Genomic DNA, 54,700 nt, shown 5'->3' on the forward strand with positions numbered 1-54,700 from the left:
ATCGCCGACCTGGTGAGCCAGACACTTCATGCTCCGTTGTTGGCCGCTCACGACGATTACATGTATTTCCGCCCGGGCTATCGGAACAAACTGTCGATGCAGCCGGGGGCGCCTTATTTCAACGCCGGCATCATCGTCTTCAACATGCCGCCGGTGCGTCAACAGGGACTTTTGCACCGCGCCAGAGATGTTGCCGTTGCCGGGCAGATGAACGATCAGAACGCGCTGAACATCGTCTTCGAGGGCAAGTGGCAGACGATGCATCCGAACTGGAATTTGATGTCCAACGATACGAAGGAATTTCGGTTCGCCCAAGCCTATGCCCGGCATTTCGCCGGCGGCAAGCCGTGGGGGAGCCAGGTCGACGTGGAACTTGAGGCGCTTGCCGTCTGGCGCGGTCTGGCAAGGGATACGCCTTGGCTCCAGCCCTTCCGGCAGCGCATTCCCTTCGAGCGAGGCGTCATGAGGCGATTCGCTCGCAGATTCGACGGCATCATGGGGATGTTGCCTGCCAAGGATCGGTATCGGCGGCGGGCAAGGTATGATGGAAGCAAGGTGCATAGGATTTATGCCGAGCATGCCCTTGCCGGTGCGATGGCCGTGCAGTTTCCTGAAATACTCGGTGGTTTCGCCTGAGACCCGCAACGGAGCTCTCGCGAATGGGTCAGGCAACAGGTTGTAGCATGCCGCAAAAATCGTGTTTCTTTTTCGCCACCGACCAGAGGTATTTCCCGTATGCCAGCCTGGCGGCGCGCCGCGTGCTGAATGTGTCGGACCACCTCGACGGCTTTATTTTGCACACCGGTGTCATCTCCAACGAAGACCGAGCTATCGGAGAGCGTCTGCTCGGTGGGAAGATCCGCATCCTGGATGTCACGAAATTCATGGAAGCGACAAACTTCAACCGCGGAACGCACCCAACCCTTGCGACCTACATCAGGCTGTTTGCCGATCAATTGCCGGAGTTCGAACCATATAACCGCATCGCCTATTCCGACGCCGATGTGCTTTTCAACAGATCGATAGAAGACCTCTGCAACGTCCCGCTCAACGCTCCGCTGCTGGCCGCACACGACGAGCAGACCTATTTCGACGTAAAGTATCGACAGCATTTGCCGATGCAGCCAGGGGCGCCGAAGTTCAATGCCGGCGTGCTGGTGTTCAACATGCCGCTGGTCAGGCAGGAGGGGCTTCTGGAGCGTACCCGGCAGTTGGCCTCCGAGCAGGCTTACGGGATGGATCAAGGTGCGTTGAACGTGGCTTTCGAGGGCAGGTGGCAGACGATGCACCCGTTCTGGAACGTGATGACCAACTACACCAGCCAGATCCCTTTCAGCCGCTGCTACGCCCGCCACTTCGCCTGGGGCAAGCCCTGGGACCGTCCGCCGATCGGTGTCGAGGTCGACGCCATGGCGATCTATCGCGATCTGGCGAAAGGCACTCCCTGGGCCGGCCGTTTCAGCAGCAGCTGGCCGATCAAGAGAGGCATATTGAAAAACCTCGGCCGCAAGTTCGACGCCATCAGCGGGATTTTGCTCAACGACGAGAAGCGCAAGCGACGGGCGCGGTTCGACGCCGAAAAGGTCAGCGCTATCTTCGCCGATCACGCCGACAAATCGATGCTGGCAGTGCAATACCCCGAGCGGGTTGCCGGCATCGCGAGATAGAGGAAATCCCGACAATCCGTCAGCAGGGCGGGGTCATCCGAACTCGGCGGCGTTCCCGTCGGTTTAGCTTGCCGCCACCGCCCGCAACCCGCGCTGATGCCTGTATTCCAGCGCGATCGCGCCCCAGATCAGGCCGAGCAGCAGGTAGACATGGCGCCAGTGGTCGATGTCGATGAAGGTGCCGAGCCCGATATTGCCGATGAAAGCGACGTAGGCGCAGAGCAGATAGGGCTGCCATGGCCGGTCGCGCAAAAGGATGCGGAAGCCGGCGGCGATCGTCCACAGCGTCAGCGACAGGAACGAGACGAAGCCGAGCCAGCCATAATCCATCAGCGTCTTCAGCCAGATGTCGTGCGTGTCTTCGCCGAAAATGGTGCCGAATACCAGCGGGCCGATGCCGAGCGGATGTTCGAGCGCCATCTCGAAGCCGATCGTGTAGCGGGCAAAGCGGCCAAGGCGCGCCGTGTCGTAGCTCTGTTCGAGCTGGGCGCGGCTGGAAAACATCTCGCCGACGCCGGGCAGCTGCAGGATGACGATCATGGCGACCACCAGCAGGGTGACGGCGGCAATGCTCATGATGATGACGCGCAGCCGGAACTTGCCGCTGTTGCTTTGCAGGAACAGGGCGCCGGTGAGCAGGATGGCCGAGACGGCGAACATGCCCCAGGCGCCGCGCGAGAAGGAGAAGAAAATGCCAGCGGTGATGATCAGCAGCGGCACCGCCAGAAGCGGCATGCGCGCGATCGAGCCGGTCAACAGGAGATAGAGCAGATAGATGCCGGGCAGCACCAGGAATGGTCCGAACACGTTCGGATCCTGGAAGGCGCCCTGGGCGCGGTCGTATCTGGTGAAGATTTCAGCGCCCGGGAAAGCGTGGAAATAGCCGGCAATGCCGAGCAGCGAGGTCACCACCGCGGAGACGACATAGGCGATGAAGATCAGCCGGTAGAGGCCGGGCTGCACCGCCGTCACCGACGAGAAGAACACCGCGGTGAACGCGAGAAACAGCGAGACGGCGAGATAGAGCGGTGTGTTGGCGAGAACGGCCATCTGCGTCATGGCAATCATGCCGCCGATGTTCATCGTGATCAGCAGCACGAGCAGCGGCACGGCCGCGCGCGATATGCGCAGGCCAAACAGCACCCACACCCCGATCAGCCCGAGCATGAAAAGATCGTAGGGCGCCGGTTCGTCGATGACGAAGCCCGACAGGAAGACGCCAAAAAACACCGCCCCCGACGATATCAGCGCGATCAGCTTGGCATTGACCGCAGCCTGCGGCAAATCATGGGAAATCGCGCTCAATAGGCGTTTTCCGTATTGAGCAGCCGCAGCGGCGTCATGAGCAGGATGCGCAGATCGAACAGCATCGACCAGTTCTCGATGTAATAGAGGTCATATTCCGTGCGCATGCGGATCTTCTCATTGGTGTCCATCTCGCCGCGCCAGCCATTGATCTGCGCCCAGCCGGTAACGCCGGGCTTGACCTTGTGGCGGGCGAAATAGCCGTCGACCACCTCATTGTAGAGAAGGTTGTGCGACTGCGCGGCAATCGCATGCGGGCGCGGGCCAACCAGTGACAGCGTGCCGAACAGCGAGTTGAAGAACTGCGGCAGCTCGTCGATCGAGCTCTTGCGGATGAAGCGGCCGACGCGGGTGACGCGCGGATCGTTCTTGGTCACCGTCTGCTTGGCGGTCGGGTCCGAGCGGTCGGTGTACATGGAGCGGAATTTGTAGACTTCGACGATCTCGTTGTTGAAGCCGTGCCGCTTCTGCTTGAATAGCACCGGCCCCTTGCTGTCGAGCTTGATGGCGATGGCAGTCGCCAGCATCACCGGTGAGAACAGGATGATGCCGATCAGCGAGAAGACGATGTCGAAGGCGCGCTTGGCGACCGAATCCCAGTCGTTGATCGGCCTGTCGAAGATATCGAGCATCGGCACCGAGCCGATGTAGGAATAGGCGCGCGGGCGAAACTGCAAAGCGTTCGAATGCGCCGAGAGCCGGATGTCGACCGGCAGCACCCACAGCTTCTTCAGCAGCTGCAGCACGCGCGTTTCGGCAGTCAGCGGCAGCGACACGATCAGCATGTCGATGCGCGCGATGCGAGCGAATTCCATCAGCTCCGAAATGGTGCCGAGCTTGGGATAGCCGGCCACGATCGGCGGCGAGCGCTTGTCGCCGCGGTCATCGAAGATGCCGCAGATGCGGATGTCGTTGTCTGGCTGCTTCTCGACCGAGCGGATCAGCATCTCGGCCGCCTTGCCGCCGCCGACGATGACGGCGCGGCGTTCCATGCGGCCGTTGCGCGCCCAGCGCCGGATCAGCTTCGACATCACCAGCCTGAGGCCGAACAGCAGAAGCAGGCCGACGACAAACCAGGTGCCGAACAGCAGACGCGAATAATCCTCCGACATTTTCATGATGAAGGCCGTCAGCGCCATCAGCGCGAAGGTGCCGGCCCAGACCATCAGTACGCGGCCGAGATTGGAGATCGGTCGCATCAAGGCGGAGATCTGGTAGCAATCGCTGACGTCGAGCAGCACCACGGCCACGAATGACGCCGCGGCAATGGTCAGCGGATATTGCCAGGCGAGATAGTTGAAGAAGCCGACAAAGTGGAAGTAGAGCGCGAGCCCCGACAGGAACAGCAAGCCGAATTCGACGATGCGCAATACGCCGCTGACCATGACCGGCGACATCGTATCGCGCCGGTATTGCGAGGCGACCTGGCGGGCAACACTGTTCATGCCGCCGGGCGTGGGGCTCTCGGCAGGACTGTCGAATTTGCGCACCGCATCGGCCGAAAAGCGGCGCGTGGGGTCGGTCTCGTTCATCGGGTTTCCCACAAGCTTCCGCGATGACGATAGCAGAAAGAGAGCTAAAAAAACCTTGAGACAACTTGTGGTTTTGGAGGGTCGTCTATCTGTTGAGCGCGGCGAAATAGGCCTTTTCGATTTCGGCGGCCATCACATCGGCGCCGAATCGCGCCCTGAGGCTGGCCGTATCGGGCATGGCGCGCCGGTAGGCGTCGAGATCGCGCAGCGCTTCACCCATCTTGTCGCCGAGTTGGCGCGGATCGGGACGGATCAGGGCAGGGGATCCCTCCCCGAAGATTTCGGGAATGCCGCCGACGGCCGTGGCGATCATCGGCCTGCCGGCCGCCAGCGTCTCCAGCACGATATAGGGCATGGCTTCCGCGCGGGAGGGGACGACGACCAGATCGGCCAGCGAAAATGCCTCCCTGGCCGGCATCGGCGGCAAGAAGCGGACCTGTTTTCCGAGGCCCAGCCGTTTCACCTGCGCATGGTAGCGCGGCAGGTCGTCGCCATCGCCGACCATGACCGCGGTCACGCGGCGCTCAAGCTGGGACCCGGCCAGCACCAGCGCGTCGATGAAAATGTCAGGCCCTTTGAGGTCGCGCATCATGCCGATGTAGAGCAGGTCGGCCGCGTCGGGTTGTGCGACCACCGGTTCGAACTCGGCGGCGCGCAGGCCGTTATAGACCAGCGTGTTCGGGATAGGCGGTTCGCCGACCTTCCTGCGATAGGTGCGCCGCTCATAGTCGGAGACGAACAGCAGGCAGTCGGTGAAGCGCGCCATGAAGCGCTCGAGCGCGAAGAACAGCTTCCCGGTCGTCGTCGTTTCATCATAGTGGAGGGAGCCGCCATGCGGCGAATAGAGGCGGGCTACGCGAGACCTAGATACCCGCAACAATGAGCCGAACAGACGGGCATAGGCGCCACCTTTGGCGCCATGTCCGTGCAACACGTCCGGCTGCAGTTCCTTGATGATCCTGTAAGTGCGCCAGGCCGAGGCGAAGTCGCCCGGCCCGACATGGCGCTGCATCGGCGTGCGATGGATGCCGAGCGCCAGGCTGTCCTTCATCTGGTCGAACAGGCGTTCCTCGTATTCGCCGCCGGTGGTCGAATCGCAGACGATGCCGACAACATGTCCGGCGGCGAGCTGGGCCTCCGTCAGGTCGCGCACATGCCGGAAGATCCCGCCGACGGGTGAGCGAAAGCAGTGGACGATCCTGAGCTGGTCCGCCACGTTGATGTCAGAACAGGCGTTCGCGAACGTAGACCGTGTCGCCCGGCAGCAGCGGATCGGAGGTAACCACCCGGCCTGTCATCACCTTGCCGTTGATGTCGCGGGTGATGTCGACGCTTTCCTGGTTGGCGCGCGGCGAGAAACCGCCGGCAATCGCGATGGCCTTCTGCACGGTGAGGCCCGGCACGTAGGAATACTGGCCGGCGGCGCCCACTTCGCCCATGACGAAGATCGGCCGGTAGCGATCGATCTCGACCGACACGTCGGGGTCGCGCAGATAGCCTTGGCGCAGTTTGTCGGCGAGCGCTTTTTCCAGCTGCTGGGCCGTGTGGCCGCGCGCCGGCACCGCGCCGACCAGCGGGAAGGACATGTAGCCGGACTGATCGACACTGTAGGTGTTGGTCAGACCGTCCTGTTCGAACACGGTGACGCGGACACGGTCGCCGGCGCCGAGCCGATAGGGCTGGTCGAGTACCTCGTGGAAGGCCGCCGGCGTCGGCCGGTAGCTGGAGCAGCCGGCGAGGATCGACACGGCCAGCAGAGCGCGAAACAGACCAGCAGCGCTTTTCATGATCGGACACACACCTTCGTCGCTATGGCCGCCAGGACACGGCGGCAAACCTTAAGGATCTGGGTTCGTTATCATCCTGTTAGGGTTAATGGCCGGTAAAGGGACGCGGCCGATTTGGCGGCAATCGACAAAAAGCCGTATAGTTTTGCTGGCTTTGTTTACCGGATGTCAGCAAACCCTAACAGCTGCTTACCGCGATCTTAACGGCTGAGTTACCATAGTTGTTTACGCTACCATCTAGCCTCATGTCCGGAGCAGGAATGCATGTCCGACCAGTCCGCGGCCGCAGATGTCGATGTCGACCTGAGACAGCTCTTCGCCAGCCTGGCGCGGAACTGGCTGCGCATTCTTGTGATCACGCTTCTCGTCACTGGTCTCGCCTTCGCGTTCGCGTGGCTTGCCACGCCGCATTATAAGGCCACGACGCAGCTGAAAATCCAGTTGAGCGAATCGGCCTATACGCGGCCTGCCGGCACCAATGAAGACGACAAACCTGTGCTCGATGCGGAAGGTGTAGCAACCGAGGTTCAGGTCATTTCCTCGTCCGACATTCTCAAGCAGGTGGCTGCCGACCTTAAGCTGGGCGACAAGCCCGAGTTCAACGATGCGCTCGGCATGTCGCCGGTCACCCGGCTCCTGGTCATTGCCGGGCTGAAGAGCGATCCGGAAGAAATTCCGCTCGAAGAGCGCGTGCTGACGAAGATGCGCGACAAGCTCAATGTTTATGGCGTGGAAAAGACCCGCGTCATCGCCGTCGAATTTTCCTCTGAAGATCCCCAGCTTGCCGCCGACATTCCGAACGCCATTGCTAAGGCCTACCTGGCCTACCAGGCGGATGCCAAGACCAAGTCGAACGCCGCCGCGACCGCCTTCCTCGGGCCGGAGATCGAGGAGCTGCAGAAGCAGGTCAGGGATGCAGAGGCCAAGGTCGCGGCCTTCCGCTCCGCTCAGTCGGACCTGTTGATGGCTGGCAACAATTCGGTGCTGGCGACACAGCAATTGTCCGAATTATCGAGCGAGCTGTCGCGTGTGCGCGCCAGCCGCGCCTCGGCTGAGGCAACGGCCGAAAGGGTGCGCCAGGCTTTGCAGAATGGCGGTTCGCTGGACGCTGTACCCGAAGTGCTGTCTTCCGATCTGATCCAGCGGCTGCGTGAGCGTCAGATCGAGCTCAGAACCAACATCGCCGATCTTTCCACCACCTTGCTCGACAACCATCCCCGCCTGCGGGCGATGAGGTCGCAGCTTGCCGATCTCGACGGCCAGATCCGCAACGAAGCGCAAAAAATCATGCGCGGGTTGCTGACGCAGGCGCAGACCGCCCAGGCGCGCGAAAACCAGCTGATATCGGACGTCAACAAGCTGAAAGCGGCGTCGTCGCGGGCCGGCGAGGAGCAGGTCCAGCTGGATGCGCTGCAGCGCGAGGCGAACGTCCGGCGCCAGCAGCTTGAATCCTATATGGCGAGCTTCCGCGAAGTGTCCTCGCGCAAGAATTACCTGCCGGTCGATGCCAGCGTGTTTTCCGAGGCGCGCGTGCCGTCGGAACCCTATTTCCCCAAGCTCGTGCCGATCGTCGGCGCCGCCTTAGTCGGCTCGCTGCTGCTGATGTCGGTCATCACGCTGCTGCAGGAGCTGTTTTCCGGCCGCGCCATGCGTCCGGCCCCAGGGGCGCGCTTCGAGCGTATCGAGCAGGTTGCGATGCCGGCAATGTCGGCGCCGGTCGTCCACCCGGAACCGGCTCCTGAGGTCGTGGAAGTGGACGATCAGCCGACGACCGTGGAGTCTGAACTGGTGCCAGAGCCCGAGCCGGCTCCTTCAGTGCTGGAAGGAGCAGCGGCTGCCGGTTCCGAACCGCAAGCCGAACCTGAACCTGTCCGCTCCAGCCTTGGCGAGATCGATGTCGAGAAGGCGGCGGAGAAGCTGATCGCCAGCGGTGCTGCGCGCGCCATCTTCGTCTCGCCCGAAGGCGATGAGGCCGCGGCCTCGGCAGTGCTGGTAGCGCGCGAAGTCTCCGACGCCGGCCTGCGCGTGTTGCTGCTCGATCTGACCGCATCGGGCGCGGCGTCGCGGCCGATGCTGGACAGCGGACTTTTCCCCGGCATCACCAATCTGCTGGCTTCGGAAGCGCAGTTCAGCGACGTCATCCACGCCGACCTCTATTCGGACTGCCACGTCGTTCCCGTCGGCACCGCCGATCCGGTGCGCGCCATGCGCGCCGCCGACCGGCTGCCGATCATCATGCAGTCGCTGACCACCGCCTATGATCTGGTCATCGTCGAATGCGGACCGGCCGATGCGCAAGGCATCAGCCGACTGGTCGGCGACAGCACCGAGGTCTTCATGTCCATGCTGCAGGCGGACGATGAGGTGGCGCAGGCCGCCGTCGAGCTGATCGAAAGCGGCTATCCCGACCTCACTCTGGTGACGCCGATCGGCCACGAGACGCCGGGTAACCCCGTGCCGGGACGACGTAGCGCCGCCTGAGACATCAGACAATTCGACTTAGGCGGCGCTACTACGGATCGGCTCGTCCATCGCCCGCCGGCTCCCGAAAAACCAAGCCTGTCAGCCGGCGCCGGGATCTACCCCAACTCCAGGGTCGTCACGCCAAATATTCGGCGCGAGTCGACCTTCGGAGGCGGGCCCTTGTACATGCGCGTGGTGGTGAAGGTCGGCCTGAAACCAATCGCTGCAAGCGCCTTGGTGAAATCGAAATTTTCGGCAGGAACGTCGATATGCAGGTCGCCACCTTCGCATGCGGCAGCCAGACTGCCCATGAGCTGCATCGCCGTCTCGGTGTCGTCGGCAAACAGCGGGCCGATCTTGTAACCCGAACGGCAGGGACGAGCCACGGCGTAGCCTATGGTGCCGAGTGAACTGATCGCGGCGAACCCGCAATGCGGCGGCTGCGCCCAGCGGTGCAGGAAGGCTCGTCGAGGCGCGGGGAAACAGCGGGCGTCATAGACGATGATGTCGGGCACGAGTTGCGTGGTTATCATGCGCACCCCTTCGCTTCGGACGGGCGGGGTCGCGATACGGCCGCTGAAGCGGATGGTTTCGTACGCCGAGCTGAATCCCGTGCGGCGATAATTCGCCAGCTGCGCGGCGACCCCGTCGAGGCCGACCGTTCGGCCGGCCAGCCTGGCCATGCCCGCATTCCAGACTGCTTTGCCATGGCCTTTGCCGCGCATGTCTGGTCGGCAGATGTAGAGACCGATGAAACCGAAGTTGCCGCCATAGGCGACAGCCGAGATGGCGGCGGTCATCTCGTTGTCGACAAAAGCGCCGATGAACCCTTCAGGATCGGTTGGCCGGAACGCGGCGGCATCGTCAAGGCCAGGATTCCAGCCTTCAGCCGCCGCCCAGTCGATGAGAACGGTCAGTTCCGGCGGAGACAATGCGCGGACGGTAGGCTTCATAGCGTTCACTCCGCGGCGACCACCCCCGGCGAGAAGGATTTCAGCACGCCGCGATAGGGCTTGGCCAGCGGACTGGCATAGGAGCCGCGCTTCGAGGTCGACAGGCCCAATGCGATCAGCGCCTCGGCCTGTTTGAGGGCGGCGCCGACGCCGTCGATGACGGGCAGGTCGAACTCTTGCTGCAACCGGTGTGCCAGGTCGGCCATGCCGGCGCAGCCGAGCACGATGGCCTCGGCGCGGTCTTCCGCTATGGCGCGGGCGATCTCGGCGCGCAGTTTCTCGACAGCGCCGGAAGCAGCGTCTTCAAGCGAGAGTACGGGAATGTCGGCGGCGCGCACGCGGGCACGCCCGGCCATGCCGTAGCGGTGCACCAGCCCCTCGACAGGGACACGCGAGCGTTCGGTGGTCGTCACCACTGTGAAGCGCTGGGCAATGTAGGAGGCGACACTGAGTGCGGCCTCGCAGATGCCGATGACCGGAATGGAGGCCATGGCGCGTGCCGCATCCAGGCCGGTATCGTCGAAGCAGGCGATGATGGCGGCCTTAGCCCCGGCACGTTCGCCGGCGGCGATCTCCATCAAAAGGCCGGGCACGGCCAATGCCTCGTCATAATAGCCCTCGATCGAGGCAGGACCCATCGAGGAGGTGACCGCGATCACCTCGGTCCCGGCGCCGGCAACGGCGCGCGCCGCCGCCGCGATCGTCTCGGTCATGCTCGCCGTCGTGTTGGGGTTCACCACCAGTATCTGCACGATCAAACCCTGGCCCGCTTGCGGCCGACATAGAGGATGGCGCCCAGTGTGGCCAGGATCACCAGGAAGGAGAACACGGTGGTCACCGTGCCCAGCGCATAGAGCACCGGCGTCGTGACATTGGTGGTCATGCCGTAGATCTCGAGCGGCAGCGTGTTGAAGGTGCCCGACGTCATCAGCGTGCGGGCGAACTCGTCATAGGACAGCGTGAAGCCGAACAGGCCGACGCCGATCAGGCTCGGCGCGATCATCGGCAGCACGACATGGGCGAAGGTCTGCCAGGAGTTGGCGCCCAGGTCACGCGCTGCTTCCTCATAGGCGGGCGAGAAGCGGTTGAAGACGGCGAACATGATGAGCACGCCGAAGGGCAAGGTCCAGGTCAGGTGCGCGCCGAAGGCCGATGTGTACCAGGCCGGGCGGAAGCCGACCTGCTGGAACACGACGCCGATGCCGAGCGAAATGATGATCGAGGGTACGACGAGGCTGGCGACCGCCAGGTAGAACAAAGCGGTGGCGCCACGAAATTTTTGCCGGAAAGCGAGCCCTGCCAGCAGCGACACGACGACGGTGACGATCATCACCATGAGGCCGAGCACGAGCGAGCGCTTGAAGCTGCCGCCGAAATCGCCGACCGCCTGGCGCTCGAACAGATTGGCGAACCAGTGCAGCGACACGCCATTGAGCGGGAAGGTGAGGCCGCCGGTCTCGCCTTGGAAAGAAAGGATCAGGATCGCCGATAGCGGGCCATAGAGGAACAGCACGAACAGAGTGAAGAAGGCCGCAAGCACATAGAATTCGAGGGTGCGTTTTTCGTGGCTCACCTCAAAGCTCCTTGCGGATGTCGACGATGCGCAGGATGCCCGCGACCATCAACAGTACCAACACCAGCAACACTACGGCATTGGCGGCGGCTGCGGGATACTGCAGCAGCGACATCTGGTTCTTCATCATCAGTGCGACCGACGCGCTCTGGCCGCCCGACATCACCTGCACAGTGGAGAAATCGGCCATCACCAGCGTGACGACGAAGATGGTGCCGATTGCCATGCCGGGCTTGGCCAGCGGGATGACGACGTTCCACAAGACCTGCCAGCCGGACGCGCCGGCATCGCGCGCGGCCTCGACCAGCGAGCGGTCGATGCGCATCAACGTGTTGAAGATCGGCGTTACCATGAACAGCGTGTAGAGATGCACCATGGCCAGCACCACGGCGAATTCCGAATAGAGCAGCCATTCGATGGGTTTTGGCACCAGCCCCAATTGCACCAGCGTCGAGTTGATCAACCCGTTACGGCCAAGCACCGGGATCCACGAGATCATGCGGATGATGTTGGAGGTCAGGAACGGCACCGTGCAGACAAGGAACAGCACCATCTGCATGGCGGTGGTGCGGATATGGAAGGCGAGGAAATAGGCGACCCAGAAGCCGATGAACAAGGTCAGAGCCCAGACGATGGCAGCGAATTTGATGGTGTTGAGATAGGTCTTCCAGGTGACCCATGATCCCAGCACGTCGGAATAGTTCGTCGTCAGGAAATCCGGATACATGGCGGCGAAGTCATAATCCCAGAAGGAGACGACGACGATCATGATGATTGGCAAGAGCAGGAACGCACCGAGGATGAGCGCCAGCGGCGCCGATTGGAGGTAGGGCGTGACGGCACTGATGGAGAAGCGGCGGTGTCTGGCGGGCTTGGCTGCTGCGATGGCGGGGCTTTCGAGCGCGACTGTCATTGGGAAAATCCTCCGTGTGATCGCGATGACTTGCGATCCTTCGCGCCCCCCTCTGTCCTGCCGGACATCTCCCCCACGAGGGGGGAGATCGAACTCTCATAACGGCCTTCGCCAAACTCCAACGTTGCTAACGAAGAGCCGGCCATGACGCTGCCAATCTCCCCCCAAGTGGGGGAGATGTCCGGCAGGACAGAGGGGGGCGCGAAGGATCGCAACATCACAGTGAACGCGTCCGCTCTACGCCGCGATGAACTCGTTCCAGCGCTTCACCATGTAGCGGTCCTCGTCCATGACCGAGTTCCAGCAGGCGACTTTGCCCATACGCTCTTCGAACGAGCCGCCGTCGCGCACGGCGCCGGCCTTTTCCATGACGGTGCCGTCCGGCGCCTTGATCTCGCCCTTGGCCGGCTTGCCTTCGATCCAGTAGCCCCATTCGTCCTCGGACATGAACTTCTTGGCCGAGACCATATTGGCGGAATAGTAGCCCTGGCGGTTGAGATAGCCGCCGACCCAGCCCGACGTATACCAGTTGATGTATTCGTAGGCCGCGTCGAGCTCGGCGCCTTTCAGATGGGCGGCAAGTCCAAGGCCGCCGCCCCATGAACGATAGCCTTCCTTGAGCGGCTGGAAGCGGCAGGCGATGCCCTTGGAGCGGACGGCGGCGACGGCCGGCGACCACATCGACTGGATGACCACCTCGCCCGATGCCATCAGGTTGACGCTCTCGTCGAACGACTTCCAGAAGGCGCGGAACTGGCCGGCCTGCTTGGCCTTGATGAGGAAGTCGATCGTCTTGTCGATCTCTTCCTTGGTCATGTTGCCCTTGTCGGCATATTCGATGCTGCCTGTGGCCTCCATGATCATGGCCGCATCCATGATGCCGATGGACGGGATGTTGAGGATCGCGGTCTTGCCCTTGAAGGCCGGGTCCATGATGTCGGCCCAGGTGGTGATGTCGCGGCCGACGAGGTCGGGCCGGATGCCTAGCGTATCGGCGTTGTAGATCGTCGGCACCATGGTGAACCACTTGGTCGGCGCCTTGGCGAAGGTCTTTGAGTCCTGCGCTTCGACATAGCCGACCGTGTGCGGCGCGGTGCCCTGGGCAATGATGCTGTCGGGCGTCAGCTTGCCGGTTTTGAACAACGGCACCAGCTCGTCGTAGTATTTCAGCTTACTGACATCCATCGGCTGCAGCACGCCGCTCGGGAACACCTTCTTGCAGATCCAGTATTCGATGTCGGCGATGTCATAGCTGTCGGGCTGGGTCACGGCGCGCTGGGCGGCCGCGTCCGAATCGGTCGCCGTCATTTCCAGCGTGATGCCGAGGTCGGCCTTGCACTTGTCGGCGATCGCGTTCAGGTTCGACACGCCGGTGCCGAACTGGCGCAGCGTGATGTTGGACTGCGCCCAGATGGTCGGGAAGCCTGTAATGGCGCCCGAGCCTGCGGCGAGGCCGACGGCGGCCGCACCTGTCTTGAGCAACGAACGGCGCGAAATTCCGGTCTTTGTTTCTACTGTTTTTGTCATTCCTATTCCCCTGTTTTGTTTTGCTTCGTTGAATTCATGAATGAAGGCGGCCGAGGACGATGGCGTCCTCGGAATCCCAGGCGAGCGGTACGGCGTCGCCAAGGGCGACGGGTTTGGCGAAGAAGTCGGAATCGTCGATGATAACGGTGAAATCGTCGATGCCGCCGCCGGTGACCGACAGCTTCACCGTGGCGCCGCGATATTCGATGTTGGAGACGATGCCGGTGAAGCCGAGGCCGGGAGAGGGTGCTTCGCCGATGCGCACATGGTCGGTGCGGATGGCGATGTCGATCGGCGTGCCCACCTCCTGGCCCGCCTCCCGGCCTTGCCCGCGGGCGGCGAGCGAGGCGCCACCATTGACGTCGAAGACGACCATGCCGTCGCGCGCGCCGGTAACCCGGCCGGAGATGACATTGTGGTCACCCATGAAGCGCGCGACGAAGGCGGTGGCCGGCCTTTCGAACACATCTCGCGGCGGCGCCGCCTGTTCGATGCGGCCGTCATTCATCACCACGATCAGGTCCGCCAAGGCCATGGCCTCTTCCTGGCTGTGGGTGACGTGGACGAAAGTGATGCCAAGCGAGGTCTGCAATTTCTTCAGCTCGGCGCGCATGCGTATCTTCAGGAACGGGTCGAGTGCCGACAGCGGCTCGTCGAGCAGCAGCGCCTCGGGATCGGTGATCAGAGCGCGGGCGAGTGCAACACGCTGCTGCTGGCCGCCGGAAAGCTGCGCCGGCCGGCGCGTCGCATAGGCCTCCATCTGCATCAGCTTGAGCATGTCGAGCGCCTTGGCACGGCGCTGCTCCTTGTCGACGCCCTTCATCTTCAGGCTGAAGGCGACATTGTCGACAAGGTCGAGATGCGGAAACAGCGCATAGGACTGGAACATCATCGCCGTGCCACGCTTTGCCGGCGGCAGGTCGGTGACGACGATGTTGCCGAGGCGGACATCGCCCGACGAAATGCTTTCGTGGCCGGCGATCATGCGCAGCGTCGAGGTCTTGCCGCAGCCGGAGGGGCCAAGCAGGCAGCAATAGGTGCCTGCCGGTATCTTCAGGCTGATGGCCTCGACGGCAGTCGTCGTTCCGTACACTTTCGAAACGGAGACGATGTCGATCTCGGCGGCTTTGGACATTCAGGCTTCCCCGTTTGGTCGCATTACCCAAAGCATTATGCGTGCCAATCGGCGGCAATCGGCCCAAGCGTTTGAATCGACAGAAAAATCGGGGTTCTTGCCCACTGCCTAGCCGGTAGGCTATCTTGTGCATTGCACAAATTATGGGCGATTGTGCGCGATCTGCACAAGAATCGTATGCAATCTTTTTTGGCTTCGTGTCCACTTTGCCTCTCGTGCGCAGGCGACGAGTTGCGCTAGAAGAGGCTGGGAACCATCATCGCCATGAACATTGCCGATCAGATCCATTCCGCCGACAGCGCCAACCAGGATCGCGCCCAGGCGATTCGCGACAATCTGCGGGACGCCATCGTTGACCGTCGGCTGACGCCCGGCACCAAGCTGTCGGAAGGCGAGGTCGGCACGCTGTTCGACGTCTCGCGCACGGTCGCGCGCGCGGCGCTGCAGATGCTGTCCTTCGAGGGGCTGGTGCGTACCGAGCGCAACCGTGGCGCCTTCGTCGCCAACCCTTCGCCCGAGGAAGCGCGCCAGGTGTTCGCATCGCGCCGGCTGATCGAGCCGGGCATAGCCATTGCCGCCTGTGGGCGGGTCACAGCCACCGATATCGCTGCGTTCCGCGCGCAGCTCGACGAGGAAGGCCGCTTCATCGCCGAGCGCGGCCCAACCGCCCGGCGCTCCGAAATCAAGGCGTCGGGCGATTTCCATCTGCTGCTCGCCTCCGTCGCCGGCAATGCCATCCTGCAGCGCTTCATGGAGGAGCTGGTGGCGCGTTCGTCGCTGGTCATCGCCCTTTACGGACGATCCGGCGTGTCGGCCTGCGGACACAGTGAGCACACGGAAATGGTCGGCGCGCTGGAAAGCGGCGATTGCGGGTTGGTGAGCCGGCTGATGCTGCACCATATCGACCACATCGAGGCAGATCTCGACCTGCGGGTCAGGGCCGGCCCGGCGCTCCGCGAAGCGCTGAATTTCTGAACGCTAGTTTTCGTCGTCCGTGGGAGCGGGCGCTGCCTGTCCGGCGGCCTTGCGGCGCAGCATCTTGGTCAGCTTCCAGACCGTCGGGTTGTTCTTGATGAAGGCTTTCGCCCGTGCGCCCTGCCGCAGCGCCGACGCCAGGGCGCGTCCCTTCAGCGTCAGGGGCGCCAGCACCTCGAAATGCTGGGTCTCGATATCGCACCAGAGCCGCTTGTAGGGCTCGTCGCCGACCGAGAAATCATAGACATCGAAGCCTGTTTGGCAGGCTTCCTCGATGATGTCGAAGAAAAGGAAATCGCCGGGGCTGGTGTGGCCGAGATCGTCCTCGGCGATGGCGCCGAATTCGCAGATCAGGCGTTTGCCCGAGCGGCTCGAGCCGGTGATTGCACGCAGCTTGCCGGCCACTTCGAGCCCATGCAGCACAAAGGCCGGTTTCTCCTCGGCCAGCGCGCCGGCGAAGAGGGCACGGAAGAAAGCCCGCACCTCCGGCTCGCCGAAGACATTGGCGATGCCCATCTTGGCGAAACGGAACTCCTTCATCTCGAAGAAAGCGTCGAGCAGCCGGTTCACGTCTTCGGGTGTCTGCGCCTCGATGCGGCGATGAACGCCGACCGCCTCGAATTTGCGTGTCTGCGAACGGTGCTTCTTGCGCTTGCGCTTGCCGCCCACACGCGACAGCAGCGCATCGAAACCACCGTCGAGATTGACGGCGAGCGACAGGTTTGGGCTCGGAAAGTTGGAGAACGCCACCAGCGGATTGGCAACGCCATCGAGGTCGGGCAGAAGCCTTTCCAAGGCAACGAGATCGATATCGGGACGCGCCTTGCCGATCGCCGTCACCAGCCTGCGGATCCCCCCGGCATCGGCCTTTGCCAGCCATGCCGGATCGGCGGCGGCGAAATTGCCGTTGGCATGGCGCCCGCCCATGAAGCGGGCGACGCGGAATGGACCAGTTCGCGTGATTTCCAGTGCCAGTGCAAAGACCGGCCTGTCCTCGATTGTCAGCGTGGCAATGACGGCATCGGGATTGGCCTGCGCCGTCCAGGCACGAACCCAGGCCGCGCTTTGCGCCGGCGCAAACAGCGCCGAACGGCAGAATTCGCCGTAAGAGGCGAGCGCGGCAGCATCTGCGGTCGACACCGACAGACTGGTCTGGTCGGCAGCCGGCGTGCGCGCAGACGCCTTGCTTGCGGCGAGCCGATTGCCGTCAAATGACGCGGTGGCGTCAACCATACCTCAATCCTTAAGGCGTATTCGTCGCGATCAGGAGTTCGCGTCGGCGCGTTCCGTGCTTGGATCGAGCCTAGGCGCAAAAGGTGAATGAATGATCGACGGTGGCGAGGCAGTTCGGAAACTGGCGCTTAATATCGCCCGCTTTACCGGCCTTGCACCGCTGGCCAAGCCGTTTGTCGGCGGCATTGGCGCCATCCTCATGTTGCATCGGGTCACCGCCACGCCGGAGAAGCCGGACGGCGTTAACCGCCACCTCAACATCGCCCCGCGATTCCTCGACGCTCTCGTCGCCGACATGAAGTCGAGGGGCTATGCCTTCGTCACCCTCGACGAGGCGATCGAGCGCATCAAGGCCGGCGGCAAGGACGGCCAGTTCGCCACCATCACCGCCGACGACGCCTATCGCGACAACATGACCGAAGCGCTGCCAGTGCTCGAAAAGCACGACGCGCCGATCACCATCTACGTCGCGCCGGGTCTGATCGACGGCAGCGCCGATTTATGGTGGGACGTGGTCGAGGATATCGTCAACGCGCGGGAGCGTTTGACGCTGGCGACGCCGAAGGGGCCGGTGACCATAGACTGCTCGACCCACAGCAAGAAACTCCACGCCAATGCGCGTCTGCATGCCTATCTGACGCTCGAGGTGCGCGAGGAGGATCAGCGCGCCGTGCTGCGCGATCTGGCGCACTCGAACGGCATCGACCTCGATGGCTTGCGCCCAAGCACGCTGATGACTTGGGACGATATCCGCGCCGTGGCCGGGCACAGGCTGGTGACGATCGGCGCGCATACGGTCAACCACCGCAATCTGAAGCGGCTCGACGAAGCCGATGCGCGCCATGAAATCGTCGACGTCAGGCGCCAGCTGCAGGCGCAGCTCGGCGGAGACCCCCGTCATCTCGCTTACCCCTATGGTTACGCCAGCGCTGTCGGCTGCCGCGAAGTGGGCTTTGCCCGCGACGCCGGCTACGCCTCGGCGGTGACCACTCGCCACGGCGTGCTGCACGCCGAGCACGCCGGCTTCCTGCACGCGCTGCCGCGCATTTCGATCAACGGCCGCTACCAGAGCGTCGCCCATATCCGCACCATGTTGTCGGGCGTGACGACGCCGCTGGCCAATGCCGGCAAAATGGTCGTCACCATCTAACCTGGGTCGGGCTCTTCAGCCTTTCGGCGGCGGCTCCAGGATCAGCCATTTGATGATGCCCATCGCAGGCAGCACCCAGAACAGGCCGCTGAACAGGAAGAACAGGAAGTGCACCAGCGGGCTGGATTGCGACAGCTGCGCGACCGCTATGATCGACGCGACCAGCGCATAGATGATGACCAGCGCCACCAGCAGGAAAGTTCCGATCAGCTTTTTCAGGCGGATGGGCATGAGCGTTCTCGTTGATCGCCTCCGCTTAGGCCCAACCGCGCGCCTGTGCAACCCGGGAGATGCGGCGCGACGGCGTGCCGCGCCGTCCGGTCTTGTCAGCCGGGTTGCGATGGTTCACCAATCCGCCACGTCAACCTGCCGGGACCAACCCATGGCCGCCATATCAGCCGCCGCGCCTTACATTGACCGCGATCGCGATCTGCAAAACCGGGCTCTGCTGCGCGGCTGGCTTTATGTCGTGCTTCTGGTGCTGTTTGCGCTGGTGCTGGTTGGCGGCGCCACCAGGCTCACCAATTCCGGCCTGTCGATTACCGAGTGGAAGCCGATCCACGGTGTGATACCGCCGCTCAACGACGCCGAGTGGCAGGAGGAGTTCCAGCTCTACCAGAAGATCCCGCAATATGCCGAGCTCAACAAGGGCATGAGCCTGGACGCCTTCAAATCGATCTTCTGGTGGGAGTGGGCGCACCGTATCCTGGCGCGCAGTGTCGGCCTGGTCTTCGGCCTGCCGCTGCTGGTCTTGTGGGCGACGCGCCGGATCGAGCGCGGCCTTGGGCCAAAGCTGGTCGGTATTCTGCTGCTTGGTGGCCTTCAAGGCGCCATCGGCTGGTGGATGGTGGCCTCCGGCCTGATCGACCGGGTCTCCGTCAGCCAGTACCGCCTGGCCACGCATTTGACGCTTGCCGCCCTGATCTTCACCACCACCATGGTGGTCGCGCGCGGGCTGGCGCCGCATTCGGAGCCTGCCGCCGACCGGCCGACACAAAGGCTGGCCGGCTTCATCGTGCTGCTGGTGCTGGTCCAGATCTATCTCGGCGGCCTGGTCGCAGGGCTCGACGCCGGCCTGAGCTACAACACCTGGCCGCTGATGGACGGCAAGGTGATCCCGTCAGATTTGCTTCTGCTCGAGCCGGCCTGGCGCAACTTGTTCGAGAACCCGAAGACGGTGCAGTTCGTCCACCGACTGGGCGCCTACACGGTCTTTGCCGTCGGGCTCTGGCACATGATCGCGACACGCCGGCGTTTACCAGGCACGACACACGCACGCCGCGCGACGCTGCTGTTTCTGCTGGTGCTGGTCCAGGCCTCGATCGGCATCGGCACGCTGCTGATGCAGGTGCCGCTGCACATGGCGCTGACCCATCAGGCCTTCGCGCTTGTCCTGCTGGGATTTGCCGCCGCCCACTGGCGCGGCAACAAGGGCGCCTATCCACTGCCAACGCGGCCGCCCATGAACGCAGGTACATCGTCTACGGTGTCTTGGCCGTCGCAATAATCTATTTCGCGAACGAACTGCCTCGCTACGTCTAACGCGCGAGGCTGCGCCGGTCAGAAGCTGAGCCGCACCTTTCGGATCACTCCCGCAACCGACAGCTCGCGGTTCTCGTCGACCGCATTCTCGTCCTCATGATACCATGCGGCCGACAGGCAGCCATAGGCGATGGCATGGTCGAGAATGGCAGCCGGCGTCTGGCCGAGTGTCCTGGCGAAGATCTCGGCCATATGCGCGATGCGCTCGGGATCGAGGCAGAGGTCGTCGCGCCCCAGTGGGTTGTAGAACAGATTGGCGGCGTCGAAGCCGGGATCGCCGAGCACGCCCTTCGGGTCGATCGCCAGCCAGCCGCGCGCACCGTGCAAAATGTTGTCGTGATGCAGGTCGCCATGCAGCGGCTTGACCGCATGCGGGGCATCGAGCAGCCGGTCCGCGATTTCGGCGGCCTCGATATAGAGGCTGTGCTCTCCGGCGTCGCGATCGGCTCCGGCCTTTTTGAACAGGCTGGCAAACCGTGTCCGCAGCGGCTGCAGGTCCGGCGGGGCAGGGTGTCTTGAGGGCGAGAACAGTCTCCCCATCAACTCGGCCGCGATTGCGGTCGCGGCGTTGTCGCCTTCCTTCGCCAGAACTTCGGAAAGCAGGGTGTCACCGGCATATTCCAGCAGCATGCGGTGGCCGTCCCGGCCAAGCAGCCGCACCGCGCCTTCGCCGCGCCGCCATGCGAGATAGTGCTCGCCGCGCAACTCGTCCTCGACATCGTCGAATGGTTTGAGCGCCTTGACGATGGCCGGCGAACCGTCCTCACGCCGCACCTTCCAGATGCGGCTCGAAAACGTCTCGGCAATGAGCTCGGGCGCGCTGATCTTCCAGCGCTTTGGAAATGCAGGCGCGTCCATTCAGAGCGTGATGCCGAAAAGTGTTAAGCGGTTTTCGGGCGACAGAATGCTCTCTCCAACTGAATTAAAGGCCGAGCATCAGATCCATGTTCTGAACGGCAGCACCCGAGGCGCCCTTTCCGAGATTGTCATAGACCGCAATCAGCAGCGCCTGCGCCCGGTCGTCATTGGCAAAGACATAGACCTTCATGCGGTTGGTGCCGTTATAGACCTCGGGATTGATCTCGGGCAGGCGCTCCACGTGCTCGTAAGGAGCTACCTCGACCACGCCGCCCTTGATGGCGGCAAAATGGTCGGCGATTGCCGCGTGCAGTTCGGCGCCGGCCGGCACATGGTCGAGCCCGCCGAGCTGCAGCGGCACCACTGTGATCATGCCTTGGGCGAAATTGCCGACCGCCGGCTGCATGATCGGATCGTGCGACAGCTTCGCATAGGTGCGCAGCTCCGGCACATGCTTGTGCTGCAGGGTCAGCCCATAGACCTGGAATTCAGAGGCATCCTCGCCCTTGGCGACATAGTCCTCGATCATCGGCCGGCCGCCGCCCGAATAGCCCGAAATGCCATTGACCGTGATCGGGAAATCCGCCGGCAGCAGACCGGCAGCGACCAGCGGCCGCAGCGTCGCGATCGGCCCTTGCGGCCAGCAGCCGGGATTGGCGACGCGTTTCGCATTGGCGATGATCCTGGCCTGATCCTTGTCCAGCTCGGCAAAACCGTATTCCCAGCCCTCGGCGACGCGATGCGCCGTGGAGGCGTCGATCACCTTGGTGGTGTCGTTGGCAATCAGCGACACGCTTTCCTTGGCAGCCGCATCCGGCAGGCACAGGATGGCGACATCGGCGGCATTGAGGAACTCGGCGCGCGCCGCCGTTTCCTTGCGGCGCTCGGCCGGGATCGAGATGATCTCGAGGTCGCCGCGCTCGGCCAGCAGCGCCCGGATCTGCAGGCCGGTGGTGCCGTGTTCGCCATCGATGAAGATTTTCGGTTTCATGTGCCCGTCAATTCCCTGCTAATTCAGGCCTATATGCCCTGGCCATGGTTTGCCGCGCCATGGTTGCCGCTGTTCAGCTCTTCCGCCCGCGCTTTTCGCTCGGCCACCAGGCCGAGATAGTGCATGGCCACCATCGAGCCGGCGATCGCCGTTATATCGGCGTGATCATAGGCCGGCGCAACCTCGACGACGTCGGCGCCGACAATATCGACCTGGCCGAGCTGGCGCAGCGTCGACAGGATTTTCGCCGAGGACGGTCCGCCGGCAACCGGCGTGCCGGTGCCGGGCGCAAAGGCCGGGTCGAGGCAGTCGATGTCGAAGGTGAGATAGGTCTTCCTGCCGCCGGTGCGGTCGACGATCGCATAGGCGATGTCGGAAGCCCGCATCTCCTCGATCTCGTGACCGTAAAGGATCTTGATGCCGAACGTATCGGGGGCATGCGTGCGGATGCCGATCTGGATCGAGCGGTCGGGGTCGATGATGCCTTCATTGACGGCGCGGCCGACGAACGAACCATGGTCGATGCGCTTGCCATCGTCAGGCCAGGTGTCCTGGTGCGCATCGAACTGCACCAGCGCCAGCGGCCCGTGGATGGCGGCATGTGCCTTGAGCAGCGGCCAGGTGACGAAATGGTCGCCGCCGAGCGACAACAGGAAGGCGCCCGATTTCAGGATTTTCGCCGCCTCGCGCTCGATCGTGCCTGGCGTCTTCTGGTGATTGCCCGAATCGAGCAGGCAATCGCCATAGTCGATGACGGCGAGATGCTCGAACAGGTCGCGCGAGAACGGATATTGCGGGTCGTTGTCGAGGATCGCCGAGGCGCGGCGGATCGCCTGCGGCCCAAAGCGCGCGCCCGGCCGGTTGGTGACGGCGGCATCGAACGGAATGCCCCACACGACGGCGTCCGCGCCCTTTGCATCCTTGGTGTATTTGCGCCGCATGAACGACAGCGCGCCGGCATAGGTCGGCTCGAAGGAAGGCCCCGTCTTGGAGCGGGCGGTGAAGGCGTTATCGATGGTCTGGTTCGCCATTACGGGTCCTTCTTTGTTCATCGGGCTGCCACAACTACAGAACCGGCACGCAAGATGCCAGTCACAGCTTGGCGAAGGACTTGTATCGCCAAGGTGCAAGGCCCGGCGGCATCCTCTCCGGCGGCCGCGGCGATGAACTGGCGGTGCGGGCCGGCATGCCGGCCGAGACCACGGTTTCTGGGCCGAACGCGGCGCCACCATCATCCAGACCGACGAACCGAAGGCTGCCATTGGCTGGCTGGGGGCCAACGGGTTTAGGGTGCCTTATGTGGATGAGGCGAAGCCGGCCGAGCCGCGAATACGGCGAGTATCAATTAGAAATCGTACGTCGGCGCCATCACCCCACCCGGCGCTGCGCGCCGACCTCCCCATCGAGGGGAGGTAGGGCGTTGGCGCTTTAGATTCCGACAGTCGTAGCGATTGCGAGGCATGCAAGGCTGCCGCGACCTCCTACCTCCCCTCGATGGGGAGGTCGCGCCGAAGGCGCGGGTGGGGTGACAGCGCCGCCCGCAAAATCTTCACGCCGCTTTCGCCACCCCATTCAATTCCCTCAGCACATCAGCCGACAGCTCCAGTTCCGCCGCCGCCAGGTTCTCTCTCAAATGCCCGACCGACGACGTCCCCGGGATCAGCAGGATGTTCGGCGAGCGGCGCAGCAGCCAGGCGAGCGCAACCTGCAAGGGTGTGGCGCCGAGCCGCGTGGCCACATCCGACAAGGTCGACGACTGCAGCGGGCTGAAGCCGCCGAGCGGGAAGAACGGCGTGTAGGCGATGCCGGCGCGCGCCAGTTCATCGATCAACCCGTCGTCGTCGCGATGCGCCAGATTGTACTGGTTCTGCACGCAGACGATCTCGGCGATCCCACGGCCTTCCTCGACCTGCGCTGGGGTGACGTTGCTCAGGCCGATATGGCGCACCAGGCCCTTGCGCTGCAGTTCGGCAAGCGCGGTCAACTGCGCCTCGATCGAGCCCTCGGCCGGACCCATCACCCCGAACATGATGCGCAGATTGACGACATCCAGCACCTCAAGGCCGAGATTCCTGAGATTGTCGTGCACGGCCTGCTCTAGTTCGTTGGCGGAATAGGCAGGCAGCCAGGAGCCGTTGCTGCCGCGCCGCGCCCCGATCTTGGTGACGATGACGAGGTCTTGCGGATAGGGCGCCAGCGCTTCGCGGATCAGCTGGTTGGTTACATGCGGGCCATAGTAGTCGCTGGTGTCGATGTGGTTGACCCCGGAGGCCACCGCTTCGCGCAGCACTGCAATGGCCGCGTCATGATCCTTCGGCGGACCGAAAACGTGCGGGCCGGCAAGTTGCATGGCGCCGTAGCCGAGCCGTTCCACGGTGTGGCTGCCGAGGGTGAATGTGCCGGATTTTTGGATGGTGGACATGGTCGGTCTCCTTTGAGGAGGCGAAGATAGACGCTGCTCAACCTCGGGATAATAAGGTACAATCCGTACAGCTTGTGCGGAATGGCGAACAATGATGGACCTTGGCGATCTGAACGCTTTCGTGACGGTGGCGCGTGCCGGCGGTTTTCGCGAAGGGGCTCGCGCCGGCGGCGGCAGCGCGTCGGGCCTGAGCGAAGCGGTGCGCCGCCTGGAGACGCAACTTGGCGTCAGGCTGTTCAACCGCACCACACGCAGCGTTGTTCCAACCGACGCAGGCCTCAGCCTCTTGGGAAGGCTTGGCCCGGCGCTGTCGGAGGTGGAGGCGGCCCTCGACGTGGTCAATGGCTTTCGCGACAGGCCGGCCGGTTCGCTGCGCCTCAACGTCCCGGTCAGCGCCGCGCGGCTGATATTGCCCGACATCGTTCCGGGCTTCCTCGCCGCCTATCCCGGCATTCGGCTGGAGGTCATCGCCGATGAGAACTTCGTCGACGTGTTGGCGGCCGGCTGCGACGCCGGCATCCGCTATGACGAGCGACTGGAGCAGGACATGATCGCGGTGCCGATCGGACCGCGCGTCCAGCGCTTCGCCACTGGCGCCAGCCCCGCCTATCTCGAGCGCCATGGGCGGCCGCAGCACCCGAGCGACCTGCTTGGCCATGCTTGTCTGCGCGGTCGTTTTGCCAGCGGTGCGATGCTGCCGTGGGAATTCGAGCGCGACGGCGAGGTGGTGCGGGTCGACACGACGGGGCCGTTGATCGTGCGGATCGGCGGGGCGAGCGATCTTGCCGTCCATGCGGCCATTGCCGGCAGCGGCATCGTCGCTCTCTTCGAGGGCTGGCTTCGCCCCCACTTCGAAAGCGGCGCCCTGGAGCCCGTGCTCGAACCGTGGTGGCAGAGCTTTCCCGGGCCATTTCTGTACTATCCCGGACGGCGTCTGGTTCCAGCGCCGCTACGGGCGTTTATCGATTACATCAAGGCCGGCAAGTTCTGAGACTTGAACCGAGGCCGGCGCCATCACCCCACCCGGCGCTTCGCGCGAAGCGCCGGGTGGGGTGACTGCCGAGACCCAAAAGAAAAGGCCGCCCGGAGGCGGCCTTTCGAGGTCTGGAACGTCGCAGCGCTTAGCGCTTCGAGAACTGGAAGGAACGACGGGCCTTCGCCTTGCCGTACTTCTTGCGCTCGACGACGCGGCTGTCGCGGGTCAGGAAGCCGCCCTTCTTGAGCACGGCGCGCAGTGCCGGCTCGTAGTAGGTCAGCGCCTTGGAGATGCCGTGACGAACGGCACCGGCCTGGCCGGAGAGGCCGCCGCCGATGACGGTGGCGACGATGTCGTACTGGCCGGCGCGGTTGGAAGCGATGATCGGCTGGTTGAGGATCATCTGCAGGACCGGACGCGCGAAATAGGTCGCGAATTCCTTGTCGTTGACGACGATCTTGCCGGAACCCGGCTTCACCCAGACGCGCGCAATTGCGTTCTTGCGCTTGCCGGTGGCATAGGCGCGGCCCGACTTGTCGAGCTTCTGGACATGCACGGGTGCTGCCGGCTGGGTGTTGGTGTTGCCGGTGGCGGCGCCCAATTCTGCGAGCGAGGAAAGCTCAGCCATCTTATGCAACCTTCTTGTTCTTGGCGTTCAGCGCGCCGACGTCGAGGGTGACGGGCTGCTGGGCGACATGCGGATGTTCCGTGCCTGCATAGACGCGGAGGTTCTTCATCTGGCGACGGCCGAGCGGCCCGCGCGGGATCATGCGTTCGACGGCCTTCTCGACGACACGCTCGGGGAAACGGCCCTCGAGCAGCTGGCGCGCGGTGCGCTCCTTGATGCCGCCGGGGTGACCGGTGTGCCAGTAATAGACCTTGTCGGTGAACTTCTTGCCGGTGAACACCACCTTGTCGGCATTGATGACGATGACGTTATCGCCGTCGTCGACATGCGGGGTGAAGGTGGGCTTGTGCTTGCCGCGAAGATGATTGGCGATGACAGTGGCGAGACGGCCGACGACGAGACCCTCGGCGTCGATCAGCACCCACTTCTTCACCACATCCGCAGGCTTCTGCGAAAAGGTTGCCATGGATTTCTGCTTTCGATTTGGACCTTCCGAAGAAGGCGTTTCTTGTTGCTTAGATTGGCGACAAGACACTTGCCCGCCGCCAATAACAAAACGGCGGCCTTTGCGGGCCGCTGCTTCGTGACGGCTTATAGGCGAGGGGAGTGGGCACGTCAAGGCGCGGGAAAAGCACGTCTGCTCGTAAAGTGCTATAAAAACAAAGGTTTGACTAAAAGGTATTATTTTACCACATCGGCGGCGAGCTTCGGCGGGATCGAATAGGTGCCGGTCGCATGCGCAACCGTGTGTTCCTTCGGTCCGGCGACGATGTCGATATCGAACACCATCAGGCTCTTGCCCAGCTTCAGGATGCGGCAATGGCCGTCGATCGGGCCGGCCTCGGCCTTGCGGACGAAATTGATGTTGAGGTTGACCGTAACCGAAAGCGCATCCGGCCCGGCATGGCTGAGCACGCAGACATAGCCGCCAATGTCGGCCAGCGTGAACAGCGAGGGCCCGGACACCGTGCCGCCGGGACGCAAATGCCGTTCGCTGGCGTTGAGCCGCACCGTGCAGCCGCCCGGAAACACATCGAGCGCCTCATACGACGTGAACTCGTCGTTGAGCTGCGGGTAGACGCTGGCCATCAGCGCATTGACTTCAGCCGCCGTCAGCACCGGCTTGAGATTGTCCTGGGCGGGCATGTCGGTCTCTCGTTCTATGCCGGGCCTGTATGAACGCAATGATGCGCTTCTGGCAACACCTCTGGCGCAAGCGATGGGTGTTGATGAAACTCGATCCGATATTAGATAGTCTGGCGGCGCCCGGCGGAATCGCGGAGACCCTTGTCATGGCCGAAATCCTTTCGATCAAACCTGTTGCCATAGACGGGCCGGTCATCGCCGGGCTGGACAAGGGCGTGCTGCGCCTGACGCTCGCCAATCCGCCCGCCAATGCCTTGTCGCTTTCCGTCATGGCGGCATTGAGCGCCGAGCTCGACCGTGCCAAGGCCAACAAATCGGTCCGCGTCATCGTCTTGGCGGCCGCCGGGAAAGTCTTCTGCGCCGGTCACGATCTCAAGGAAATGACCGCGCGCCGCGCCGACGCCGACAAGGGCAAGGGGTTTTTCGAGCAGACATTTTCGGCTTGCGCGGCGTTGATGCAGCAGATCGTGCGCCATCCGCTCCCGATCATCGCCGAAGTCGATGGCCTCGCCACTGCTGCGGGGCTGCAACTGGTTGGCAGTTGCGACCTCGCCATTGCCTCGCATGAAGCGACCTTCTGCACGCCGGGCGTCAATATCGGCCTGTTTTGTTCGACGCCGATGGTGGCGCTGTCACGCAACGTGTCTCACAAGCACGCCATGGAAATGCTGCTCACCGGCGAGACCATCGATGCCGCAACCGCCAAGGAATTCGGCCTGGTTAACCGCGTCGTGCCGCGCGAATACCTGAATCAGATCGTCACCAAATACGCGCAAACCATTGCCTCCAAATCATCTCTGGTGGTCAAGACCGGCAAGGAAGCCTTTTACGCGCAGGCCGAGATGGGGTTGGCGGACGCGTATGCCTATACCGGCCGCGTCATGGTCGAGAACATGCTGGCCCGCGACGCCGAGGAAGGCATCGGCGCCTTCATCGGCAAGCGTAAACCGGAATGGACGGACGAATAGGCTTTTCGATCCATGGAACCGCGCATCTCCATCATCACCATCGCCACCGACGATCTCGAGCGCGCCGTGCGCTTTTACGAGGGCATGGGCCTGAAGCGCCACGCCGGCATCACCGATGGCGTCGCCTTCTTCCAGATGGGCGGCGCCATTCTCGGCCTGTTCCCGCGGCCAAGCGCCGAGGAGGATTCAGGCATTGCCTTCGCCGCAGCACCGTCGGCGGTCTACCTCGCCTACAACACCCGCTCCGATGCCGAGGTTGACGAGGTCTTGGCCGCAGCCGAGAAGGCCGGCGGCACAATCGTCAAGCCGGCCGGCCGTGCCTTCTGGGGCGGCTGGTACGGCTATTTCGCCGATGCCGACGGCCATGTCTGGGAAGTGGCGCACAATCCGGCCTTCCCGATCGCGGATGACGGCACCATCTCGCTGCCGGATTGAGCGTCCGCATGGGCTATCGCAAGCAACTGACCCGGCTTAAGGCGCCTTATCTCAAACGCATCCTGATTGACCCCGAGCGCGTGGAAGATTGGGAAAAATATCCCTGGAACCTGCCGCTGTTCCGCGGCCGCGAATTCGAGCTCGAATTCACCACGCCGATCACCATCATTGTCGGCGAAAACGGCACCGGCAAATCGACGCTGCTGGAAGCGATCGGCGCGGTGGCCGGTTACGACGAAGCCGGCGGCGGCAAGGGCTACATGCCCGTCGACCACTCCGGCGCCATCGACGAGAGTGGTGCAGCGCTTGCCGACACGTTGCGCGGCCACTGGCTGCCGAAGGTCACAGCGGGTTGGTTCTTCCGCGCCGAATCTTTTTACACGGTTGCCCGCTATCTCGATCAGGCGGCGCTGGAATCTGGCGGGGCGCCGCCGGATTTCCTGTCCTGGTCGCATGGTGAAGGGTTCATCCGCTTCTTCGAGGAGCGCTGCCGCCGGCAAGGTATCTACATCCTCGACGAGCCCGAAAGCGCGCTGTCGCCATCGCGGCAGATCGAGCTGCTGAAGATGCTGCGGCGCATGGACCGGTCCGGCACGGCTCAAGTGATCATGGCGACGCACTCGCCGCTGCTGATGGCCTGTCCGGGCGCGCGGCTGTTCCGCATCAGCCGCTTCGGCCTCGACCCCACAGATTTCACCGATACCGATCATTTTCGCATGATGCGCGACTTCTGCACGGACCCGCAGTCCTTTATGGAGGAAGCACTGAGGGAGACCGACGAGTGAATCACGATAGCTACGACAATGCCTATATCGGCGGCATCCTCAATTCTGTGAAGACCATCGCCATGGTCGGCGCGTCGGCCAACGATGTCAGGCCGAGCTTTTTCGTGCTGAAATATCTGCTGGCCAAGGGCTTTTCGGTGTTTCCGATCAATCCGGGGCAGGCCGGCAAGGAAATCCTCGGCCGCATGACCTATGCCAGCCTTGCCGATCTGCCGGAGCCGGTCGACATGGTCGACATCTTTCGCGCCTCTGCATCGGTGCCCGGCATTGTAGATGAGGTGCTGAAGCTCGACCCCTTGCCGAAGGTGATCTGGATGCAGCTTGGCGTGCGCGACGACGAGGCGGCCGCGCGTGCCGAGGCGGCCGGTATCAAGGTGGTGATGAACCGCTGCCCGAAGATCGAATATGGCAAGCTGTCGGGCGAGATCGGCTGGACCGGCGTCAACTCCGGTGTGCTGTCGTCGAAGAAGCCGCTGATGCGGTCGGGATTCCAGAGTTTCGGTGTGCGCCAGAAGTAAGGCAGTGAATGGTGAATGGTGAATAGAAGGATTTTCCTGGAAGCCGGGTAAAGCCGCATATGAGCGGCTTGCAATCAAGGTGGGACTGGCCGACTTTGCGACCACCATTTATCGCTCACCATTCATCATTTCACCATTCACACGTTTACCGCTCAGGGAGGTTTTCGATGACCCGCACGCCCGGTTTCAACACGCTCGCCGTCCATGCCGGCGCCAAGCCCGACCCGGCAACGGGCGCACGCGCCACGCCGATCTACCAGACGACCTCCTTTGTGTTCGACGATGCCGACCATGCCGCCTCGCTGTTCGGGCTGAAGGCCTTCGGCAACATCTACACCCGCATCATGAACCCGACCCAGGCGGTGCTGGAAGAGCGGATCGCGGCGCTCGAAGGCGGCACGGCTGCACTTGCCGTTGCTTCCGGCCATGCCGCACAGGTGATCGTGTTCCACAATCTCATGCGGCCTGGCGATAATTTCGTCGCCGCCACAAGGCTTTACGGTGGTTCGATCAATCAGTTCGGCCATGCCTTCAAGAATTTCGGCTGGGAGGTGCGTTGGGCCGACACCAACGACGTCTCCACCTTCGAAAGCCAGATAGACGACAAGACCAAGGCGATCTTCATCGAGAGCCTGGCCAATCCCGGCGGCACCTTCGTCGACATAGAGAAAATCGGCGACATCGCCCGCAAGCACGGCTTGCCGCTCATCGTCGACAACACGCTGGCCTCGCCCTATCTGGTGCGGCCGATCGAGCATGGCGCCGACATCGTCGTCCATTCGCTGACCAAGTTCATCGGCGGCCACGGCAATTCGATCGGCGGCGCCATCGTCGATGGCGGCACGTTCGACTGGTCGAAATCCGGCAAATATCCGATGCTGTCGGAGCCGCGCCCCGAATATGGCGGCCTTGTCCTGCACGAAACCTTCGGCAATTTCGCCTTCGCCATCGCCGCGCGCGTGCTTGGCCTGCGTGACATCGGCCCGGCGATTTCGCCGTTCAATGCCTTCCTGATCCTGACCGGGCTGGAGACCTTGCCGCTCAGGATGCAACGCCATTGCGACAATGCGATCACCGTAGCCGGCTGGCTGTCCAACCACCCCAAGGTCGCCTGGGTCAACTATCCCGGCCTGCCCAGCGACAAGAACAACGCGCTGCAGAAGAAATACTCGCCGCAAGGCGCCGGTGCTGTCTTCACCTTCGGCCTGAAGGGCGGCTACGAGGCCGGCATCAAGTTCGTCGAGGCGCTCGAACTGTTCTCGCACCTCGCCAATGTCGGCGACACCAAGTCGCTGGTCATCCATCCGGCATCGACCACGCATCGCCAGCTTTCCGACGAGCAGAAGGTCAAGGCGGGTGCGGGACCGGACACGGTCCGGCTTTCCGTCGGCATCGAGGATGTCAACGACATCGTCGCCGATCTGGAACAGGCTTTGGCCAAGGTTTGATTTTTTGAAGTGAGTAGTGAGTAGTGAGTAGTGAGTAGTGAGTAGTAGTCGGTATTAACTAGTTAGCAGTGATTAGTGATTAGCCACCCGCTCGAGGGAGCGCTTTCCGCTCACTACTCACTAATCTGTTGGAGGCAAACCCTGTCCGCGCATTACTTGGCAATATCGACCGACAGCGTCGACGCCGAGATTGGCGCCCCGGCGCCGGATCGTCTGATTGCGGGCGATCCGAAGTTCCGCACCTGGAATGTCGAGGAGCGCGACGGCGGGCTCTATGCCGGCATCTGGGAAGCGACGCCGGGCAAATGGCGCATCGAATATGACGAATGGGAGTTCTGCCACATCCTGTCCGGCGTCTCGGTGGTTGCCGAGGATGGCGGCGAGGCGCGCACGGTCCGGGCCGGCGACAGCTTCGTGCTCAGGCCAGGCTTCAGGGGCAGCTGGGAAGTGCTTGAAACGACCCGCAAGGAGTATGTGATCAAGCTCTGACCGCTCGGTCGCGCTTGGACTTCACAAAAGCCGATCGATGTCAGTGTCGGAAAAGCCGTATCCGCTCATCATCTCCCTGTGCCAGGGACTTCCAAGCAAATCACTGAGACATAAATCGACGCGCTGGAGCAGGGTGGCACTGCCTTTGGCGAGAGCGAAAGCGCCGGGCGCTGGCTGTTTTTCGACTGTCGGGACGTCGAGAGGCGCGTCGGGTCGCCGGCTCAGATAGCCGCGATGCGCGAGCGCTGCACTCGCATAGGCATGCACTACGCCGGCCGCGACGGCGTTAGCTGCTTCGGCCTGAGTGGCAAATATCCTTAGCCGTTCGGGCTGAATAGCGTTTTGCAGGGCCGTCCGGTGCTGGATCTGGCCCGATATGACGCCGATCAGCGCCGTCCGATCATTGGCGACGGACCGATAGCTATCGAAGGCGCGGGGATTGTCTTTCGCGACCAGCAATCCATCCGCCAGCATCCAGATCGGCCTTGTGAAGTCGACCAGCTTCCGGCGGTCGTCGGAAATGAACAGGGCCGGTGGTTATGTCCCACCGATCTTCGGCAAACCCAGGCAGCAGCTCGGCAAACTCGGTCTCGATGGGCAAAAGTTCCAGCCCGAGCGTCAGGCAGACCTCTTGGCCAGTTGGGCATCGCTGCCGCCCAGACGTCCCGATCCGTCGATAAAGCAGAAGGGTGGTTCCTGTAGAAAGGCGAATCTCATTTTCTCGGGCATGCGTCGGCTCCGCCGTCCTCACAAGCTCACAATGAGCCTTTCCAGCCCATGGAAATGATAGGTGTCGCGGAAGCGCGGCTGCTCCGCAAGATGGAGTTGCGGCTGCCGCTCGAACAGGGTTTTCAGCGACACCTGCAACTCCAGCCGCGCCAGCGGCGCACCGATGCAGAAATGGATACCGGCGCCGAACGAGACATTCTTCTGGTCTGGTCGGCCGGGCCGGAAGGCGCCAGGTTCGGCAAGGGCAAGCGGATCATGATTGGCCATGCCGAGCAGCAGGCCGACCGTCTCCCCCGGTTGTACGACAACCCCGGATGTCACCTCGACCTCCTGATAGGCGTAGCGGGTGAACATGTGCAGCGGCGCGTCGAAGCGCAGGCACTCCTCGACCGTCGCAGCGGTTGCTTCCGGCGAGGTGAAGAAACGGCCGGGGTCGTCGCCTTGCGCCAGCAACGTGCGCACGGCGTTGCCGGTTTGATGGACGGTCGCCTCGTGGCCGGCATTGAGCAACAGAACGGCGGACGAGACCAACTCGTCTTCCGACAGCTTCTGGCCATCCTCTTGCGCCGCGATCAGCAGCGACAGCAGGTCGTCGCCAGGCTTCTTGCGCCGCTCAGCGACATAGCCACGCAAAAAGTCGGAAAAATCGCGCGCGGCGCGATTGGCCGCTTCCTCGGTCTCGCGCGTCCGGCCATGCATGTACATGGCCACCATCCGGTGCGACCAGTCGAGCAGTTGCGGCCCCATTTCCACCGGCACGCCAAGCATTCCGGCAATGATGGTGATCGGCAAAGGCGCGGCGAAGCTGGGCAATAGATCGACCTGGCGCGGTTCGAAACGGTCGATCAGTTCATTGGCCAGCGCTTCGACGCGCGGTCTCAGCTGCTCTACCTGGCGCGAGACGAAGGCGCGGTTGACCAGGGTTCTGAGCCTGGTGTGCACCGGCGGCTCCAGCTCCAGCATCGAATTGGTCTCGATGCCGTCGAAGGCGATGAGGTGCGAGCGATCCTCGCCGATGCCGCGGCTGTCGGGAATGCCGGCCGGGTTCTGGCGACCGAAGCGGCGGTCGCGCAACAGCCGGTTGACGTCGTCGAAGCCGCCAAAGCACCAGAAGCCGAATTCCTCCCAGAAGAAGGCATTCGATGCGCCATGCAGGACGGCATAGGCGTCGTAGGGGTTCTGGAAAAACGCCGGTTCGTGCGGATCGAGCCGCAGGCGGCGCGTGGCTGGATCAAAGGCGAGGTAGGGCGGCATGGATGTGGTCATGCCAGACCATTACCGCGGCTTGCCGGCTTGGTGCCAGACCGGATGTTGGCACCCGACGGCCCTATGGATTGAGCCAACCGAGGCGGACCTCGGCGAAGTACCGAAGTCTAATCCTCGCAATGCCTGGCAATATGCACGCGGCGCCAGCTGGTCGAGCCTTCCTGCACCACCACCCGGCGCGCCATCCTCTGGTATGACGGCGCTATCTGGGTGACGTGCCGCCGCTCGGGCCGCACCAGCACTTCATGGGCGACGCTCTCATATTCGGCCGGCAGCACAACCCGGCGGGTGCGCTCCGGTTCAACCACCACCGTTTCGGCCACACGCGCGTAGCGGGCCTTGCGCCACACCTTGCACAGCACCTTGCGGCCGTGGATGACGCGCCATTCCCAGGCATAGCCGCCATCGTCGACCTGGACCGTGCGGTAAACGGTGCGGGTTCTCGCCGGTACGATGTCATAGGTGACTCGGGGCGGCGCGATCTGCTCGACGCGCTCCATGGTGCCATAGATCGGCGGATCATAGTCGACCAACTGCCCGCCGGGACTGACCATGACGTCTTCATAGACGGTGTCATAGAGCGCCGGCCTGTGCACCGGCTCATAGCATTCGGCGGCCCGGCCGCCGGCAACCGCATCGGACACCATGCCGAGACCGGCAAGGCCGGAGATGGCGAGGCAAGCAGTTTTCCTGATCATGGCACTCCCCCTGTTTGAACCCGAAACGTGAGGTTCAACGTTGAACTGTAGGGGAAGGTTCTCCGGGGAAAGCGGTTTCGCCGCATTTCGTTAAGCGACGCGGTTAAGGAATTGCTACACCGCAAAAACGCCGCTGGCCGCGTTCGGACTTTCCTTGCGCGGAAACCTTGATTCGACTTAACCAGATGGCTAGGAGAGGCGGCCTTGCGCTAGGGTGAGCCGGCATCCTATTTACATTCTAACCATCAAGAACCGATTCTGCCCGATTTCCCGGCGCCGGAATCCCCATCTCCAAAAAGGGTAGTCCATGAAGAACCCCGTCGAAACCTACATGAACCTCGTTCCGATGGTGGTCGAGCAGACCAATCGCGGCGAGCGGGCCTACGACATTTTCTCGCGCCTGCTGAAAGAGCGCATCATTTTCATCACCGGCCCGGTCGAAGACGGTATGGCGACGCTGGTTTGTGCACAGCTTTTGTTCCTCGAGGCCGAGAACCCGAAGAAAGAGATCAATCTCTACATCAACTCGCCGGGCGGCGTGGTGACCTCGGGCATGGCGATCTACGACACCATGCAGTTCATCAAGCCGGCAGTGTCGACGCTGTGCATCGGCCAGGCGGCGTCGATGGGCTCGCTGCTTCTGACCGCCGGCCACAAGGACATGCGTTTTGCCACGCCGAACGCCCGTATCATGGTTCACCAGCCTTCCGGCGGTTTCCAGGGCCAGGCCTCCGACATCGAGCGGCACGCACAGGACATCATCAAGCTGAAGCGCCGCCTCAACGAGGTCTACGTCAAACACACCGGCAAGAGCTACGAAGACATTGAAAAGACGCTTGACCGCGACCATTTCATGACCGCCGACGAAGCCAAGGATTTCGGCCTCATCGACAAGGTCATTTCGTCGCGCGAGCCGGTCGAAGGCGCTGTGGCATAAGCGCTGCATGGCAGTTGGATGGCGGGATAACGCGCTTTTGCTGGGATTTGCGGCATTTCGGCCACAATTGGCTGTTCCCTCGGTGGATGGGATTGCCTACGTTAAGGCTATGTTGATTTTCGACGGCTTAGCTTTGTGCAGGGTTGGCGCGAATCATTGCGACGTTTTCTGATTTGTGTTTCGTACGGAATGCGTTGCGGGAGCCGGGACACTGGCGGCGGCGAATTCCCGCGATAGATAGAATATGCGCCCTTTCAGCCAGACCATCGGCGGGCGGCCATGAAAGGACAGGAAAATGAGCAAAGTCGGCAACAACAGCGGTGATTCGAAGAACACGCTTTATTGCTCGTTTTGCGGCAAAAGCCAGCATGAGGTGCGCAAGCTGATCGCCGGCCCAACGGTGTTCATCTGCGACGAGTGCGTCGAGTTGTGCATGGACATCATCCGCGAGGAGAACAAGACCTCGATGGTGAAGTCGCGCGAGGGCGTGCCGACCCCGCAGGAGATCCTGAAGGTTCTCGACGACTATGTCATCGGCCAGCCCTACGCCAAGCGCGTGCTGTCGGTGGCTGTCCACAACCACTACAAGCGCCTGGCGCATGCCGGCAAGAACAACGACGTCGAATTGGCGAAGTCCAACATCCTGCTGATCGGCCCGACCGGCTGCGGCAAGACGCTGCTTGCCCAGACGCTGGCCCGCATCATCGACGTGCCCTTCACCATGGCCGACGCGACGACGCTGACCGAAGCCGGTTACGTCGGCGAGGACGTCGAAAACATCATCCTGAAGCTGCTGCAGTCGGCCGACTACAATGTCGAGCGCGCCCAGCGCGGCATCGTCTACATCGATGAAATCGACAAGATCTCGCGCAAGTCCGACAACCCATCGATCACCCGCGACGTGTCGGGCGAGGGTGTGCAGCAGGCGCTTCTGAAGATCATGGAAGGCACCGTTGCCTCCGTTCCGCCGCAGGGCGGCCGCAAGCATCCGCAGCAGGAGTTCCTGCAGGTCGACACCGCCAACATCCTGTTCATCTGCGGCGGCGCCTTCGCCGGGCTGGACAAGATCATCTCGGATCGCGGCAGGAAGACTTCCATCGGCTTCGGCGCCATCGTGGCTTCGCCCGAGGATCGTCGCACCGGCGACGTGTTCCGCCTGGTCGAGCCCGAGGATCTCTTGAAGTTCGGCCTCATCCCCGAGTTTGTCGGCCGTCTGCCGGTCCTGGCGACGCTGGAAGACCTCGACGAGCCGGCGCTGATCCAGATCCTGACCGAGCCGAAAAACGCGCTGGTCAAGCAGTATCAGCGGCTGTTCGAGATGGAGAGTGTCGACCTGACCTTCCATGAGAATGCGCTGTCGGCGATCGCCAAGCGCGCCATCGAGCGCAAGACCGGCGCCCGTGGCCTCCGCTCGATCATGGAAGCGATCCTGCTCGACACCATGTTCGAACTGCCCGCCCTGGAAGGCGTGCGCGAAGTGGTGATTTCGGAAGAAGTGGTGACCGGCAGCGCCCGGCCGCTCTACATCTATTCCGAGCAGAAGGAAAAGAAGGGCAACGTCAGCGCCTGATCTGGCATCTGGCCTAACCTTTTTATGGAACGGCGCCCGCGGGGCGCCGTTTTGCTGTGGTGAGGTACCGATCCTTGTGACGGAGTGGATGAACGAACGTGTCGACCCTTGATCTTTGCCCCTCGTGCATCCAACTAACATCGGAAGGCCGTGGTGCCGAATTCTGTGCTGTAAAACTCCCGTCACAAACGGTGGTAGGCGGAACGATCCCCGGTCGTTAATATGAGATTCGCGGTTGGCTCGATTAGCGGCCGCGACATGAAAGGTTGGACAATGGCCAAAATATCCAAGGCTCCCAGCGACGGCGTCTTCGCAGTCCTCCCACTGCGCGACATCGTGGTGTTCCCGCACATGATCGTTCCGCTCTTTGTCGGGCGTGAAAAGTCGATCAAGGCGCTGGAAGAGGTTATGGGTCAGGAAAAGCAGATCCTGCTTGCCACCCAGATGAATGCCGCCGATGACGATCCCGAGCCCGATGCGATCTTCGACATCGGCACGCTCGCCAATGTGCTGCAATTGCTGAAGCTGCCCGACGGCACCGTCAAGGTGCTGGTCGAAGGCGCTTCGCGTGCCAAGATCGTCTCGTTCACCGACCGTCCGGACTTCCACGAAGCTACCGCCACGGCGCTGGTCGAGCCGGAGGAGGAAGAGGTCGAGGTCGAGGCGCTCGCCCGTTCGGTCGTCACCGACTTCGAAAACTACGTCAAGCTGAACAAGAAGATCTCGCCTGAAGTGGTGGGCGCCGCCAGCCAGATCGACGACTATTCCAAGCTCGCCGATACGGTTGCCTCGCACCTCGCCATCAAGATCCCCGAGAAGCAGGAGATGCTGGCCACGCTGTCCGTCAAGGAACGGCTGGAAAAGGCGATGGGCTTCATGGAAGCCGAAATCTCCGTCCTGCAGGTGGAGAAGCGCATCCGCTCGCGCGTCAAGCGCCAGATGGAGAAGACGCAGCGCGAATATTACCTCAACGAGCAGATGAAGGCGATCCAGAAGGAGCTCGGCGAAGGCGAGGACGGCCGCGACGAGGCCGCCGAGATCGAGGCGCGCATCAAGAAGACCAAGCTCTCCAAGGAGGCCCGCGAAAAGGCGGAAGCCGAGTTGAAGAAGCTGCGGACGATGTCGCCGATGTCGGCGGAATCGACCGTGGTGCGCAATTATCTCGACTGGATCCTGTCGATCCCGTGGGGCAAGAACTCCAAGGTCAAGCAGGACCTGGCGTTTGCGCAGAACGTGCTCGACACCGATCATTTCGGCCTCGACAAGGTCAAGGACCGCATCGTCGAGTATCTCGCCGTGCAAAGCCGCCAGAAGAAGCTGAAGGGGCCAATCCTGTGCCTCGTCGGCCCTCCCGGCGTCGGCAAGACCTCGCTCGGCAAATCGATCGCCAAGGCGACCGGCCGCGAATTCATCCGCATGGCGCTTGGCGGCGTGCGTGACGAGGCCGAGATCCGTGGTCACCGCCGCACCTATATCGGTTCGATGCCCGGCAAGGTCATCCAGTCGATGAAGAAGGCCAAGAAGTCTAACCCGCTCTTCCTGCTCGACGAGATCGACAAGATGGGCCAGGACTTCCGCGGCGATCCGTCATCGGCCTTGCTCGAGGTGCTCGATCCCGAGCAGAACTCGACGTTCATGGACCATTACCTCGAGGTCGAATACGATCTGTCGAGCGTGATGTTCGTGACGACGGCGAACACGCTGAACATCCCTGCGCCCCTGATGGACCGCATGGAGATCATCCGTATCGCCGGCTACACCGAGGACGAGAAGATCGAGATCGCCAAGCGTCACCTGATGCCCAAGGTGATCCGCGACCATGCCCTGCAGCCGAAGGAATTCTCCGTCGGCGAGGACGCGATCCGCGGCATCATCCAGACCTACACCCGTGAAGCGGGCGTCAGAAGCCTGGAGCGCGAGCTGATGAAACTCGGGCGCAAGGCGGTGACCGAGATCCTGAAGACGAAGAAGAAGACGGTGAGCATCACGGCGGCGAACCTCGCCGATTACCTCGGTGTTCCGCGCTTCCGCTTCGGCCAGGTCGAGGCTGACGATCAGGTCGGTGTCGTCACCGGTCTTGCCTGGACGGAAGTCGGCGGCGAGCTGCTGACGGTCGAAGGCGTCATGATGCCCGGCAAGGGCCGCATGACGGTGACCGGCAATCTGCGCGACGTGATGAAGGAATCGATCTCGGCGGCGGCCTCTTATGTCCGCTCGCGGGCCATCGATTTCGGCATCGAGCCGCCGCTGTTCGACAAGCGTGACATCCACGTCCACTTGCCCGAAGGCGCCACGCCGAAGGACGGTCCGTCTGCAGGTGCTGCCATGGCGACAGCCATCGTGTCTGTCATGACTGGTATTCCGGTCCGGGCCGATGTGGCGATGACTGGCGAGATAACGCTTCGCGGCCGCATCTTGCCGATCGGCGGCCTCAAGGAGAAGCTGCTCGCCGCATTGCGCGGCGGCATCAAGAAGGTGCTGATCCCGGAAGACAACGCCAAGGATCTGGCGGAGATACCGGACAATGTGAAGAACGGTATGGAGATCATTCCGGTCTCACGTGTCGGCGAGGTTCTGAGGCACGCGCTGGTGCGCATGCCGGAGCCGATCGAGTGGGTCGAGCCGGTCAATCCGCCGGCTTCCACCGATACCGTTGACGATGCTGGAAAGTCGCTTGCACATTAGAAACTACTAAAGTTGCAGTGCACAAAGAGAGAGCCGGGCCTTGAGCCCGGCTTTTTCATGTGAAAAACCCACCTTTTCCGGGCTTTTTTCAACTTATTTCCGGCTTTTTGACTTGGGTTTGCGAGCGCTTCTTTCTAAAGTCCCTCTCCTGCCGGATGAGTCGAAAGTTCCGGTTTTCTCATGGAAGGGAATTTTTATGAACAAGAACGAACTGGTTTCCGCTGTCGCTGAATCCGCGAGCATTTCGAAGGGTGACGCACAGTCGGCGGTTGAGGCGGTGTTCTCCGTCATCACTGGCGAACTGAAGAAGGGCGGCGATGTACGGCTCGTCGGCTTCGGAAATTTCACCGTCTCCAAGCGTGCGGCATCGACTGGCCGCAACCCGCAGACTGGCGCGGAAGTGAAGATTCCGGCGCGTACCGTGCCGAAGTTCTCGGCCGGCAAAGGCCTCAAGGACGCGGTCAACTAAAAATTTTTCAGAGAATGTTGAAAAGCCGGGTTCGCCCGGCTTTTCTTTTGCCTCGATGCCAAGGCGAGGCGGCAGGCCGTCAGCCCGCTGAGGCAGGCCGTTAGCCCACCGGCGCATCCGCGCGCATCAGGCCTTCCTGCTTGAGGTCCGCCCACAGCGCCGCGGGCAGCTTGGCATCGAGCAGGGTGCGGTTGCTTTCGACTTCACTCGGCCGCTGGCCGCCGGGGATGACCGACACCACGGAAGGGTGCAGCAGCGGAAACTGCAGCGCCGCCTCGATCAGCCTGACGCCACGGCGCTGGCAGACGGCCTCGATGCGCCCGACGCGTTCCATGATGTCCCTTGGCGCCTCGGAGTAATTGTAATAGGCGCCTGGCTTTGGCCCGGTCGCCAGGATGCCGGAATTGTAAGGACCGCCGAGAACGATGCCGATGCCGCGTTGCTCACAGAGCGGCAGGAAGGTGGCAAGCGCTTCCTGTTCCAGAAGCGTGTAGCGCCCGGCCAGCAGGAACAGGTCGAAGTCGCCACGCTCCGCCAGCGTCTGGCAAACCTCCCATTCGTTGATGCCGCCGCCGAAGGCCTTGATCACGCCCTGGTCGCGCAGCGCAACCAGTCCGTTGTAGCCCGAGGCCATGAATTCCTCGATGCGCTGGTCTGACGCCTCCTTGCTGCCATGGGTGAAGATGTCGAGGTCATGGACGAAAAGGATGTCGATGCGGTCGACGCCAAGCCGTTCCAGCGACGCCTCGAACGAGCGCATGACGCCGTCATAGCTGTAGTCGTAGACCTCCTTGCGCGTCGGTGTGTCGAAGAACTTGCCGATGCCGGTTCGTTCCTCCGGCGGGCAGGCGCGCAACAGGCGACCGACCTTGCTCGACAGCACATAGTCGTCGCGCTTCCTACCACGCAGGAAGGCATTGAGGCGTGTTTCGGCAAGGCCCAGGCCATAGAGCGGCGCGGTGTCGTAGTAACGGCAGCCGGTCGCCCACGCCGCCTCCAGCGTCGCGTTGGCATCCTCGTCGGGGACGGCGCGGTAAAGGTTGCCGAGCGGCGCGCTGCCGAAGCCAAGCTCGGTGAAGTCGAGGCCGCCATTGCCGATGCGGTCGAAATGCCGTGTCTTCATGTCGTGCTGATTTCCTGGATTGATTGTCTGACATGACACTATCACGCCGCTGGCTCAGCAAAAGCCGCCATGGCCGTTGGACAGGCATTTTCGCGGTGATAGCATGAACAAAAACAAGCCTTTTTCCGAAAGCGCGCAACCCGAAATCACCGGCCACAACCCAGCCGGACAGATGGGACTCTCATGACGAATGCCGGCTCGGATATGTTTTCGACGGCCCTGCAAGAGCTGGGCTCCGTACTGGCGCGCGTCGACGAAGCCGGCATCGACACCGCCTGCGAAACCCTGGCCCGCGCGCAAAAGATCGTCGTCTATGGCTGCGGCCGCGAGGCCTTGCAGCTCAAGGGTTTCGCCATGCGCCTCTATCACCTCGGGCTTGAGGTGTCGGTGGTCGGCGACATGAACACGCCACCGCTTGGCGCAGCCGATGTCTTCCTGGTCAGTTCCGGCCCGGGCGAGACGACGACGGTGCTCACCTTGATGCAAGTCGCCCGCAAGGCCGGCGCCACCGTGCTTTTGCTGACCGCCGAGGCAGGCAGCAGTGCGGTCGCCCTTGCCGACTTCACATTGCTGATCCCGGCGCAGACCATGGCGCGTGACCAGGGGCCGCAAAAGACATCGCTGCTGCCGATGGGCTCGGTCTTCGAAGGGGCGCTGTTCCTGCTGTTCGAGGTGATGGTGCTGAAGCTCAAGGCGCTGACCGGCCAGTCGTCCGAGGCCATGCGCACCCGCCACACCAACATGGAATAGATCATGCGCTACGAACTGATGCTGCCGCACCAGATCCGCAAGGCGATCGCCGAGAACTGGCCGGTCGCTCTCCCGCTCGGCGTGCTCGAATATCACGGCGAGCACATGGCTGTCGGCATGGACACGCTGGCCGTCATCAAGACGCTGGAGCTCTACGAGAAGGAGGCCGACATCGTCATCCTGCCGGCTTTCTACTACGGTGCGGCGAGCTATGTGGTGGCAGCACCCGAAGGCAACGGCTCGGTGCAGGTCGGCGGCAACCAGCTGGCGCCGTTCGCCGAAGAATTGTTCTACAGCCTGCTGCGCATCGGCTTTCGTAACATCAACGCCATCATCCACCACCAGACCGAGAACTTTGCCGCCGGCATGCCGACCGATCTCGCCTTCAAGGCCGCCGGCCGCCAGGCGATCTTCCGCTTCCTCGAGAAGCAGCGCGGCGAGGGCTGGTGGGGCTCAGACGAGATGGCCGATTATTATGCCGGGCACGCCGCCGGCGAGAATTTCTTCAACTGGGTGCAGGTGCACCCGCTAATGTCGGCTGCCATGAACGGGAAGTATCCGTTCGATCATGCCGGCATCGGCGAGACGTCGCTGATGCTGGCGCTGTGTCCGGAAGCGGTCGATGCCGGGCGTTATACGGACAATACAAGCTGGTACACGGCGAGTGGCAAGGACGCCTCAGCGGAGCTTGGGCAGAAGGGCGTGGCGATGATCATGGATCATCTCAGGGAAATCCTGAGGCGCTAGCTACGAGATTGTCGGGCGGCTTTCGTATTTTCGTTATCTTAGGGTGTGCGCCGCGTCGCTTCGCTCCTTGCTTCGCCCTAGGATGACGAAGCGATGGGGGGCTGCCTCTCGCCTACTTCACCGCGCCAGCCGTCATGCCCATGATGAGATAGCGTTCAAGCGCAATCCCGATGACCGCCAGCGGTGCGATCGCGGCGGTGGCAAGCGCCGCCATCGACCACCAGTTGATGCCTTGCGAGCCGGTCTGGCTCGCCACCATCACCGGGATGGTCTTGGCGTCCGTCGAGGTCAGCAGTGCCGCAAAAAAGTACTCGTTCCAGCACAGCACCATCGCCAGGATGAAAGCGGCGACCATGCCTGGCAGCGCAATCGGCATGACGATGCGGAAAAAAGCGCCCCAGATCGAGAGGCCGTCGACCAGCGCTGCCTCCTCGAGCTCGACGGGGATCGAGTTGAACTGGTCGCGCATGATCCAGATGACGATCGGCAGCACCATCAGCGTGTAGAGCAGGATCAGGCCGATGCGGGTGTCGAGCAGGCCGACTTCCCGGTAAAGCACCAGGAAGGGCAGGGCCAGCACCACCGGCGGCAGGATCAGCTGCGACAGGAAGAAGAAGGAGATGTCCTCGTTCTTGAACCAGGCGAACTGATAGCGATACCGGGTCAGCCCATAGGCGGCGAGGCTGCCGATGACGATGGCGAGGCTCGATGCGCCGACCGAGGTGATGACCGAATTCATGAAGCGCTTGAAAAACTCCTCGCGCACCGTCGAGGTCTGGAAGATCGAATCCGGCGACAGGCCGAGCGAGCGCCAGCCCTTCCAGTCCGGCTGGAAGTCGACGAACGGGATGAGGTGTCCTTGCGTGACGTCGACCGCGGTCTTGAACGAGGTGGTGATCGTCCAGTAGATCGGGAACAGGCAGATGAAGGCCCAGAACGCCAGCGCGCCATAGATGAAGATGCGATTGGCCAGAAAACCTAGCGGTGAGCGGATTTCCGAGGCAGCATAGTCGGTGGTCTGGACGCTCATTGTGCCTCGTCAGTTCACGTTGCGCACGAAGCGATTTGCGAATTTCAACAGCCAGGTCACGAACACGACGATGATGACGAGATAGGCCATCGCCAGCATGGTGCCGTAGCCGACATTCGAACGGTCGCGGTATTCGCGGTAGATGAAGCTCGACACCGAATCCGTGGCGCCGCCGGGCCCGCCGGAGGTCACGGTGATGATGATGTCGGCGAGCTTCAACTTGAAGATGATGCGCAGGATCACCGCTGTGACCGACACCGGCAGCATCAGCGGGAAGGTGACCTGCCAGAAAGTCTGCCAGGGCGTGGCGCCATCGACGCGCGCCGCTTCCAGCACGTCGCGCGACATCGCCTGCAAGCCGGCCAGCAGCATGATCATCATGAACGGGATGAAGGTCCAGGCGTCGAGCACCATGATCGAGATGCGGGCGGTGATCGGGTTGGAGAAGAAGGCGGGGTTTTCCCAGCCGAGATGGCGCGCCAGCGTCGCCGCCGGCCCGAAACGGTATTCCATCAGCGATTTGCCGATCATCCAGGATACCGCGACCGGCGACAGCATCAGCGGCATCAGGAAGACGACTCGAAAGAATTTGCGCGCCCGGATCTGCGCGTTGAGCAGCAGCGCCAGGCCGAAGGCAATCACATACTCAACCAGCACGGCGAGCACATAAAGCACCATGTTGAACAGCGCGTTGCGGTAGTAGGGATCGGCCAGCATCTGCCAGAAATTGTCGAGCCCGTTGAACTTGCGGCCGGAAAAGGACGACAGGTTCCAGTCGGTCAGCGCGATATAGAAGCCGAACAGCGTCGGGAAGATCACCATGGCGATGGTGAACAGCAGCGCCGGCAGCAGGAACAGCGCGCGCTGGCCGTCCTCGCCGCGCGTCAGCACCTGGCCGATGCCGAGCGCCACCCCCCACAGAACATAGGCATAGACGATGGGACGCCAGGTCTCGAAGCCGAGCGTGGTGATCTCGTTCTTGTAGAGGATCTCAAACGCGATCACCGCCAGCAGGCCAAGCGTGGCGGCCGCCATCAGGGCAAAACCCGCCCGCTTGCGGGCCGGCGAGATCAGATCGGCTGGGCCGGCGTTGGCCGGCCATGCATTGGTGGTCTGGTCAGCCACGCGTCCCCGTCCGTTTAAAAAATCAAGCCTGCGACCGGCCCGAGCCGGTCAGGTCCGGCGGCTTGCACCGCCGGACCTGTTGTCACGATAGGATCAGCCTACACGCCGAGCGAGGCCTTGTAGAGCTTGATCTGGTTTTCGCGGCCGATCTGGTCGGTCAGCTTCTCCCAGGCCGCGGCAATGGCGTCGGCGCCTTCCTGCGCCTTCATCTTGCCGGCGAATGTGTTAGCCAGAATGTCCTCGGCAGCCGAATAGTACTGGAAGATGCCGGGGATGCGCGGTTCGATCGCCGCGTTCGGATGGTTGTAGCTGTCGGCTTCCGACTTCAGATACGAGGTGATGAACGCCTCGTCGTAGCCTGCCGCCACCCATTCGGGAATGTCGAAATGCGAGTTGCGGTAGGGCTGGAAGCCGGACGGATACATCGCCGTCCAGATTGACAGGTCCTTGCCGCCGAGATGAGCGGCGGCCGACCATGCCGCTTTCTTCTTCTTTTCGTCGCTGTCGACGCGGGCCATGACATAGACGCCCCAGCCGAGATAGGCGCAGTTCGGCGCATAGTTCGGGCCGCTGGCGAGCTTGTCCCAAGCGCCGGTCTTGGCATTGTAGACGTCGTCGGACCCCGGCAGGATCGAGAAGCCGGTGACGTCGCCGATGACCGAGCTATCGTTGGTCTTGACGTTGGAGCCGACGTCGCCCCACCAGGTGACCATCGAACCGGTGCCGGCCAGGAACTGCTGGAAGGCTGTCGTGTTCGGGTCGGCGTTGATCTGGTCGGCGGGCTCCGAAGGCAGCGCGTCGATGACGTCCTGGATGGCTCGCACCCAGGCTGGGTTGTTGATGCGCGGCTTCATCGTGTCGGCATCGAACAGCCAGGCCTTGTCGTCGGGATGCTTGGCATAGGCGGTGGCGCGGCTGCCGAGGAAGTAGAAGCCGAAACCGCCCCAGGCCTTGGGCGCATCGAGATAGCCGAAGACGTCCTGGTCCTTGAACTTCTTGCCCTTGAGGAATTTTGTGACGGCCTGGACTTCCTGCCAGGTCTTCGGCACGCCCCATTCGGTGGTCGCGCCGCCGTCCTTCCACGCCTTGGCGAGGTCGGCATCGGCAAACACGTCGGTGCGGTAATTGAAGTTGTGCGCATCGCCGTCGACGGTGATCCGGTACTGCTTGCCGTCCCAGGTGCCGACCGGCGGCTGCAGATAGGCCACGACATCCTTCATGTCGATCTGCTCTTTGACCCAGTCGGGCATCTCGGACGTCAGGCCCTTGCCGCAGACATCGCCTTCGAAGGGCGCGCCCATCTCGATGATATCGAAGTCGACGGTGCCGGTGGCGATCGACTGCTGCAGGCGGGCATTGTAGTCGGCCTGCGCCAGGTCGATCCAGCTGATCTTGGCGCCGGTATAGGCCTCCCACGGCTTCAGGAAACCGCGGAACAGCACATTGTGCAGGTTCTGGTTGTTGAGGCCCATGAAGGTGAGCTCGACGCCGGCGAATTCGCCTTCCTTGACGTTGGCCTTGGTGGCTTCCAGGCAGAGTTCGCCGACCTTCTGGAAATCGGCATCCGTCGGCTGACCCTTGCCGACGCCGGGGATCTGCAGAATTTTGGAGCGTAGCTCGCTGGCGGCTTCAGCCGGGCGGGTGAAAGCGCCGAGCCCAGCGCCCGATGCGGCGGCGATCGCGGCCATCGAGGCCGCGCCTTTGAGTATGTCACGCCGGGTGGCACCCGCGCGGACGAGTTTTTCGTACAGACCGACTCTCATCTATTCCTCCCAGAACAACAGTCGTGAATTAAAATGCCAATCCCTCCGACGCCGAAACGTCGGCGGTTCTCCTTTATCATACGGGGACGTGGGACCCCACCCTGCGTCGCCTGGAGCTCCGATTTCCGGATAAAAATCCGACTGCCGGATTGGCAACAGCTAATATTTGCGTAATCGATTACCTTGTCAACACGAATGGCTTTTTATCGATAACATACCGACTTGCCCTTGCCGTTGGCAATGGCTAGCTTCACCGCGAGAAAAGGGGGGACGATGGCTCAAGTCGCGATCAGCAATGTGGCCAAGGCGTTCGGAACCGTCAAGGTCCTGCACGAGGTCAGCGTCGATATCGCCGATGGCCAGTTCGTGGTGTTGGTCGGCCCGTCGGGCTGCGGCAAGTCCACGCTGCTCAGGATGGTGGCCGGGCTGGAGACCGTCTCCGGCGGCACGATCGCCATTGGCGAGCGCATCGTCAACAATCTGCCGCCGGCCAAGCGCGACATCGCCATGGTGTTCCAGAACTACGCGCTCTATCCGCACAAGACGGTGGAGCAGAACATGGCGTTTGCGCTGAAGCTGCGCAAGACCGATCCAGCCGTGGTCGCCGAGCGGGTCAAGCGCGCCGCCGACATTCTCGACCTCAATCCGTACCTGAAACGTTATCCGCGCCAGCTATCCGGCGGCCAGCGCCAGCGCGTCGCCATGGGCCGCGCCATCGTGCGCAATCCGCAGGTCTTCCTGTTCGACGAGCCGCTCTCCAATCTCGACGCCAAGCTGCGCGTGCAGATGCGCACCGAGATCAAGGAACTGCACCAGCGGCTGAAGACCACCACCATCTACGTCACCCACGATCAGATCGAGGCCATGACCATGGCCGACAAGATCGTGGTCATGCGCGACGGCCGCATCGAGCAAGTCGGCGCGCCGTTGGAATTGTTCGACCGGCCGGCCAATCTGTTTGTCGCCGGCTTCATCGGCTCGCCGTCGATGAACCTGCTCAAAGGCGTGGTGCGCAAGGGCGACAAGGTCGAGATAGCAGGCACGCTGTTCCCGATTGCGGCCGGCAGCGCCGCCAAGGAGGGCCAGGCCGTGGTCTATGGCGTGCGGCCCGAGCATCTCGAAATTCATCCCGACGGCGTGCCGGCAAAAATCTCGGTGGTCGAACCGACCGGTTCCGAAACGCTGGTCTTCGTACGTTTCGGCGAGGGCGAGATGGTGGCGCTGTTTCGCGAGCGCCACGACTTCAAGCCCGGCGACACGCTCAATCTCAAGCCGCGCCTCGACCAGGTCCATCTCTTCGACGCCGAGACGGGCAACCGGCTCTGATTTCCAATCAACTTTGACCAAACTGTTTGACGAGGACTGCCATGCTCAAAGGGATCAACCCATTGCTCAATGCCGATGTGCTCCAAGCGCTCAGGGCAATGGGACACGGCGACGATCTGATCATCGCCGACACCAATTTCCCCGCCGATTCGGTGGCAAAGCAGACCGTGCTCGGCAAGCTGCTGCACATCGACGCCTCGGCGGCCGATGTGGTCAAGGCGGTGCTGTCGCTCTGTCCGCTGGACACTTTCGTCGACGATGCGGCCGCGCGCATGGAGATCGTCGGCAAGCCGGACGAGATCCCGCCGGTGCAAAAAGAGGTGCAGAAGGAGATCGACAAGGCGGAAGGCAAGGCCTGGCCGATGATCTCGGTCGAGCGCTATGCCTTCTACGAGCGCGCCAAGAAAGCCTATTGCGTCATCCAGACCGGCGAGCGCCGCTTCTATGGCTGCTTCGCCTTTCGCAAGGGCGTCGTGCCGCCGGACGCCGAGTAGGGCCATGGCGTCGGGCAAACCTGTCGTCATTCTGGGCGTTTTCGTCGCCGACACCGCCTACCGCGCCGATCGACAGCCGCGCATGGGTGAAACCATTCTTGGTAATTCCTTCAAGCTGGGACCGGGCGGCAAGGGCTCGAACCAGGCGGTGGCGGCAGGCAAGCTCGGCGCGGACGTCACCTTCCTGACCCGGCTTGGCGTCGATGCTTTCGCCGACATGGCCAAGGCGACCTGGGCAGAGGCGAGCGTCAAATCCGCCGTCATCGAGACGCCGCAAAGCTATACCGGCGCGGCCTATATCTTCATCGAGGAGACAACCGGCAACAACGCCATCATCGTCAGCCCGGGTGCGGCGATGCTGATCTCGCCTGAAGACATCGAGGCCAATGCCGGCCTGATCCGTGGAGCCGGCGTCTTCGTCATCCAGCTCGAACAGCCGATCGACGCGGCACTGCGCGCACTCGAGATCGCGCGCGGGGCAGGGGTGACCACCATTCTCAATCCGGCGCCAGCGGCCAAGCTGCCGGACCGCATCTACACGCTGTGCGACTATGTGACCCCCAACGAAACCGAGGCCGAGGAACTGACCGGCATCAAGGTTTCTTCGATCGACGACGCTCGCCGCGCCGCCGACAGCCTGCTCAAAAAAGGCGTCGGCTCGGTCATCATCACGCTCGGCGAAAAAGGCGCGCTGCTGCACACGGCCGCTCGGTCCGACCATGTCCCGGTGGTCAATGCCGGCCCGGTGGTCGAAACCACCGGTGCGGGCGATGCCTTCAATGGCGGCCTGGCCGCCGCACTCGCCAAAGGCGTGGAGCCGCTGCAAGCCGTCCGCTTCGCCTGCGCCGTCGCCGGCATTTCGGTGACAAGGCCGGGTACGGCGCCATCCATGCCGACGCTGCAGGAAGTCGAGGCGCTGCTGGCCGAGGGGTGAGGTCGTTGCGGGAGAGATCGAGTTCAGATCCGACCGGATCTGAATTGCCTCATGCAAGACCAAGATTCTAGACGATTATGTCACATTTCTCCTGAGGAGAAATGGCGCGAGTGACGGGGCGCGAACCCGCGACCTCCGGCGTGACAGGCCGGCGAAAACCCCTGATTAATCAACGAATGGTTTCAATTCCTCACGCTCTCGAATTTTCGGGAAAAAGCGCGAAATTGAAACTTGCCTATCAGAACTCCTCGTCAACTCCGCGAGGTATTCACTTTGATCGACGCCTCCGCTGCTGCCAGGCTAGCGGCTGGACCGGGACAGACTGCTCCCGGCGACTTCTGGATCGGCTGGAGACGGCAGATCGATGCGCTCGTACCGCCGGATTCCGGGTCATCGTTCCCGACCAGAGGGGCTACAACACCAGTGACAAGCCGAAAGCCATCCGTGAATACACGCTCCCCAAGCTCGTCGGCGATGTCGTTGCCATCGCCGACGCACTCGGCATCGGAAGGTTTCACCTCGTCGGTCATGACTGGGGCGGTATCGTCGCCTGGGCCGCAGGCGCAAAGCTGCCGCACCGCCTGGAAAGGCTCGTCATCCTGAACGCGCCCCATCCCGAGGTGCTGCTTGCCCATTCCTTGCGATCTCCGACCCAGTTCCTGCGGAGCAGCTATGCGGCCTTCTTCCAGTTCCCCTTGCTGCCGGAGGCTTTTCTGGGGGCGGGGCGCTCGGCTCTGCTGGCACGGGCGCTCATCAAATCCAGCCGAACAGATGCCTTCACGGCGGAGGAAATCGCAGAGTATCGGCAGGCCTGGGAACGGCCGGGGGCGCTGACAGGCATGCTCAACTGGTATCGGGCGCTGCGCTTCCGCCCAAGCCTGAAGGAGCGGATCACGACGCCGACCCTTGTACTGTGGGGGATGCAGGACCAAGCTCTGGAATATGGCCTGGCCGAGCGCAGTCTGGCCCTTTGCAACGATCGGGGCCTGCAGACGTTCGAGAAGGCGACGCATTGGGTACAGCGCGAAGAGGCCAGCGCGGTGAATGCCGCGCTTCTGGCGTTCCTGGACGGCTGAGATGCCGTTCCGTTCTGTAGGTGGCCTGATTCGCCGTGATCTCCTGACCGTGCTCGCTGCCGCGGTCACAACCCACCACCTTACCTCCTCTGCTGATGCAGCATTGGCAGAGGCCTCAACGGAGCATCCGATGCCACACGTCGTCCTTCTCGGGGATTCGATCTTTGACAACGCTGCCTATGTCGCGCGCGGGCCTGACGTAGTGCGGCAGCTGCGGGAGCGCTTGCCGGAGGGGTGGCGTGCAACGCTAAACGCCGTCGACGGCGCCGTCACAAGCGGCGTCGAGCGGCAGCTTGAACGGCTCCCCCAGGATGCTAGCCATCTTGTCGTCAGCGTCGGTGGCAATGATGCTCTTCGTCATGCAGGGATTCTGGAGCAGGGGGCCCGTTCGGTGGCCGAGGTTCTGGACAGGATCAGCGATATCCGGGAGGAATTCGAGCACGACTACTGTACGATGCTCGAGGGGGCGCTGGGCCAAAACCTACCCACCGCTGTCTGCACGATCTACGAGGCGCGCTTTCCCGACCCACAGCGTCGTAGACTTGCCGCAACTGCCCTGACGGTCCTCAACGACGTCATCACCCGGGCGGCGTTCTCGCGCGGTTTGCCGCTCGTCGACCTGCGCTTGGTATCGAATGAGGACGCGGACTTCGCGAATCCTATCGAACCGTCAGTGCAAGGCGGCGCGAAGATCGCGGCAGCCATCGCGGCACTTGTAGTCGAGCACGATTCAGCCGGACGTCGGTCGGTGGTCTTCGTCGGCTAAACGGCGTAATCCCGCCCGATCGTCTGCACTCCCGATGGTCGGTCGGACTGAAAGCAACAATTCAGACGGCCAGCACGATCTTGCCTTGAATACTGCCGTCGGCGGCGCGCTCATGTGCGCGCGATGCCTCGGCCAGCGTGAATGTGCTGTCGATGACGACACGCACAAGGCCGTCGTCGAGCAGGCGGGCGGCTTTTGCCAACTGCGCGCCATTGGATCGAACCTGTGTGGATGAGACCGTGATCCCCAGCCTCTCTGTCTCTTCGTGACCAGCGAAGCCCAGTGGGTTGACCAGGAACAGCGCGCCGCCCGGCTTCAGAACATGGAAGAAGCGCTCCATGTCCGCGCCGCCCACCGCGTCGAGGACAAGGTCGACGTCTCGGACGACATCTTCCGCCGCGGTTGTCTTGTAGTCGATGAATTGATCCACGCCGAGATCGCGCATCAGCGCCTCGTTCTTGGCCGATGTCACCGCGATGACGCGCGCGCCCCGCCATTTCGCCAACTGGACGGCCAGATGCCCGACACCGCCTCCGGCACCATTGATGAGCACCGTCTTGCCGTCGAGGGGCACCGGCTCATGCGGTAAGGGCTGGAACGGATTCGGCTCGTCGTGGCCAAGTTCGATCAAGAACTGCCATGCCGTCAGAAGCGACATCGGCGCACCAGCCGCATGAATATGGTCGATGCCGGCTGGTTTCAACGCAACATGCGATGCCGGCACACTGACATAATGCGCGTAGGCATTGCTACCCGTCATCAAGTTATCGGGGAAGCGAACCATTGCGTAGACCTCGTCCCCGATGCTGAACTCAGCGACGTCAGCGCCAACCGCTTCAATGACGCCCGACACGTCCGTGCCGAGAATCAGTGGGAAGGACGCGTTGGGTCGCCATTCTGGCGGCAATGCGCGATAGCCATCCCGCAGATACCAGTCGGGCGGATTAAGCCCGGCCGCCTGGACTCGGACAAGCACCTCGCCGGGCTTCACACCCGGCCTAGGCGCGTCTTCGTACACCAGCATCTCGGGACCACCGAATGCGTGCAGACGGACTGCCTTCATCTTATCGCTCATTGGTGAAATCTCCGCTCATCCATGTCATTGGAGCGAATCTAGCGGCATGACCGCCGGTTGATAATCGGTGCCGATGGCGGTTAAGTAATGCCATGGCGGAACATATCACTTTGGATCGGCTCACTGGCATCATCGCCTTCGCGCGTGCGGGATCGCTCGGCAGCTACACGGCAGCGGCGCGCGCGCTGTCGATTTCCCCGTCGGCGGTCAGCAAGAGCGTCCAGCGGCTCGAGCGGCATTTAGGAGTGTCGCTGTTTACCCGTACAACGCGCTCGCTCACCTTCACGCCCGAAGGGCGCGACCTGCATGAGCGCGCGCTGCGTCTGCTACGCGAGGCCGAGGAAATAGAGCAGGCGGCAATGACCGCGCGCTCCGAACCATCGGGCACGTTGCGCGTGGCCGCGTCGCTGCCGATCGGACTGCATCTGATCGCTCCGGCTTTACCGGCTTTCCGTCGGCTCCATCCGAACCTGATCGTCGATCTCAGGCTGGGTGACCAGATGGTGGACATGATCGAGGAAGGGATCGATGTCGCCATACGCATCGGTGATCTGGCTGACACCCGGCTACTATCACGCAAGCTCGCACCCCATCGGCTTTGCTGCTTCGCCTCGCCAGCCTATCTCGAGGAACGCGGCACACCGACCCATCCCGATCACCTGGAAGGGCACGACACCGTCGACCTTCGATATCAGAGCACAGGCCAGGCCTTTCGCTGGCCCTTCCGGATTGGCGACCGTGAAATCGAGATCGTGCCCAATTCCGGTGTGGTCGCCGATGCCAGCGATGCCGTGCTCATCATGCTGGCAGCCGGCGGTGGGATAGGCATAGGCGCCTCCTTCATGGCGGCTCCCTATGTGAAGCGCGGCGAACTGGTCCCAGTGCTGTCCACGTTCGCGGTCGAGCGAAACAATGTCACCGTGCTCTGGCCGGCAAGCCGACGCGCCAACCCCGCCGTGCGCGCCTTTCTGACCATGCTCGACGCCGCTTTCACTCTGCGAATGGCAGCTTCAAGCATCGACTGATCTGGCGCGGAAGGGTCGCTAAAGGGCGAAAGCGTCAATCACTGCTGATTGGCTGAACGGCAGCTATTCCGGGCACAACGTCCAAAAGCTGCTATTCCGTTTCGGCCCCACTACAGGCCGCCCCTCCTCGTCGAATAGCATTAGACTAGTTGATCGGCTACAACGACCTAGAGTGCTAGCAACGGGGAGGGCACATGTCGGCGAGTGCTTACGCATTGACTGGCTTCATCTCGTGGGCGCTGGCCCTGCTGATCGTGATGGAAGTTATCCGGAGCTACCTGGTGATCTCTGGGCAAGTCCCGGCAAACGGCTTTACGCCAGATAACGGAGCCCTCTCCCCGTTTATGCGGAGGTTAGCCCGTGCCCACGCCAACTGCATTGAAGGGCTTCCAATCTTCGGAGGTCTGCTCGGAGTCGCGATCATCATTTCAAAGACAGATGTCACGGATCCCTTGGCCTCCACGATGTTAGGCGCACGTATAGTGCAGTCGGTGATCCACCTCGTCTCAACCAGCCAACTCGCGGTCAGTCTCAGGTTCACCGCGTTCGCTGTGCAAATGGTGATTGGTGCGTATTGGTGCTGGTTGCTTTTGATCTGAAGAGTGGCGGAGCCCCGACGCAAAAGTGGGCCACCTCGATTCCGGGAGCCTTGGCAAACCCACTCCGGATCGTGACCCGAAAGACTGTCCCTTTTGACAGGCGAGCGAACCGCAAAACTGGCAGTGGCAAAACCGCCGTTGAGGCATGATATTGCTGTTGGATTTTGGGGCTACTCCCCAGCTTCGGAGAAGGATCGGCGTTCAGAGAGCAATTTGCACGCCTGGGCGCTGCGGCGCTCCCCAGCTTTTGGCCACACGCACGCCCTGCAAACGCTCGGCTCAAGAGCGCCTGGCAGCGGAGCAGAGAATTGTTGGACTTTGTGAGTGTTAGAGGGAGAGGAACTGAGATTCAACCTTCTCCACCTGCACTTGTTCCTTGCACGCTGGCCTCAGCAGCACCTAATCCTGCCACCCAACCTGGAGGAGCAAGCCAGTGCTACCGAGCTATGTAGACACCGATCGGCTCGCGCTGTAGCCATAGGCCTCCGCCCGTCGGGGTTCACCGGCGCCGGGGTGGGGGGGCGGCCTAGGTGTTTAGTCCCAAGGTTTGATGGGTTGGATCATCGTTCGGGCTCTTTTGTCCAGATTTTGCAGATGTATTCAAAGGGCGTGAGGCCCTTGAGGGTCTTCAGTCGACGGCCGAAATTATAGGCTAAGACGAAATCGGCGAGATGCTGGCGCAGTTGGTCATGGCTCTCGTAGTAGAAGCGTTTGACGGTCGCATCCTTGATCGTGCGGTTCATGCCTTCGACCTGGCCGTTGGTCCATGGGTGCCTTGGCTTTGTCGTTCGGTGGTCGATATCGGCCTTGGCGCAAGTATGTTCGAAGGCGTGCGCCCATATGATTTCTCCCGCCGCCATGGCTTCCTTGATCAGCGGAACGGCCGAGCCGCCGGCACCTGGGGTCGTGAACTGAATGCCGTTGTCGGTAAGCACTGTGTGGATCTTGTAAGGGACAGCATCAAGAAGATGGCGCAGGAAATCGGCGGAGACCGCTGTCGTTGCCTTCTCGTGCAGCTCGACGAAAGCGAACTTCGAGGTCCGATCTATGGCCACGAACATATGCAGCTTGCCCTGCTCGGTTCGGACCTCGGC

General features: G+C 62.6%; 53 protein-coding genes and 2 pseudogenes (1 of these 55 only partly in view). 27 read left to right on the forward strand and 28 right to left on the reverse strand.

The window, feature by feature from the left end:
* Window positions 1-636, forward strand: partial view of a glycosyltransferase family 8 protein gene (locus tag NKJ76_RS26960; protein WP_352538779.1) — the 3' portion only. 333 nt of this gene lie to the left of the window's left edge; 636 of the gene's 969 nt are visible here — the last part of the coding sequence; its start codon lies off the left edge, out of view; it ends in the stop codon at window positions 634-636.
* 47 nt (window positions 637-683) lie between these two features.
* Window positions 684-1,667 (forward strand): glycosyltransferase family 8 protein, encoded by a 984-nt coding sequence (locus NKJ76_RS26965; RefSeq protein WP_352538780.1) that lies wholly within the window; start codon window positions 684-686, stop codon window positions 1,665-1,667.
* Between the two features lie 63 nt (window positions 1,668-1,730).
* On the opposite strand, the gene NKJ76_RS26970 is transcribed toward NKJ76_RS26965, so the two are convergent.
* The 4 genes from NKJ76_RS26970 to NKJ76_RS26985 form a co-directional block, all read right to left on the reverse strand.
* A complete protein-coding gene (locus NKJ76_RS26970; RefSeq protein ID WP_023689487.1) occupies window positions 1,731-2,972 on the reverse strand; it encodes an O-antigen ligase family protein in 1,242 nt (413 codons plus the stop codon).
* Window positions 2,969-4,504: an undecaprenyl-phosphate glucose phosphotransferase gene (locus tag NKJ76_RS26975; protein ID WP_023689486.1), complete on the reverse strand. Its 1,536-nt coding sequence runs from the start codon at window positions 4,502-4,504 to the stop codon at window positions 2,969-2,971. Before NKJ76_RS26975 ends, NKJ76_RS26970 begins: the two co-directional genes overlap by 4 nt.
* Before the next feature lie 85 nt (window positions 4,505-4,589).
* Window positions 4,590-5,720 (reverse strand): glycosyltransferase, encoded by a 1,131-nt coding sequence (locus NKJ76_RS26980; protein ID WP_352538781.1) that lies wholly within the window; start codon window positions 5,718-5,720, stop codon window positions 4,590-4,592.
* A gap of 7 nt (window positions 5,721-5,727) precedes the next feature.
* Window positions 5,728-6,291 (reverse strand): polysaccharide biosynthesis/export family protein, encoded by a 564-nt coding sequence (locus NKJ76_RS26985; protein WP_023682330.1) that lies wholly within the window; start codon window positions 6,289-6,291, stop codon window positions 5,728-5,730.
* A gap of 264 nt (window positions 6,292-6,555) precedes the next feature.
* Between NKJ76_RS26985 and NKJ76_RS26990 the strand changes: the two genes are divergently transcribed.
* Window positions 6,556-8,772 carry a GumC family protein gene (locus NKJ76_RS26990; RefSeq protein WP_023705049.1) on the forward strand — a complete coding sequence of 739 codons (2,217 nt, stop codon included), beginning with the start codon at window positions 6,556-6,558 and terminating at the stop codon, window positions 8,770-8,772.
* Between the two features lie 98 nt (window positions 8,773-8,870).
* Here NKJ76_RS26990 and NKJ76_RS26995 read toward each other — a convergent pair whose 3' ends face one another.
* From NKJ76_RS26995 to NKJ76_RS27020, 6 genes are all read right to left on the reverse strand, one after another.
* The gene (locus tag NKJ76_RS26995; RefSeq protein WP_023705048.1) at window positions 8,871-9,707 is read right to left on the reverse strand and encodes a GNAT family N-acetyltransferase; all 837 of its coding nucleotides are present in this window, start codon (window positions 9,705-9,707) and stop codon (window positions 8,871-8,873) included.
* A gap of 5 nt (window positions 9,708-9,712) precedes the next feature.
* Window positions 9,713-10,459, reverse strand: a complete 747-nt coding sequence (locus NKJ76_RS27000) for an aspartate/glutamate racemase family protein (protein ID WP_023730871.1) — start codon at window positions 10,457-10,459, stop codon at window positions 9,713-9,715.
* Between the two features lie 2 nt (window positions 10,460-10,461).
* Window positions 10,462-11,280, reverse strand: a complete 819-nt coding sequence (locus NKJ76_RS27005; RefSeq protein WP_352538782.1) for an ABC transporter permease — start codon at window positions 11,278-11,280, stop codon at window positions 10,462-10,464.
* 1 nt (window position 11,281) lies between these two features.
* A complete protein-coding gene (locus tag NKJ76_RS27010; protein WP_023700525.1) occupies window positions 11,282-12,193 on the reverse strand; it encodes an ABC transporter permease in 912 nt (303 codons plus the stop codon).
* Window positions 12,194-12,430: 237 nt separating this feature from the next.
* Window positions 12,431-13,720 carry an ABC transporter substrate-binding protein gene (locus NKJ76_RS27015; RefSeq protein WP_023700524.1) on the reverse strand — a complete coding sequence of 430 codons (1,290 nt, stop codon included), beginning with the start codon at window positions 13,718-13,720 and terminating at the stop codon, window positions 12,431-12,433.
* A 34-nt stretch (window positions 13,721-13,754) separates the two neighbouring features.
* On the reverse strand, window positions 13,755-14,855 hold the full coding sequence (locus NKJ76_RS27020) for an ABC transporter ATP-binding protein (RefSeq protein WP_023689478.1): 1,101 nt from the start codon (window positions 14,853-14,855) through the stop codon (window positions 13,755-13,757).
* A 264-nt stretch (window positions 14,856-15,119) separates the two neighbouring features.
* On the opposite strand from NKJ76_RS27020, the gene NKJ76_RS27025 reads away from it, so the two are divergent.
* Window positions 15,120-15,830: a GntR family transcriptional regulator gene (locus NKJ76_RS27025; RefSeq protein ID WP_023669398.1), complete on the forward strand. Its 711-nt coding sequence runs from the start codon at window positions 15,120-15,122 to the stop codon at window positions 15,828-15,830.
* Window positions 15,831-15,833: 3 nt separating this feature from the next.
* Here the strand turns inward: NKJ76_RS27025 and NKJ76_RS27030 are convergent, their stop codons facing one another.
* The gene (locus NKJ76_RS27030) at window positions 15,834-17,063 is read right to left on the reverse strand and encodes a GNAT family N-acetyltransferase (RefSeq protein ID WP_352538783.1); all 1,230 of its coding nucleotides are present in this window, start codon (window positions 17,061-17,063) and stop codon (window positions 15,834-15,836) included.
* Window positions 17,064-17,154: 91 nt separating this feature from the next.
* Between NKJ76_RS27030 and NKJ76_RS27035 the strand changes: the two genes are divergently transcribed.
* Complete coding sequence (locus NKJ76_RS27035; RefSeq protein WP_352538784.1) at window positions 17,155-18,213, forward strand: polysaccharide deacetylase family protein; 1,059 nt, start codon at window positions 17,155-17,157, stop codon at window positions 18,211-18,213.
* Between the two features lie 15 nt (window positions 18,214-18,228).
* On the opposite strand, the gene NKJ76_RS27040 is transcribed toward NKJ76_RS27035, so the two are convergent.
* A complete protein-coding gene (locus NKJ76_RS27040) occupies window positions 18,229-18,444 on the reverse strand; it encodes a DUF2842 domain-containing protein (protein ID WP_023669401.1) in 216 nt (71 codons plus the stop codon).
* Between the two features lie 151 nt (window positions 18,445-18,595).
* Here NKJ76_RS27040 and NKJ76_RS27045 point away from each other — a divergent pair, with 151 nt between their 5' ends.
* A complete protein-coding gene (locus NKJ76_RS27045; protein WP_352538785.1) occupies window positions 18,596-19,720 on the forward strand; it encodes a COX15/CtaA family protein in 1,125 nt (374 codons plus the stop codon).
* A 53-nt stretch (window positions 19,721-19,773) separates the two neighbouring features.
* Here the strand turns inward: NKJ76_RS27045 and NKJ76_RS27050 are convergent, their stop codons facing one another.
* The 3 genes from NKJ76_RS27050 to speB form a co-directional block, all read right to left on the reverse strand.
* A complete protein-coding gene (locus NKJ76_RS27050) occupies window positions 19,774-20,613 on the reverse strand; it encodes an aminoglycoside phosphotransferase family protein (protein ID WP_352538786.1) in 840 nt (279 codons plus the stop codon).
* A gap of 64 nt (window positions 20,614-20,677) precedes the next feature.
* The gene (gene argC, locus NKJ76_RS27055) at window positions 20,678-21,604 is read right to left on the reverse strand and encodes an N-acetyl-gamma-glutamyl-phosphate reductase (protein ID WP_023682318.1); all 927 of its coding nucleotides are present in this window, start codon (window positions 21,602-21,604) and stop codon (window positions 20,678-20,680) included.
* 29 nt (window positions 21,605-21,633) lie between these two features.
* On the reverse strand, window positions 21,634-22,635 hold the full coding sequence (speB, locus tag NKJ76_RS27060) for an agmatinase (protein ID WP_023669405.1): 1,002 nt from the start codon (window positions 22,633-22,635) through the stop codon (window positions 21,634-21,636).
* Window positions 22,636-22,733: 98 nt separating this feature from the next.
* Between speB and NKJ76_RS27065 the strand changes: the two are divergent.
* Window positions 22,734-22,953 (forward strand): annotated as a pseudogene (locus tag NKJ76_RS27065) (glycerophosphodiester phosphodiesterase family protein); the annotation flags it as partial.
* Between the two features lie 200 nt (window positions 22,954-23,153).
* Here NKJ76_RS27065 and NKJ76_RS27070 read toward each other — a convergent pair.
* A complete protein-coding gene (locus NKJ76_RS27070) occupies window positions 23,154-24,026 on the reverse strand; it encodes an aldo/keto reductase family oxidoreductase (RefSeq protein ID WP_352538787.1) in 873 nt (290 codons plus the stop codon).
* Window positions 24,027-24,117: 91 nt separating this feature from the next.
* Here NKJ76_RS27070 and NKJ76_RS27075 point away from each other — a divergent pair, with 91 nt between their 5' ends.
* The gene (locus tag NKJ76_RS27075; RefSeq protein ID WP_023693291.1) at window positions 24,118-25,017 is read left to right on the forward strand and encodes a LysR family transcriptional regulator; all 900 of its coding nucleotides are present in this window, start codon (window positions 24,118-24,120) and stop codon (window positions 25,015-25,017) included.
* A gap of 130 nt (window positions 25,018-25,147) precedes the next feature.
* Here the strand turns inward: NKJ76_RS27075 and rpsI are convergent, their stop codons facing one another.
* The 3 genes from rpsI to NKJ76_RS27090 form a co-directional block, all read right to left on the reverse strand.
* Entirely contained in the window at window positions 25,148-25,630 is a 483-nt protein-coding gene (rpsI, locus tag NKJ76_RS27080) for a 30S ribosomal protein S9 (protein ID WP_023669408.1), read from the reverse strand.
* 1 nt (window position 25,631) lies between these two features.
* Window positions 25,632-26,096, reverse strand: coding sequence for a 50S ribosomal protein L13 (gene rplM / locus NKJ76_RS27085; protein WP_023669409.1), 465 nt, complete (start codon window positions 26,094-26,096; stop codon window positions 25,632-25,634).
* A gap of 215 nt (window positions 26,097-26,311) precedes the next feature.
* Window positions 26,312-26,776, reverse strand: coding sequence for a PaaI family thioesterase (locus NKJ76_RS27090; RefSeq protein WP_023743589.1), 465 nt, complete (start codon window positions 26,774-26,776; stop codon window positions 26,312-26,314).
* A gap of 146 nt (window positions 26,777-26,922) precedes the next feature.
* Between NKJ76_RS27090 and NKJ76_RS27095 the strand changes: the two genes are divergently transcribed.
* The 6 genes from NKJ76_RS27095 to NKJ76_RS27120 all read left to right on the forward strand — a co-directional run bounded on the left by NKJ76_RS27095 (window position 26,923) and on the right by NKJ76_RS27120 (window position 31,419).
* Window positions 26,923-27,744: an enoyl-CoA hydratase gene (locus NKJ76_RS27095; protein ID WP_023669411.1), complete on the forward strand. Its 822-nt coding sequence runs from the start codon at window positions 26,923-26,925 to the stop codon at window positions 27,742-27,744.
* 12 nt (window positions 27,745-27,756) lie between these two features.
* Entirely contained in the window at window positions 27,757-28,179 is a 423-nt protein-coding gene (locus NKJ76_RS27100) for a VOC family protein (RefSeq protein WP_023682313.1), read from the forward strand.
* An 8-nt stretch (window positions 28,180-28,187) separates the two neighbouring features.
* Window positions 28,188-28,964, forward strand: a complete 777-nt coding sequence (locus NKJ76_RS27105) for an AAA family ATPase (RefSeq protein ID WP_023682312.1) — start codon at window positions 28,188-28,190, stop codon at window positions 28,962-28,964.
* On the forward strand, window positions 28,961-29,482 hold the full coding sequence (locus NKJ76_RS27110; protein WP_023711525.1) for a CoA-binding protein: 522 nt from the start codon (window positions 28,961-28,963) through the stop codon (window positions 29,480-29,482). Before NKJ76_RS27105 ends, NKJ76_RS27110 begins: the two co-directional genes overlap by 4 nt.
* Window positions 29,483-29,649: 167 nt before the next feature.
* Window positions 29,650-30,930 carry an O-acetylhomoserine aminocarboxypropyltransferase gene (locus NKJ76_RS27115; protein ID WP_023682310.1) on the forward strand — a complete coding sequence of 427 codons (1,281 nt, stop codon included), beginning with the start codon at window positions 29,650-29,652 and terminating at the stop codon, window positions 30,928-30,930.
* Between the two features lie 156 nt (window positions 30,931-31,086).
* A complete protein-coding gene (locus tag NKJ76_RS27120; RefSeq protein ID WP_502902352.1) occupies window positions 31,087-31,419 on the forward strand; it encodes a cupin domain-containing protein in 333 nt (110 codons plus the stop codon).
* A gap of 21 nt (window positions 31,420-31,440) precedes the next feature.
* Here the strand turns inward: NKJ76_RS27120 and NKJ76_RS27125 are convergent, their stop codons facing one another.
* The 3 genes from NKJ76_RS27125 to NKJ76_RS27135 form a co-directional block, all read right to left on the reverse strand.
* Complete coding sequence (locus NKJ76_RS27125; RefSeq protein ID WP_245263056.1) at window positions 31,441-31,893, reverse strand: type 2 periplasmic-binding domain-containing protein; 453 nt, start codon at window positions 31,891-31,893, stop codon at window positions 31,441-31,443.
* A gap of 273 nt (window positions 31,894-32,166) precedes the next feature.
* The gene (locus NKJ76_RS27130; RefSeq protein WP_352538788.1) at window positions 32,167-33,414 is read right to left on the reverse strand and encodes a cytochrome P450; all 1,248 of its coding nucleotides are present in this window, start codon (window positions 33,412-33,414) and stop codon (window positions 32,167-32,169) included.
* 107 nt (window positions 33,415-33,521) lie between these two features.
* Window positions 33,522-34,112 (reverse strand): hypothetical protein, encoded by a 591-nt coding sequence (locus NKJ76_RS27135; RefSeq protein WP_023689466.1) that lies wholly within the window; start codon window positions 34,110-34,112, stop codon window positions 33,522-33,524.
* A 307-nt stretch (window positions 34,113-34,419) separates the two neighbouring features.
* On the opposite strand from NKJ76_RS27135, the gene clpP reads away from it, so the two are divergent.
* The 4 genes from clpP (at window position 34,420) to NKJ76_RS27155 (ending at window position 39,773) form a co-directional block, all read left to right on the forward strand.
* Complete coding sequence (gene clpP / locus NKJ76_RS27140) at window positions 34,420-35,049, forward strand: ATP-dependent Clp endopeptidase proteolytic subunit ClpP (RefSeq protein WP_023669420.1); 630 nt, start codon at window positions 34,420-34,422, stop codon at window positions 35,047-35,049.
* Between the two features lie 295 nt (window positions 35,050-35,344).
* Window positions 35,345-36,619, forward strand: a complete 1,275-nt coding sequence (clpX, locus tag NKJ76_RS27145) for an ATP-dependent Clp protease ATP-binding subunit ClpX (RefSeq protein ID WP_023682305.1) — start codon at window positions 35,345-35,347, stop codon at window positions 36,617-36,619.
* A gap of 273 nt (window positions 36,620-36,892) precedes the next feature.
* The gene (lon, locus tag NKJ76_RS27150) at window positions 36,893-39,304 is read left to right on the forward strand and encodes an endopeptidase La (RefSeq protein ID WP_023682304.1); all 2,412 of its coding nucleotides are present in this window, start codon (window positions 36,893-36,895) and stop codon (window positions 39,302-39,304) included.
* 196 nt (window positions 39,305-39,500) lie between these two features.
* The gene (locus NKJ76_RS27155; RefSeq protein ID WP_023669423.1) at window positions 39,501-39,773 is read left to right on the forward strand and encodes an HU family DNA-binding protein; all 273 of its coding nucleotides are present in this window, start codon (window positions 39,501-39,503) and stop codon (window positions 39,771-39,773) included.
* A 100-nt stretch (window positions 39,774-39,873) separates the two neighbouring features.
* Here NKJ76_RS27155 and NKJ76_RS27160 read toward each other — a convergent pair whose 3' ends face one another.
* On the reverse strand, window positions 39,874-40,896 hold the full coding sequence (locus NKJ76_RS27160; RefSeq protein ID WP_352538789.1) for an aldo/keto reductase: 1,023 nt from the start codon (window positions 40,894-40,896) through the stop codon (window positions 39,874-39,876).
* A gap of 183 nt (window positions 40,897-41,079) precedes the next feature.
* Between NKJ76_RS27160 and NKJ76_RS27165 the strand changes: the two genes are divergently transcribed.
* Both NKJ76_RS27165 and NKJ76_RS27170 read left to right on the forward strand, forming a co-directional pair.
* A complete protein-coding gene (locus tag NKJ76_RS27165) occupies window positions 41,080-41,646 on the forward strand; it encodes an SIS domain-containing protein (protein WP_352538790.1) in 567 nt (188 codons plus the stop codon).
* 3 nt (window positions 41,647-41,649) lie between these two features.
* Window positions 41,650-42,393, forward strand: coding sequence for a creatininase family protein (locus tag NKJ76_RS27170; RefSeq protein ID WP_352538791.1), 744 nt, complete (start codon window positions 41,650-41,652; stop codon window positions 42,391-42,393).
* 112 nt (window positions 42,394-42,505) lie between these two features.
* Here NKJ76_RS27170 and NKJ76_RS27175 read toward each other — a convergent pair whose 3' ends face one another.
* The 3 genes from NKJ76_RS27175 to NKJ76_RS27185 all read right to left on the reverse strand — a co-directional run bounded on the left by NKJ76_RS27175 (window position 42,506) and on the right by NKJ76_RS27185 (window position 46,311).
* Window positions 42,506-43,423, reverse strand: a complete 918-nt coding sequence (locus NKJ76_RS27175; RefSeq protein WP_023669427.1) for a carbohydrate ABC transporter permease — start codon at window positions 43,421-43,423, stop codon at window positions 42,506-42,508.
* 9 nt (window positions 43,424-43,432) lie between these two features.
* Entirely contained in the window at window positions 43,433-44,548 is a 1,116-nt protein-coding gene (locus NKJ76_RS27180) for a carbohydrate ABC transporter permease (RefSeq protein WP_023689462.1), read from the reverse strand.
* A 98-nt stretch (window positions 44,549-44,646) separates the two neighbouring features.
* A complete protein-coding gene (locus NKJ76_RS27185; RefSeq protein WP_023682299.1) occupies window positions 44,647-46,311 on the reverse strand; it encodes an ABC transporter substrate-binding protein in 1,665 nt (554 codons plus the stop codon).
* Between the two features lie 273 nt (window positions 46,312-46,584).
* Here NKJ76_RS27185 and NKJ76_RS27190 point away from each other — a divergent pair, with 273 nt between their 5' ends.
* The 5 genes from NKJ76_RS27190 (at window position 46,585) to NKJ76_RS27210 (ending at window position 50,907) form a co-directional block, all read left to right on the forward strand.
* The gene (locus NKJ76_RS27190; RefSeq protein WP_352538792.1) at window positions 46,585-47,637 is read left to right on the forward strand and encodes an ABC transporter ATP-binding protein; all 1,053 of its coding nucleotides are present in this window, start codon (window positions 46,585-46,587) and stop codon (window positions 47,635-47,637) included.
* Window positions 47,638-47,678: 41 nt separating this feature from the next.
* Window positions 47,679-48,131, forward strand: coding sequence for an RbsD/FucU family protein (locus tag NKJ76_RS27195; RefSeq protein WP_352538793.1), 453 nt, complete (start codon window positions 47,679-47,681; stop codon window positions 48,129-48,131).
* A 4-nt stretch (window positions 48,132-48,135) separates the two neighbouring features.
* Window positions 48,136-49,065 (forward strand): ribokinase, encoded by a 930-nt coding sequence (rbsK, locus tag NKJ76_RS27200; protein WP_352538794.1) that lies wholly within the window; start codon window positions 48,136-48,138, stop codon window positions 49,063-49,065.
* Window positions 49,066-49,289: 224 nt separating this feature from the next.
* The gene (locus NKJ76_RS27205) at window positions 49,290-50,141 is read left to right on the forward strand and encodes an alpha/beta fold hydrolase (RefSeq protein ID WP_352538795.1); all 852 of its coding nucleotides are present in this window, start codon (window positions 49,290-49,292) and stop codon (window positions 50,139-50,141) included.
* A 1-nt stretch (window position 50,142) separates the two neighbouring features.
* Window positions 50,143-50,907: an SGNH/GDSL hydrolase family protein gene (locus NKJ76_RS27210; protein ID WP_352538796.1), complete on the forward strand. Its 765-nt coding sequence runs from the start codon at window positions 50,143-50,145 to the stop codon at window positions 50,905-50,907.
* Window positions 50,908-50,968: 61 nt separating this feature from the next.
* Here the strand turns inward: NKJ76_RS27210 and NKJ76_RS27215 are convergent, their stop codons facing one another.
* Complete coding sequence (locus NKJ76_RS27215; RefSeq protein ID WP_352538797.1) at window positions 50,969-51,982, reverse strand: NADP-dependent oxidoreductase; 1,014 nt, start codon at window positions 51,980-51,982, stop codon at window positions 50,969-50,971.
* A 92-nt stretch (window positions 51,983-52,074) separates the two neighbouring features.
* Here NKJ76_RS27215 and NKJ76_RS27220 point away from each other — a divergent pair, with 92 nt between their 5' ends.
* Together NKJ76_RS27220 and NKJ76_RS27225 are read left to right on the forward strand one after the other, a co-directional pair.
* Window positions 52,075-53,007 (forward strand): LysR family transcriptional regulator, encoded by a 933-nt coding sequence (locus tag NKJ76_RS27220; protein ID WP_352538798.1) that lies wholly within the window; start codon window positions 52,075-52,077, stop codon window positions 53,005-53,007.
* A gap of 194 nt (window positions 53,008-53,201) precedes the next feature.
* A complete protein-coding gene (locus NKJ76_RS27225) occupies window positions 53,202-53,606 on the forward strand; it encodes an MAPEG family protein (protein ID WP_023682292.1) in 405 nt (134 codons plus the stop codon).
* Window positions 53,607-54,132: 526 nt separating this feature from the next.
* Here the strand turns inward: NKJ76_RS27225 and NKJ76_RS27230 are convergent.
* Window positions 54,133-54,700 (reverse strand): annotated as a pseudogene (locus NKJ76_RS27230) (integrase core domain-containing protein); the annotation flags it as partial.

Origin of the sequence: Mesorhizobium sp. M0029 (assembly GCF_040323735.1) — a bacterium.
In the GTDB taxonomy this organism is placed as follows: domain Bacteria; phylum Pseudomonadota; class Alphaproteobacteria; order Rhizobiales; family Rhizobiaceae; genus Mesorhizobium.

Excerpts from the sequence above, each read along its gene's own strand:
- NKJ76_RS27045 (WP_352538785.1), top strand. The coding sequence starts at position 18,596 with ATGGCCGCCATATCAGCCGCCGCGCCTTACATTGACCGCGATCGCGAT.
- NKJ76_RS27095 (WP_023669411.1), top strand. The coding sequence starts at position 26,923 with ATGGCCGAAATCCTTTCGATCAAACCTGTTGCCATAGACGGGCCGGTC.
- lon (WP_023682304.1), top strand. The coding sequence starts at position 36,893 with ATGGCCAAAATATCCAAGGCTCCCAGCGACGGCGTCTTCGCAGTCCTC.
- NKJ76_RS27210 (WP_352538796.1), top strand. The coding sequence starts at position 50,143 with ATGCCGTTCCGTTCTGTAGGTGGCCTGATTCGCCGTGATCTCCTGACC.
- argC (WP_023682318.1), bottom strand. The coding sequence starts at position 21,604 with ATGAAACCGAAAATCTTCATCGATGGCGAACACGGCACCACCGGCCTG.
- NKJ76_RS27070 (WP_352538787.1), bottom strand. The coding sequence starts at position 24,026 with ATGTCCACCATCCAAAAATCCGGCACATTCACCCTCGGCAGCCACACC.
- NKJ76_RS27050 (WP_352538786.1), bottom strand. The coding sequence starts at position 20,613 with ATGGACGCGCCTGCATTTCCAAAGCGCTGGAAGATCAGCGCGCCCGAG.
- NKJ76_RS27030 (WP_352538783.1), bottom strand. The coding sequence starts at position 17,063 with ATGGTTGACGCCACCGCGTCATTTGACGGCAATCGGCTCGCCGCAAGC.
- speB (WP_023669405.1), bottom strand. The coding sequence starts at position 22,635 with ATGGCGAACCAGACCATCGATAACGCCTTCACCGCCCGCTCCAAGACG.
- NKJ76_RS27195 (WP_352538793.1), top strand. The coding sequence starts at position 47,679 with ATGCTCAAAGGGATCAACCCATTGCTCAATGCCGATGTGCTCCAAGCG.
- NKJ76_RS26975 (WP_023689486.1), bottom strand. The coding sequence starts at position 4,504 with ATGAACGAGACCGACCCCACGCGCCGCTTTTCGGCCGATGCGGTGCGC.
- NKJ76_RS27175 (WP_023669427.1), bottom strand. The coding sequence starts at position 43,423 with ATGAGCGTCCAGACCACCGACTATGCTGCCTCGGAAATCCGCTCACCG.
- NKJ76_RS27040 (WP_023669401.1), bottom strand. The coding sequence starts at position 18,444 with ATGCCCATCCGCCTGAAAAAGCTGATCGGAACTTTCCTGCTGGTGGCG.
- NKJ76_RS27185 (WP_023682299.1), bottom strand. The coding sequence starts at position 46,311 with ATGAGAGTCGGTCTGTACGAAAAACTCGTCCGCGCGGGTGCCACCCGG.
- NKJ76_RS27075 (WP_023693291.1), top strand. The coding sequence starts at position 24,118 with ATGATGGACCTTGGCGATCTGAACGCTTTCGTGACGGTGGCGCGTGCC.
- NKJ76_RS27115 (WP_023682310.1), top strand. The coding sequence starts at position 29,650 with ATGACCCGCACGCCCGGTTTCAACACGCTCGCCGTCCATGCCGGCGCC.
- NKJ76_RS27170 (WP_352538791.1), top strand. The coding sequence starts at position 41,650 with ATGCGCTACGAACTGATGCTGCCGCACCAGATCCGCAAGGCGATCGCC.
- rbsK (WP_352538794.1), top strand. The coding sequence starts at position 48,136 with ATGGCGTCGGGCAAACCTGTCGTCATTCTGGGCGTTTTCGTCGCCGAC.
- NKJ76_RS27090 (WP_023743589.1), bottom strand. The coding sequence starts at position 26,776 with ATGCCCGCCCAGGACAATCTCAAGCCGGTGCTGACGGCGGCTGAAGTC.
- NKJ76_RS27025 (WP_023669398.1), top strand. The coding sequence starts at position 15,120 with ATGAACATTGCCGATCAGATCCATTCCGCCGACAGCGCCAACCAGGAT.
- NKJ76_RS26990 (WP_023705049.1), top strand. The coding sequence starts at position 6,556 with ATGTCCGACCAGTCCGCGGCCGCAGATGTCGATGTCGACCTGAGACAG.
- NKJ76_RS27155 (WP_023669423.1), top strand. The coding sequence starts at position 39,501 with ATGAACAAGAACGAACTGGTTTCCGCTGTCGCTGAATCCGCGAGCATT.
- NKJ76_RS27125 (WP_245263056.1), bottom strand. The coding sequence starts at position 31,893 with ATGCTGGCGGATGGATTGCTGGTCGCGAAAGACAATCCCCGCGCCTTC.
- NKJ76_RS27225 (WP_023682292.1), top strand. The coding sequence starts at position 53,202 with ATGTCGGCGAGTGCTTACGCATTGACTGGCTTCATCTCGTGGGCGCTG.
- NKJ76_RS27010 (WP_023700525.1), bottom strand. The coding sequence starts at position 12,193 with ATGACAGTCGCGCTCGAAAGCCCCGCCATCGCAGCAGCCAAGCCCGCC.
- NKJ76_RS27015 (WP_023700524.1), bottom strand. The coding sequence starts at position 13,720 with ATGACAAAAACAGTAGAAACAAAGACCGGAATTTCGCGCCGTTCGTTG.
- NKJ76_RS27020 (WP_023689478.1), bottom strand. The coding sequence starts at position 14,855 with ATGTCCAAAGCCGCCGAGATCGACATCGTCTCCGTTTCGAAAGTGTAC.
- NKJ76_RS27190 (WP_352538792.1), top strand. The coding sequence starts at position 46,585 with ATGGCTCAAGTCGCGATCAGCAATGTGGCCAAGGCGTTCGGAACCGTC.
- NKJ76_RS26965 (WP_352538780.1), top strand. The coding sequence starts at position 684 with ATGCCGCAAAAATCGTGTTTCTTTTTCGCCACCGACCAGAGGTATTTC.
- clpX (WP_023682305.1), top strand. The coding sequence starts at position 35,345 with ATGAGCAAAGTCGGCAACAACAGCGGTGATTCGAAGAACACGCTTTAT.
- NKJ76_RS27105 (WP_023682312.1), top strand. The coding sequence starts at position 28,188 with ATGGGCTATCGCAAGCAACTGACCCGGCTTAAGGCGCCTTATCTCAAA.
- NKJ76_RS27220 (WP_352538798.1), top strand. The coding sequence starts at position 52,075 with ATGGCGGAACATATCACTTTGGATCGGCTCACTGGCATCATCGCCTTC.
- clpP (WP_023669420.1), top strand. The coding sequence starts at position 34,420 with ATGAAGAACCCCGTCGAAACCTACATGAACCTCGTTCCGATGGTGGTC.
- NKJ76_RS26985 (WP_023682330.1), bottom strand. The coding sequence starts at position 6,291 with ATGAAAAGCGCTGCTGGTCTGTTTCGCGCTCTGCTGGCCGTGTCGATC.
- rpsI (WP_023669408.1), bottom strand. The coding sequence starts at position 25,630 with ATGGCTGAGCTTTCCTCGCTCGCAGAATTGGGCGCCGCCACCGGCAAC.
- NKJ76_RS27160 (WP_352538789.1), bottom strand. The coding sequence starts at position 40,896 with ATGAAGACACGGCATTTCGACCGCATCGGCAATGGCGGCCTCGACTTC.
- NKJ76_RS27215 (WP_352538797.1), bottom strand. The coding sequence starts at position 51,982 with ATGAGCGATAAGATGAAGGCAGTCCGTCTGCACGCATTCGGTGGTCCC.
- NKJ76_RS27100 (WP_023682313.1), top strand. The coding sequence starts at position 27,757 with ATGGAACCGCGCATCTCCATCATCACCATCGCCACCGACGATCTCGAG.
- NKJ76_RS27035 (WP_352538784.1), top strand. The coding sequence starts at position 17,155 with ATGATCGACGGTGGCGAGGCAGTTCGGAAACTGGCGCTTAATATCGCC.
- rplM (WP_023669409.1), bottom strand. The coding sequence starts at position 26,096 with ATGGCAACCTTTTCGCAGAAGCCTGCGGATGTGGTGAAGAAGTGGGTG.
- NKJ76_RS27165 (WP_352538790.1), top strand. The coding sequence starts at position 41,080 with ATGACGAATGCCGGCTCGGATATGTTTTCGACGGCCCTGCAAGAGCTG.
- NKJ76_RS26995 (WP_023705048.1), bottom strand. The coding sequence starts at position 9,707 with ATGAAGCCTACCGTCCGCGCATTGTCTCCGCCGGAACTGACCGTTCTC.
- NKJ76_RS27135 (WP_023689466.1), bottom strand. The coding sequence starts at position 34,112 with ATGATCAGGAAAACTGCTTGCCTCGCCATCTCCGGCCTTGCCGGTCTC.
- NKJ76_RS27130 (WP_352538788.1), bottom strand. The coding sequence starts at position 33,414 with ATGACCACATCCATGCCGCCCTACCTCGCCTTTGATCCAGCCACGCGC.